Below are 55,047 nucleotides of genomic sequence, written 5' to 3' on the forward strand. Positions count from 1 at the left end.
CTTTTTGCCCACCGTTACGGTCGTCGGCTGAACAATCTTCGCCGCCGTGATCATGTCGTAGTTGTTCTGGTGGTTGGCGATATAGATAGCGTTGCCGTAGTGGGCCGCCTCAGGCGGTTTACGCAGCTCGACCTTTATGCCGAATACGCCGGAAAGACGGCCGAAGAGATGGCCGAAGGTGGCGACGTGGCGCGGGTTGCGCGGCGAAAACAGACACCAGATGCAGCCGAAAACGCAGACCAGAATCGAGTAAATCACCACAAAGATGGTGCGCAGTACTAATAACATATATCCCTCATTATGGCGCGGCGGAGAGAAGGCTCCGCCGCATTGCTCAGGCTTCGCCGTCTTCGCTGACGGCACGCGCTGGGGCATCCAGCTCTACCTTGTCGATACGCTGCAGGCCGCGCGGCAGCAGCGTGCCGCGACGTCCGCGATCGGCGCGGAACTTCTGCAGCTCTTCGCTGCGCAGCACCAGCTTGCGCTTGCCGACATAGAGCGTGACCGCGCTGCCCGGCGGCAGGATCAGCAGCCACGCCAGCTTGTCGTTGCCCGCCGCGGCGTCCGCCGCCGGGATAGAGATAATTTTGTTGCCTTTGCCTTTCGACATCTGCGGCAGCTCGCCGACCGGGAACATCAGCATACGTCCCGCCTGCGTAATTGCCAGCAGCATGTCATCTTCGTGATGCACCGCCATCGGCGTCATGACGCGCGCGTTGTCCGGCAGCGTCAGCAGCGCTTTGCCGGCGCGGTTGCGCGACACCAGATCGGCGAAGGTGCAGATAAAGCCGTAGCCGGCGTCGGACGCCATCAGCAGCTTCTGCTCGTCCGCCTCCATCAGCACCTGCTCTACCACCGCGCCCGGCGGCGGCGTCAGCTTGCCGGTCAGCGGCTCGCCCTGCCCGCGCGCCGACGGCAGCGAGGTGGGATCGAGCGTATAGCTGCGTCCGGTGGAGTCGATAAAGGCGACCGGCTGGTTGCTTTTGCCGCGCGCCGCAGCCAGATAGCTGTCGCCCGCTTTATAACTCAGCCCTGACGGATCGATATCGTGGCCCTTGGCGCTGCGCACCCAGCCCATCTGCGACAGGACAATGGTGACCGGCTCGGACGGCACCAGTTCGTTTTCGCTCAGCGCTTTGGCCTCTTCGCGCTCGTGGAGCGGCGAACGGCGATCGTCGCCGTAGGCGGCGGCGTCCGCCTGCAGCTCTTTCTTCAGCAGGGTATTCATCTTGCGCTCAGAGGCGAGGATCGCCTGAATCTGATCGCGCTCTTTTTCCAGCTCGCTCTGCTCGCCGCGGATCTTCATCTCTTCCAGCTTCGCCAGATGGCGCAGTTTCAGCTCGAGGATGGCTTCCGCCTGCGTTTCACTGATGCCGAAGCGCGACATCAGCACCGGCTTAGGCTCATCCTCGCTGCGGATGATATGGATCACCTCGTCGATATTGAGGAAGGCGACCAGCAGGCCCTCAAGGATATGCAGACGACGCAGCACGCGCTCAAGGCGATGGTTAAGACGACGCTTAACGGTGTCGCGGCGGAACACCAGCCATTCCGACAGGATCTCCAGCAGGTTTTTCACCGACGGGCGGCTGTCGAGGCCGATCATGTTAAGGTTAACGCGGTAGCTCTTTTCGAGATCGGTGGTGGCGAACAGGTGATGCATTACCTGATCGAGATCCACGCGGTTCGAACGCGGCACGATCACCAGGCGGGTCGGGTTTTCATGATCCGACTCGTCGCGCAGATCTTCCACCATCGGCAGTTTTTTATTGCGCATCTGAGCGGCGATCTGCTCCAGCACGCGCGCGCCGGAAACCTGGTGCGGCAGCGCGGTGATCACCACCTCGCCATCCTCTTTTTTCCACACCGCGCGCTGGCGAACAGAGCCGCGGCCGGTCTGGTAAATTTTACGGATCTCGTCGCGCGGCGTAATAATCTCCGCCTCGGTGGGATAATCGGGGCCCTGCACGATATCCAGCAGCGCGTCGAGGCTGGTGTTCGGCTTATCGATCAGGGCGATCGCCGCCTGCGCCACTTCGCGCAGGTTGTGCGGCGGAATATCGGTCGCCATGCCGACGGCGATGCCGGTCGTGCCGTTCAGCAGAATGTTCGGCAGCCGCGCGGGCAGCATTTTCGGCTCCTGCATCGTGCCGTCAAAGTTCGGCACGAAGTCCACCGTGCCCTGGCCCAGCTCGCCGAGCAGCACTTCCGCATATTTAGACAGGCGGGATTCGGTGTAGCGCATCGCCGCGAAGGATTTCGGATCGTCAGGGGCGCCCCAGTTGCCCTGGCCATCCACCAGCGGATAGCGATAGGAGAACGGCTGCGCCATCAGCACCATCGCTTCATAGCAGGCGCTGTCGCCGTGCGGATGGTATTTACCCAGCACGTCGCCCACGGTACGCGCGGATTTCTTGAATTTGGCGCTGGCGCTCAGGCCGAGCTCCGACATAGCGTAGACGATACGGCGCTGTACCGGCTTCAGACCGTCGCCGATATAGGGCAAGGCGCGATCCATGATGACGTACATCGAGTAGTTCAGGTACGCGTTTTCGGTAAATGTGTGCAGGGCAAGACGCTCTGCACCATCCTGCGTCAATTCACTCATTGAATTTTTATCCTCACTTCGTGTCCCGCAATGGCGAAACACCCGGCGGTTATTTGGCGAGGATAGTACCTCAATCGCCAGAATTAGTCACAGGGAAGCGCAGTGCGGCACAGGATTGGCGACCGCGACGATCAACGCGCCGCGCCCATCCACTGCGCCGCGATACGCGCATATTCGCCGGTAGCGGTGGCGAGGTGCAGCCACTGGTCGATATAGGCTTTCCAGCTCATATCGTCGCGCGGGATCATGTAGGCTTTTTCGCCGTACTGCAGCGGCGCCTGCGGATCAATGGCGCAGAGTTGCGGGTAGCGCTGCTGCTGGTAGAGCGCTTCGGAGGCGTCAGTGATCATCACGTCAGCCTTCCCGTCCACCAGCTGCTGGAAAATCGTGACGTTATCGTGGAACAGGGTCAGCGTCGCCTGCGGCAGATGGCTGTGGACAAAGGCTTCGTTGGTGCCGCCCGCCGGTTCGATCACGCGTACCGCCGGCGCGTTAAGCTGCGCGAGCGTGCCATATTTCGCCTTGTCGGCGCAGCGCACCAGCGGAATCTTGCCGTCGACGCCGAGCGGCTGGGCGAACCAGGCTGTCTGCTGGCGCTTCAGCGTCACCGACACGCCGCCCAGCGCAATATCGCACTGCTTCTCTTTGAAATCCTGCGACAGGGTTTTCCAGGTCGTCGGCACCCAGCTGATCTTCGCGTCCAGGCTGGCGGCCAGCGACTGCGCCATGCTGATATCCAGCCCCTCGTACTGGCCGTCCGGGCGCAGCCAGGTGTAGGGCTTGTAGTCGCCGGTGGTGCAGACCTTCAGAGTTTTGCTGGCGAGGATCTGATCCAGACGGGAGTCCGCCTGCGCGACGCCGCTGGCCAGCAGCAGCGCGCTGATAAGGTATGTGCGCATTATTGTTCTTCTGTTTGACGTGATGAGTGTTGTTGAAGTGTGTCATAAGCCGCTGGATTATTGCTTCCAGCGCAAAAGTCTTGTGATCTGAATCCCATTTTTCTGCCGCCGCTAAGGGCGTAAAGTAGCCCTCTATTGCAACACACATGAGATTAGCGAATGAATATTCTGATTATCGACGGCGGTAAAACCTTCGCCCACTCCAAAGGCGAGCTGAACCATACCCTGACCGAGGTTGCGGCCAGCCAGCTGCGCGATTTAGGCCATCAGGTTAACGTCACCCTGGCCGACAGCGACTATGTTATCGCGGATGAAGTGCAGAAGTATCTCGACAGCGACGTGGTGATTTACCAGATGCCAGGCTGGTGGATGGGCGAGCCCTGGACGGTGAAGCGCTATATCGACGAAGTCTTTACCGAGGGTCACGGTTCGCTCTACGCCAGCGACGGCCGCTCGCGCGCCGACGCCAGCAAAAAGTATGGCTCGGGCGGCCTGCTGCAGGGCAAAAAATATATGCTGTCGCTGACCTGGAACGCGCCGCTGGAGGCCTTTACCGATCCCGACCAGTTCTTTGAAGGCGTCGGCGTCGACGGTCTCTATCTGCACTTCCATAAAGCCAACCAGTTCCTGGGAATGGAAGCGCTGCCGACCTTTATCTGCAACGACGTCATCAAGATGCCGGACGTGCCGCGCGATATCGCACGTTATCGGACACATCTCAGCGAGATCTTTGCTTAACTGAAAGCGGACCCGCAAACAAGGAGACGTACATGCTAACGGTAGTGGCTGAAATTTGTATTAAACCAGGACATCGCAATAAAGTGCTGGAGGCGATCAAGTCGCTTATCCCGTCGGTGCTGGCCGAAGAGGGCTGCCACCAGTACGACGCGCTGGTCGATCATCAGGCGCAGGTGCCGTGGAAGCAGAATTCACCCGACTCCATTTTTATGCTGGAGCAGTGGGAGTCGCTGCGCCACCTGGAGCAGCATCAGCAGATGCCGCACATGGAAACGCATCGCGAGAAGATTAAAGACGACGTGCTGGACGTGAAGATTCTGGTGCTGGAGCCGACCGCCTGACGTCACAGGCTGTCACGCGCCGCGCGCCTCAGGACGCGCGGCTTTTTTTTGTCAGAACAGCGCCTGCGAGGCGATCTCCTGATGGAGAAAGTCGAGAAAACAGGTAATGCGCGACGCCAGCTCCGCGTTGCGGTAGTAAACGGCATGTACGGGCAGCCTGACGTCATGCGTCTGCTGCACCAGCACCTCTTTTAGCCGGCCGGCGGCGAGATCCTGATGGCTGACGAAGTCGGATATGCGCGCAATGCCCTGTCCCGCCAGAGCGAGCTGGCGAATGATTTCGCCGCTGGAGGCGGCAATGGTCGGCTGAATGCGCAGCAGCTCGCCTTCACGCTGCCAGACGGGCCAGACGTTATGCATCTCCAGCTGGCTGAAGCCGATAAGCTGATGCTGCGCCAGCGCCTCGACGCTCTGCGGTTCGCCATATTTCTGCAGATAGGCGGGACTGGCCAGCAGCCGAACCCGGCTGCTGCCGAGCATCCGGGCGCGCATGGTGGAATCCCGCAGCTCGCCGATGCGAATAGCGATATCGGTCTGCTGCTCCAGCAGATCGATAACGATATCGTCGGTATTGAGTTCGAGCTGGATCAGCGGATAGCGCTGCCGGAATGCGCCGATCAGCGGCACGATGACGTGCTGCATAAAAGGCGCGGCGGCGTTGATGCGCAGGCGGCCAGAGGGCGTCTCCCGGCGTCGGGCGATCTGCTCTTCCGCCTGTTCAACGGAGAGCAAAATCTGGCGCGCGTGGGTCAGGAAAAGATGGCCCTCTTCGGTCAGGGCCAGCCGCCGCGTGGTACGGTGCAGCAAGGTGCTGTTGAGTTTGGCTTCGAGGCGGCTCAGGGCGCGGCTCACGCCTGAACTGGTTTGATCCAGCAGCTCCGCCGCCGAGGTGATTGAACCGCAGTCCGCCACCGCCACCAGCACGCGCAGCTCTTCCAGCGTGACTTTCATCGTCTACTCCGGTGCGCGGCGGACGCGCGATTCAGGCCGCAGCCCGGGATCGCGCGCCGTGCCGCAGCGCGAGGATTACACTTCGATATCGGCCATATCGCCTTTTTCCTGCAGCCAGTTGCGGCGATCTTCCGAACGCTTCTTGGCCAGCAGCATATCCATTACGCGCAGCGTCTGCTCGATGTCGCTATCGTCTATCGTTAGCTGCACCAGGCGGCGCGTATTAGGGTCGAGGGTGGTTTCGCGCAGCTGCAGCGGGTTCATCTCGCCCAGCCCTTTAAAGCGCTGCACGTTCGGCTTGCCTTTCTTGCGCTTAAGCTGCTCCAGCACGCCCTCTTTCTCATCTTCGTCGAGGGCGTAATAGACCTCTTTGCCGAGATCGATACGGTAGAGCGGCGGCATCGCGACGTAGACGTGGCCACCTTTCACCAGCGATCGGAAGTGCTTCACAAACAGCGCGCACAGCAGCGTGGCGATGTGCAGGCCGTCCGAGTCCGCATCGGCGAGGATGCAGATCTTGCCGTAGCGCAGCTGGCTGAGATCTTCGCTGTCGGGATCGATGCCGATCGCCACGGAGATGTCATGCACCTCCTGCGACGCCAGCACTTCGTCGGAAGAGACCTCCCAGGTATTGAGGATCTTGCCTTTGAGCGGCATGATCGCCTGATATTCGCGATCGCGCGCCTGCTTGGCAGATCCGCCTGCGGAGTCCCCTTCCACGAGGAAAAGCTCGGTTTTATTCAGATCCTGCGCGGTGCAGTCCGCCAGCTTGCCCGGCAGCGCCGGTCCGCTGGTGAGCTTTTTGCGCACTACTTTTTTCGCCGCGCGCATACGGCGCTGCGCGCTGGAGATCGCCAGCTCCGCCAGCTGCTCCGCCGCCTGCACGTTCTGGTTGAGCCACAGGCTGAAGGCGTCCTTCACCACCGCCGAGACGAAGGCGGCGCACTGGCGCGACGACAGGCGCTCTTTGGTCTGCCCGGCGAACTGCGGATCCTGCATCTTCACCGACAGCACGTAGGCGCAGCGATCCCAGATATCTTCCGCGGACAGCTTCACGCCGCGCGGCAGGATATTGCGGTATTCGCAGAACTCGCGCATCGCGTCGAGCAGCCCCTGACGCAGGCCGTTGACGTGCGTGCCGCCCTGCATGGTCGGGATCAGGTTGACGTAGCTTTCGGTCAGCAGCTCGCCGCCTTCCGGCAGCCACAGCAGCGCCCAGTCCACCGCCTCCGTATCGCCAGAGAAGCTGCCGACGAACGGTTTTTCCGGCAGGGTCGGCAGGCCGTTGACCGCTTCGCACAGGTAGTCGGTCAGGCCGTCTTCATAGCACCAGCGCTGTTCGGTATTGTTGACCTTGTCTTTAAAAACGATCTCCACGCCGGGGCAGAGCACCGCTTTGGCCTTCAGCAGATGGGTCAGACGGGAAACCGAGAAGCGCGGGCTGTCGAAGAAGCTTTCGTCAGGCCAGAAGTGCACGCTGGTGCCGGTATTGCGTTTAGCCACCGTGCCGGTTTTGGTCAGCTCTTGTACCTTCTCGCCGTTCTCGAACGCGATGTCATAGACCTCGCCGTTGCGGCGCACCGTGACTTCGACGCGCTTCGACAGGGCGTTGACCACGGAGATGCCGACGCCATGCAGGCCGCCTGAGAACTGATAGTTTTTGCTGGAGAACTTGCCGCCCGCATGCAGACGACACAGGATCAGCTCGACCGCAGGCACGCCCTCTTCCGGGTGGATATCTACCGGCATGCCGCGCCCGTCGTCGATGACCTCCAGCGACTGATCGGCGTGCAGAATCACTTCGACCCGTTTGGCATGGCCCGCCAGCGCCTCATCGACGCTGTTATCAATGACTTCCTGGCCAAGATGGTTAGGACGCGTCGTATCGGTGTACATGCCGGGACGACGGCGAACCGGCTCAAGGCCGGTCAGAACCTCAATAGCATCCGCGTTATAGCTTGATTGACTCATGATAAGTTTCTAATCAGAAGCGTGAAATTATGTGCAATTTCCGCGAGTTATTCGTGATTCAGACCCAGAAAGTCCAGAATCTGCGGGAAATAGCGCTCGAATCCGATAAACGCATGATTGCCGCCCTGCTCTACCGTTTGTCGGCACGCGCTGTAGTAGTCGAGCGCCTGGCGGTAATCAAGCACTTCGTCGCCCGTTTGTTGCAGCAGCCAGAGTAAATCGGGCGCTTCCAGCGGGTCAATCTGCATGACTTTCAGATCGTAAATGTGGCGAGACTCTAACACATATTGCTGGCCGGTGTAGGGATTCTGGTTCACCCCAAGGTAATCCGTCAGCAGCTCGAAAGGACGCACCGCCGGATTGACCACCACGGCGGGCAGCATAAAACACTGGGAGAGCCAGGTGGCGAGATAGCCGCCCAACGAGGAGCCGATTAAGCCGAGTGGCTGGCCGCTCAGGGCCATCACTTTCTCCTCCAGCAGCGCGGCGGCGTCGGCGGGAAACGCGGGCAGCTGCGGCACGATAACCTCGATATGCGGATGCGTCGCCGCCATCCACTGCCGCAGCTGCGTCGCCTTGGCGGAGCGCGGCGAGCTGTTGAAACCGTGCAGATAGAGCAGCGCCGCCATGCGTCAGTACCCGTCCGAGTCCAGGTCCGGGCGAAACGCGTCGGTTTGGAGCCGTTCCACTTCGGTCGCGAAAGAGCCGTCCGGATAGAGGGTAAACCAGCGCCAGCCCGGGGCGACGGTATCAATGGTGAAGCTGGTGCAGTGCGGTTTGAACTGCACGCAGGTCGAGGGGGTCGCCAGCACGCGGCGACCGCGCCAGTCGATATCCAGCTCCTGATGAATATGGCCGCACACCAAGGTGCGCGCCAAAGGATAGTGCTGCAGCACCGCGTCGAGCTGATGGGAATTGCGCAGGCTGTGCTGATCGAGCCAGGTGCAGCCGCTGGCCAGCGGATGATGATGCAGCACCACCAGCGTGTGGCGCTGCGGATAGAGCGCCAGCGTTTTATCGAGCCACTCCAGCTGATAGTCGCTCAGCATGCCGTGCGGCACGCCGAATACCTGGCTATCGAGCATCACCAGCTGCCACTGGTCGCCGAGCAGCACATGCTTGTGAGCGTCGATCTTCGCCTCGGCCAGCGTATCGACCATCGCCGGCTGGAAATCATGATTGCCCGGCAGCCAGACGCAGGGTTTCGGCAGGCGCGCGATGCCCTCAGCAAAGTGCTGATAGGCTTCGACAGAGTGATCCTGAGCGAGATCGCCGGTGGCGATAATCAGATCGTACTCGCGCTGCTGCGCCGCGATGGCGTCCAGCACCGCGTCATAACTCGCCCAGGTATTCACGCCCAGCAGCGATTCGTTTTTTCCAGCGAAAAGGTGGGTGTCCGTGATTTGCAAAATCCTGATCCCGGCCCCATTCGCCGCAGGAAGTGTTAGCAGGCTATCCAAAGCGTTTCCTTCGTCTCCACGCCGAATAATGCATTATCTGTGCGATCAGCAGACCGGCTCCGCCATCGCGCCCTGTGCCAGGCAGTAGCGTAGCCAGTCAGCAAGGAACTGGTTGATCTGATGTTTCTCGTCGCGCTGATGCAATTTTTTATTAGGATAATCATAGCGCGCTTTAAAGCGATAGATCTGCTGTGTTGAACACACTTCGGCGACCAGCGCATCATGATAGAGACGCACCGACATCGAAGGCAGGCTCCAGTAGCTGACGGTCGGTGCCACCTGGCGGATCTCCACCAGCGTGGTGTAGCGCGTGGACTCTTCTATGGTCAACTGATAGCGGGCGCCTTTTACCTGATAGACCACCGACGCGCCGGCCTCGTCGCTGCGCGGCAGCAAACGACGCAGCTGGGCGAAATTGGTTTCGCAAAGCCGCATCATTTCGGGGAAATCAGGGATATAGCGCTGTTTCATTTTAGCTTCCACTCTTCTCGTAGTTTTTCATGGTGCAACGCCAGCCATTGCAGGGCGATGACAGACGCCGCGTTGTCGATAATCCCCTCTTCCACCCAGCGGTAAGCCTGTTCGCGGCTTACCACATGCACAAGAATATCCTCATTCTCTTCCTCCAGGCCGTGGCATCCTTTTGCCAGGCTGGCATCCACTTCTCCCACCAGGATCGACAAGCGTTCGCTGGTGCCGCCAGGGCTGGCGAGGTAGTTTAACACGGGTTTAACCCGACCAACGGTCAGGCCCGCTTCTTCTACGGCCTCGCGTCGCACCACATCTTCGGCGCTTTCGTTGGGCTCGATAATGCCCGCCACCATCTCCAGCAGCCAGGGCGTTTCGCTGACGTCAAAGGCGGGAATGCGGATCTGTTCGATCAGCACCACTTCGTCGCGTAAGGGATCATAGGGTAGCAGCACCGCGGCGTGTCCACGCTCGAAAACTTCGCGTACCACCTCGTTGCTCATTTCGCCGTTAAAGCGGCGGTGACGAAACCGGTAACGAACAATGGAAAAAAAACCTTTCCAGGCGGTTTCGCGTGCAATAATTTCTACATCGTTTTTTGTAAAAGTCACTGGAGATTTTTTTTCGCCGCTCATTGTCGGGCTCCTTATGCAGATTGGGATGGAGCGGCGAAAAGCCAACCCCAGGTCTCCATCCGAGTGGTTCTTTCTGAATTATTTACGTAAATTAGGGGGAGAAGGCACGTTCAGCCAACTTATCTCACAGTCGCACTCTGCTAGAATCTGCGATTATTTTTTGGCTTATCCGGCAGCGCTACCCCTGTAATTTGCTGCAACAAAAGGAATGCAAATGAAAAAACTGCTCCCACTTCTTATTGGGCTGAGCCTGGCCGGTTTCAGCCTTGCCAGTCAGGCAGAGGACCTGCTGCAGGTCTATCAACAAGCGCGTCTGAGCAACCCCGATTTGCGTAGTTCCGCTGCTAACCGCGACGCCGCCTTTGAAAAGATTAATGAAGCGCGCAGTCCTTTGTTGCCTCAGTTAGGTTTAGGCGCGGATTACACCTATAGCAATGGTTATCGCGACAGTAGCGGCCTTCATTCCAACACGACCAGCGGATCGCTGCAATTAACCCAGACCATTTTCGACATGTCGAAATGGCGCAACCTGACGCTGCAGGAAAAAACTGCCGGCATTCAGGACGTCACCTATCAGGTCGCGCAGCAGGATTTGATCCTGAATACCGCTACCGCTTATTTCAACGTATTAAAGGCGATCGATACCCTTTCATACATCGAAGCGCAAAAACAGTCGATCTATCGCGAGCTGGATCAGACCACGCAGCGTTTCAACGTTGGCCTGGTGGCGATTACCGACGTGCAGAACGCCCGCGCGCAGTATGACAGCGTGCTGGCGAACGAAGTGACCGCGCGCAACAACCTCGACAATATGGTCGAGGCGCTGCGTCAGATTACCGGCAACGACTACCTTGCGCTGGCGTCGCTGAATATCGATCGCTTCAAAACCACTAAACCGGACGCGGTCAGCGCGCTGCTGAAGCAGGCGGAGAGCCGTAACCTGAACCTGCTGTCGGCGCGTCTGAATCAGGATCTGGCGCGCGAGCAGATCCGCTATGCGGAAACCGGCCATATGCCGACGCTGGATTTGACCGCGTCAACCGGCCTGTCGAACAGCAAATATGGTGGCAGCCGCGCCAACCAGAGCGCCGGCAGCACCGACTCGATCAGCGGCACCAACCAGGTGGGCCTGAGCTTCTCGCTGCCGCTCTATAGCGGCGGCGCGGTCACTTCGCAGGTGAAGCAGGCGCAGTATAACTACGTCAGCGCCAGCGAGCAGCTGGAGAGCGCGCATCGCTCTGCCGTGCAGACCGTGCGTTCCTCTTATAATAACGTCAACGCCTCTGTCAGCAGCATCGACGCCTATAAACAGGCGGTGGTCTCTGCGCAAAGCTCGCTGAACGCCATGGAAGCGGGCTATCAGGTCGGCACGCGCACCATCGTCGACGTGCTGGATGCGACCACGACGCTCTACAACGCCAAGCAGCAGCTCTCTGACGCGCGCTACAGCTACCTGATCAATCAGCTCAATATCAAATATGCGCTGGGTACGCTGAACGAGCAGGATCTGCAGCAGCTGAACAGCCAGCTCGGCAAAGAGATTTCGACCTCGCCAGAAAGCGTTGCGCCGGAAAACCCGCAGCAGACCGCACGCGTCAACGACGGTCTGTCAGCAGAGCCGGCGGCTCCGACAGCGCGCCCTGCCGCTCAGCGCAGCAGCGCGAATCCGTTCCGCAATTGATCTTCAACGGGCCGCTTTGCGGCCCGTCTTGACTGTGCCAACGTGCGTGACATGGACCGATCGCAAAGTCGCAAAATCGGCATCCCTGCCAGCTCGACACGCGCCCTCCCTGGCGCGTGACGCTTTGCTCTTCGGTCCACATCACACCCGTTTCGAGTTCCAGCAGCAGGCTATAACGGCCGCTTTGCGGCCCGTCTCGCCGTTAAACGTATAACAACGTAAAGATCCTTTCCTCATCAGGCCCTCAGCTTCATTTTCCACCACCGATCCCCTATCCTGAGCATCACCTTTGGGCAGAGGACGACAACGATGAAACGGACAAAAAATATTCGCCATGCCGCTTTTCGCAAAAGCTGGCAGGCACGCCACTTAACGCCGGTCGCATTGGCCATCGCCGCGGTATTTACCCTGGCGGGCTGCGAACAGAGCGATGAAACGGTCTCGATGTATCAAAACGCGGATGACTGCAGCAAGGCCAATCCAGGCCAGAGCGCGCAGTGCACCACCGCCTACAACAACGCGCTGAAAGAAGCGGAGCGCACCGCGCCGAAATACGCCTCACGCGAAGACTGCGTTGCGGAATTCGGTGAGAACCAGTGCCAGCAAGCGCCGGCGCAGGCTGGCGTTGGCACGACGCAGAACGCCGAAGCGCAGCAGAGCGGCAGTTTCTGGATGCCGCTAATGGCGGGTTATATGATGGGACGCCTGATGGGCGGCGGCGCAGGTTTCGCTCAGCAGCCGCTCTTCTCTCCGCGCACCCCGAACAGCCCGGCGAACGGCCAGTTTGTTGACGCGTCAGGCAAAAACTACGGCGCTGCTACCTCCGGCCGCACCATGAACGTGCCGAAAACCGCGCTGGCGCCGAAACCGGCTACCACTTCGACCATCACGCGCGGCGGCTTCGGCGAAACGGTCGCGAAGCAGAACAGCATGGCGCGCAGCAGCGCTACCGGCACCTCCAGCCGTTCGCTGGGAGGCTGAAGCCGTTATGCAACGCATTGCAATCAACGAGCGTCCCGACTGGCGCGAAAAAGCCACGGAATATGGCTTTCGTTTTCACACTATGCACGGCGAGCCGTACTGGTGCGAAGATGCCTACTACCAGTTCACGCTGGCGCAGATAGATAAGCTGGAAGCGACCACTGCGGAGCTGCACCAGATGTGTCTGCAGGTGGTGGAAAAAGTGGTGGGCAGCGAGCAGCTGCTGGAAAAATTCCGCATTCCGAAGCACACCTGGGATTTCGTGCGCGACTCCTGGAAGCAGCGCCAGCCGTCGCTCTATTCGCGCCTCGATCTCGCCTGGGACGGACAGGGCGACGCTAAGCTGCTGGAGAACAATGCGGACACGCCGACCTCGCTTTACGAAGCGGCCTTTTTTCAGTGGATCTGGCTGGAAGATCAGCTCAACGCCGGTCAGCTGCCGCCGGGCAGCGACCAGTTCAACAGCCTGCAGGAGAAACTGATCGAGCGTTTCGCCGCGCTGCATCAGCAGCATGGTTTTCAGTGGCTGCACTTCGCCTGCTGTCGCGATACCGAAGAGGATCGCGGCACGGTGCAGTACCTGCAGGACTGCGCCACCGAAGCGGGTTTGCCGAGCGAATTCCTCTATATCGACGAAATCGGCCTCGGCGATAAGGGCCAGTTCACCGACGTGCAGGATCAGGTGATCAGCAACCTGTTCAAGCTCTATCCATGGGAGTTTATGCTGCGCGAGATCTTCTCCACCAAGCTGGCGGATGCGGGCGTGCGCTGGCTGGAACCGGCCTGGAAAAGCATCGTCTCCAACAAGGCGCTGCTGCCGATGCTGTGGCAGATGTTCCCCAATCATCCTAACCTGCTGCCCGCTTATTTCGCCGAGGACAACGTGCCGCACATGGATAAATATGTGGTGAAGCCGCTGTTCTCGCGCGAAGGTGCCAATATTCGCATCGTGGAAAATGGTCAGGAAATTGCGCGCGTCGACGGGCCTTACGGCGAAGAGGGCATGATCGTGCAGCAGTTCTACCCGCTGCCGAAGTTCGGCGACAGCTACACGCTGATCGGTAGCTGGCTGATCGACGATCAGCCGGCCGGCATCGGCCTGCGCGAGGATCGCGACCTGATCACTCAGGATCTTTCGCGCTTCTATCCCCACGCTTTTGTCGAATAAACAGAGCGGGCCGCCTCGGCCCGCCTTTGCTTAGCCTACCTGCACCGACAGCATGCTGATAGCGCCCATCTCAAGGCCGTCTACCGGCACGGTTACCGGCTCGCCAGCCTGACGCGCGCCCAGCACATAGAGCAGCGGCAGGTAGTGTTCCGGCGTCGGGTTCGATAGCGCCGCGTCCGGATGTTGCATAAAGTTCACCAGCGGATGCGCCTCGGTGTCGCCCTGATAGTCCAGGTTATCCCGTACAAACTGATTGAAGCGCTGTGCCCAGGGCCAGGCTTCCGCCGTCTCATCCCAGCGCACCTTACGCAGGTTGTGCACCACGTTGCCGCTGGCAACGATCATCACGCCGCTGTCGCGCAGCGCCGCCAGCTTTTTGCCCTGCTCAAAATGCCAGGCGGCCGGCTGCGTCGCATCGACGCTCAGCTGCACCACCGGGATATCGGCGCCTGGGTACATCTTGATCAGCACGCCCCAGGAGCCGTGATCGAACCCCCACTCGTGGTCGAAGCGCACCGGCGTAGGCGCGAGCGCATCGGCGATCTCCTGCGCCAGCGCGGGCGAGCCCGGCGCCGGATAGCGCGTGTCGAACAGCGCCTGCGGGAAGCCGCCGAAGTCGTGAATGGTGCGCGGATCTTCCATCGCCGTGACCGCCGTGCCGCGCGTGTACCAGTGCGCCGATACCGCGATAATGGCGCGCGGGCGCGGCAGCGTCTCCCCTGCATGTCGCCAGGCCTGGGTGTAGCGGTTCTCTTCCAGCACGTTCATCGGGCTGCCGTGACCTAAAAACAGCGCAGGCATCGTCTGTTGCATTGTTCATCCTCACTCATTCTCAATAGAACAACGATACGCCCTATAACGGTGCCGGAAACGCGCATAAACATGATGAAGAACGTCAGTGGATTTGAATAACTTTTGGCCGACACTTCTTTACCAAAAACAACTCGACCTTCTCTGGGGTTATCGCTAATTTTATGCGAATGATTATCATTAAGGAGAATGCGATGTCGGTTCCTTTGCTGCTTACCATTCTGGCTGGCGGCGCTACGTTTATCGGCGCACTATTCGGCGTGCTGGGTCAAAAGCCCTCTAACCGCATGCTGGCGTTCGCGCTCGGCTTCGCCGCCGGGATCATGCTGCTGATTTCGCTGATGGAGATGCTGCCGACCGCGCTGCGTACCGAGGGGATATCGCCGATACTCGGATACGGCATGTTTATGCTGGGCCTGGTCGGCTATTTCGCGCTGGATCGCCTGCTGCCGCATCAGCATCCGCAAGATTTGATGACGGCGCAGCGCCATCCGGCGAAGCTGCGCCGCACGGCAATCCTGCTGACGCTGGGCATCAGCCTGCATAACTTTCCTGAAGGCGTCGCCACCTTTGTCACCGCCAGCAGCGATATGGAGCTGGGGCTGGGCATCGCGCTGGCGGTGGCGATCCACAATATTCCCGAAGGTCTGGCGGTGGCCGGCCCGATGTACGCCGCGACCGGCTCGAAAAGCAAAGCGCTGTTCTGGGCCTGCGTCTCCGGCATGGCGGAGATCCTCGGCGGGCTGCTGGCGTTTGCGCTGCTCGGCCCGATGATGTCGCCGGTGGCGATCGCCGCGGTGATGGCGGCCGTCGCGGGTATTATGGTGGCGCTGTCGGTGGACGAGCTGATGCCGCTGGCGCGCGAGATCGATCCCCATAACAACCCGAGTTACGGCGTGCTGTGCGGCATGACGGTGATGGGCGCGAGCCTTGCGCTGCTGCAGGTAAGCGACCTGGGCTAAGCGCCAGCTGAAAACAGAACGGGCCGCTAAGCGGCCCGTTTTTCGTTGTTCAGCGGCGCAGCTTAGCTGGCCTGACGCGTCTCATGCGCGCGGCGATACGCCACCAGGTCTTCAATAGTGACAACCGGCATATTGTTCGCTTTGGCAAAGGCGATCGCTTCCGGCGCGTGGGCCATGGTGCCGTCGTCATTGGTCAGTTCGCACAGCACGCCCGCCGGCTTAAAGCCCGCCAGCGTCACCAAATCGATGGTCGCTTCAGTATGGCCGCCGCGCGTCAGCACGCCGCCGTCGCGCGCGCGCAGCGGGAAGACGTGGCCTGGACGATTAAGATCGCTCGGCTTCGCATTATCGGCGATCGCCGCGCGAATGGTCGTGATGCGATCCTGCGCGGATACGCCGGTGGTGACCCCTTCAGCGGCCTCAATGGTCACGGTAAAACCGGTGCCGTAGGCGCTGGTGTTGGTCTCCACCATCATCGGCAGGTCAAGCTGCTGACGGCGCTCTTCGGTCAGGCAAAGGCAAACAATGCCGCTGCCGTGGCGGATGGTAAGCGCCATCTGCTCAACGGTCATGGTTTCCGCAGCGAAGATCATATCGCCTTCGTTTTCCCGGTCTTCGTCGTCAAGCACCATCACGCCGCGTCCCTCACGGAGCGCAGCGACTGCACGTTCTACACGCTGTTCCGGCGTGCCAAATTCAGAAAGAAGCGTCTGATTCATGGTAATAAAACCTTATAAAATATATGAGTTACCAGAATCAGGGCGAGCTTAGGAGTGATGTCATCAAGACATGGCAATAACGCGAAGCGGGCGCAGCCCGGCAGATGTCGTTACCCTCTCCCATCCGGACTTTAACCGTCGGCCCCGGAATTACACCGGATCTGCTGACCTTCCCGTTGCCGGGAAGCGCTCGCGGGCTTTCAGCTAACGCTGATTTACCGCCGGTGGGGAATTTCGCCCCGCCCTGAGAATAAGCAAAATTACTATAGCGCCATTCAACAGGTCGGGCAATCAACAAAACCGCAAATGCTTTTGCATTTCCTGCCATGTCGATTTCGGGTTTAACCTTTTCGTTTCAGGCATTACACTTATCCATTATCAGGATCCACCCCCTGCTGTCCCCAGCAACACGAAACCAGGAAATCATCATGATCGACACGAAAAAAATTGAACAACTTGCGCGTCAGGTGCACGAGGCGATGCCGAAAGGGATTCGTGAATTTGGCGACGATGTCGAAAAGAAAATTCGCCAGGTTCTGCAGGCGCAGCTGACGCGTATGGATTTGGTCAATCGTGAAGAGTTCGATGTGCAGACGCAGGTGCTGCTGCGCACCCGTGAAAAGCTGGCCGCGCTGGAGCAGCGCCTGGCGCAGCTGGAAAGCCATCAGCCTTCTGCGCCCGCTCCGGCGGTCGTTACGCCCGATCCGGCAGGCAAAATCGACACCCCGCAGTAAGCTTTACGGCGGGCGCGATGCGCCCGCCCGCATGACTACTCGCCGCGAATGGTTTTGATAATGTTGGTGGTAGAGATGCCGTCCTCGAAATTCAGCACACGCACGTCGCCGCCGTTGGCCCACACCTCTTTGCTGCCCGCAATATCTTCCGGCTTGTAATCGCCGCCTTTTACCAGCAGATCCGGCAACACGCTGGCGATCAGACGCTGCGGCGTATCCTCTTCAAACGCCACGACCCAGTCCACCGCTTCCAGCGCGCCGAGCACAATCATGCGATTAACCAGCGGATTAACCGGACGGCTGCTGCCTTTCAGGCGCTTCGTCGACGCATCGCTGTTGACCGCCACAATCAGGCGATCGCCCAGCTTGCGCGCATTGGCCAGGTAAGAGACGTGGCCCGCGTGCAGAATGTCGAACACGCCGTTGGTCATCACCACTTTCTCGCCGCGCTTGCGCGCCTGCTCGACCGCGATTTTAAGCTGCGCTTCGTTCATGATGCCGAAGCCCTCTTCCGGACGCGCATGAATAGCGTTTTCCAGCTCGACCGGACTGACGGTCGAGGTGCCCAGCTTGCCGACCACAACCCCTGCCGCCGCGTTCGCCATAAAGCAGGCATCCTCAAGGGAGTCGCCTGCCGCCAGGGTCGCCGCCAGCACGCCGATCACGGTATCGCCCGCGCCGGTCACGTCGAACACTTCCTGCGCCTGCGTCGGCAGATGCAGCGGCGCTTTGCCGGGCTGCAGCAGCGTCATGCCGTTTTCAGATCGCGTCACCAGCAGCGCGGAGAGCTCATAATCCGCCACCAGCTGCATGCCGCGGCTGACGATCTCCTCTTCGTTTTTACATTTGCCGACCACCGCTTCGAACTCCGACAGGTTCGGCGTCAGCAGCGTCGCGCCGCGATAGCGCTCGAAGTCGGTGCCTTTGGGATCGATCAGCACCGGCACCTTCGCCTCGCGCGCCAGGCGAATCATGGACTGCACGCTGGCGAGCGCCCCTTTCGCATAGTCGGAGAGCACCAGCGCGCCGGCTGCCGCCAGCGACTGACGCAGCCGCTGATGGATCGGCTCCGGATCGACCTGCTCGAACCCCTCTTCGAAATCGAGGCGCAGCAGCTGCTGGTTGCGCGACAGCACGCGCAGTTTGGTAATGGTGGGATGGGTTTTGACCGCCACGAAGTCACAGCGAACGTTGACGTTTTTCAGCGTTTCGCTCAGCACGCGCGCCGCGTCATCTTCGCCGGTTAAGCCGATCAGCTGCGAGGCGGCGCCCAGCGCTGCAATGTTCATCGCCACGTTTGCCGCGCCGCCGGGACGCTCTTCGATAGCGTCCACTTTTACTACCGGCACCGGCGCTTCAGGAGAGATACGGCTGGTTGGGCCATACCAGTAGCGATCCAACATCACATCGCCTACGACCAGCACCGAAGCACGGTCGAACGCGGGCAAAGTAACTTTCATTCCAGACACTCCAGACTGCAGTAAAAATAGTGCGCGGATGATAGCACAGATGCGATCTGCGCTATCAACAGGCGCTTTAAGGTGCGCACAGCGACGCCAGCCAGCGCTGCCAGCTCGCCATCACGGTTTGCCGCTCGGCGGCGAAGGCGTCCGGCTCGACGTGGCCGGGCAGCTCCTGCAGCGCCAGATGGTGCAGCGCGTCGCGCAGCGTTACGTAGGCGTGCGTCAGCGCCTGCGCTTCCGCCTCCGGCATTTTGTCGTAGCGCGCCGCCAGTTCGAAAATGCGCACGTTGTCGGACCAGCGCGTCAGCTCGGGCTGCTCGGCGGCCCAGGCTAAGACAAAATATTGCGCGATGAATTCAATGTCGGTAATGCCGCCCTCATCGGTTTTGATCTCCCAGCGCCCTTTGTGCCTGTTGCTGAGGTGCGCGCGCATTTTTTCGCGCATCTCGCGCACCTCTTTTTGCAGCGCCTCCGGCGCGCGCGGCAGGCAGAGAATGGCGCGGCGGATAGCGTTGAAGCGCCCCGCGAGCGCCTCATCGCCAAACACCACGCGAGCGCGCACCAGCGCCTGATGCTCCCAGGTCCAGGCCTCGTGGCGCTGATAATCGTCAAAGGCGTCAAAGGTGCTGACCAGCATGCCTGCGGCGCCGGAAGGCCGCAGCCGTGCGTCCACTTCGTAAAGAATCCCCGAGGCGGTGCGCGTGCTGAAGAGATGCATAATGCGCTGCGCCAGCCGCAGATAGAACTGACGGCCGTTGATGCTGCGCTCGCCGTCGGTGACCGTCTCTGCCGGGCAGTCATGCAGAAACACCAGATCGAGATCGGAGCTGTAGCCCAGCTCCCAGCCGCCCAGCTTGCCGTAGCCCAGCACCGCGAAACCGCGCTCATGCTCGTTTTTCAGATGCTGCGGCCGGCCATAGCGCTGCACCATCATCTGCCACGCCTGCTGCACCACCGATTCGATGATAGCTTCCGCCAGCCATGTTAAGTGATCGCTCACTTTCATAACCGGCAGCGTACCCGCAATATCCGCCGCCGCAATGCGCAGCAGCTGCGCCTGCTTGAACTGGCGCACCGCCTCCAGCTGCTGCTCTTCATCATCTGCCGGGATGCGCATCAGATACTGGCGCAGCTCGTCGCGGTAGGCGTCGGTGGCGGTCGGCTGATAAAGCGTGGCGGGATCGAGCAGCTCGTCCAGCAGCAGCGGATAGCGCGCCAGCTGGCTGGCGATCATCGGCGACGCCGCGCACAGGCGGATCAGGTGCCGCAGGGCGCCGTGGTATTCGGTAAGCAGCTCCAGATAGGTGCTGCGCGTCAGTACGCCCAGCAATAGCGGAACAAGGCGGCTGAAGGTGACTGCGGCGTCGTCGCGTGGACAGACTTCGTTCAGCAGCCTCGGCATCAGCTGGTCGATCGCCAGTCGTCCGCGCGGTCCGATGGTGCGGCGGCTGATATCCTGGCGAAAATCGTCCAGCGCGCGATGCAGCGCCCGGCGCTGTTCATCGTCGAGCTGCGGCACCAGCGGCGCCAGCTCCGCATCTTCGAGCGAGTCCTGCCACATGCCGCTGAATTCCAGCAGCTCCGGCTGATCGCCGATTTCGGGAATATCTTCGCCGATTAGCTCGTCGAAAATGGCGCGCACCGCCGCCATATGCGTCTCAAGCTGCGCCGTCAGCGCGGGCCAGCTCTCGGCGTTCATCGCCCAGGCGAGCCGCGCGCGGTTAAGGGCATCGCCCGGCAGCGTCTGGGTCTGTTCGTCATTGAGGCTTTGCAGCAGATTCTCCAGACGTCGCAGGAAAAGGTAAGCGTCGCGCAACGTCGCGACCTGCTCCGGCGTCAGCAGCCCCAGCTCGCCGATGGCGGCGAGCGTCGGCAGCAGGGAACGCAGCTGTAGCGAGCGCTCACGTCCGCCGCGTATCAGCTGAAAGACCTGCACGATAAATTCGGTTTCGCGAATGCCGCCCGCGCCCAGCTTGATATTGTTGGTCAGCCCGCGCCGCCGCACTTCGCGGGTGATCATGCTTTTCATATTGCGCAGCGACTGGATCACGCTGAAGTCGATATAGCGGCGATAGATAAAGGGGCGCAGCATCTGCTGCAGCTCCTGGCTCCAGCGATCCTGATCGTCGCCCATCAGGCGCGCCTTGACCATCGCATAGCGCTCCCAGTCGCGGCCCTGCTCCTGATAGTAATCTTCGAGCGCGGCGAAGCTCAGCACCAGCGGGCCGCTGTCGCCGAAAGGGCGCAGCCGCATATCGACGCGGTAGACGAAGCCGTCCATGGTGGGCTGATCCAACACTTTGATCAGCCGCTGCCCCATGCGCGTAAAAAACTGCGCGTTATCCAGCTCGCGTCGTCCGCCGCGCGTCGCGCCGTTTTCCGGCCAGGCGAAGATAAGGTCGATATCGGAAGAGAAGTTGAGTTCGCCGCCGCCCAGCTTGCCCATGCCGAGGATCAGCATCGGCTGCGGCTCGCCCGCGCTGTTGCAGGGCGTGCCGAAATCCTGGCAGCACGCCTGGTAGACCCAGTCGCGCGCGCGGCCGATCAGCACCTCAGCCAGCACGCTAAGCTGCCGCAGGCTCTGTTCGGTGCTGGCTTCGCCCAGACACTGCATCCAGGCGACCCGCACCAGCATGCGGCGGCGAAACAGCCGCAGCGCGCGCATTAGCGCTGCCTCGCTGTCCACCGCGGCGAGATCGTCATCCAGCCAGCGCGCATAGTGCTGCCACTCCTCCGGCTGCGGCGCCTGCTGCTGGATCGCCTGCCACCATTCCGGGTGACGTTGCAGGTTCTCGGCGATGAAATCACTGAACGCCAGCGCGGCGCGCTGCGCGTCGGTTAAGGCGTCGGCGGCGACGCCAAGGCGCTCGGCCGCGCTGGCCGCCTGCGCCTGTAATTCAGCGGGTAACTCTAACAACGTCTTCTCTCCCTGATGGGTCAGATCATCGTGTCGCGCTGCTGTTCAGCCAGAACGCCGGCTGGCGGATCGCCTGGTTCGCCAGCGATCTCAGCCAGTGCTCCTGATTTTGCGCAATAGACTGTTGCAGCTGCTGCCAGGGCGCCAGCCAGACGGAAACGGCTTCCGCCGGGTAGGCGCCTGCCAGCAGGTGCACCGCCAGCAGCTGACGCGACAGGCGCGTCGCCTTGTCGTGATATTCGTTCAGCTGCTGCACGTCGCTGAAGGTCTCTTTGAGATCGGCTGCGATGCGGCTCAGCATGATGTCGCTGAAACGCTTGAAGGAGCCGTCGAGCTTCGCCTGGTTTTTAGCATCGATCCAGCGCTTCCACTGCGACTCCACCAGCCAGTGAGTAAGCGCTAACTGGGTCTCTACGGAGAGCGCCGAAAAGCTCAGCGCCTGCGCATCTTTAACCGGCTCGGCGAGGCACTCTTCCAGCGTAGTGAGCTTCTGACGCAGCTCGCTGCTCGCCTTGCGCGGCACCAGCGCGCCAAACAGCGAGAAGGCCTGACGCAGCGCTTCCAGCGCCTCGACGACGCTGCGCTGCGCCTCGGCGTTGCCGCGCAGCCAGACCTCTTCATGGTATTGCCAGTGGCTCAGGGCGCTCGACATCGCCGTCACCATCCCCTCTTCCACCGTGGCTTTCGGCGCGGCCTTCAGCAGCGGGAACGGACGCAGCGGTCGCGGCGGGTTGCCCTGCGCCAGCTGATAGCCGCGCGCCGCTTTGCTCAGGCTGCCCAGACGCAGGCCGCCGATGGCGACCAGCTCGCGGGCGAAGGCTATCATGTCGCCGCGCTGGCCGCTTTTCAGCTCCAGCTCAACTTCAAACAGATCTTCGCTCAGCGTCTCTGTGGCGACGGCGCCGCGATCGAACGCCACTTCCACTTCGCTTTCGCCTACCTGTACCAGCCAGGTTTCACGCTGGAAGTGGGTGCTAAAGAGCGGCTGCAGGCGCTGCTGCAGCGCGGCGACGTCGGTGCCCTGCGGCCAGACCTCGACCGGCAGTCGCGCGATATCGAGCTTCGCTTCGGGCAGGTCGATGTTATATTCCGCACGCTGATGCAGGCCGCCGAGCGTTTTCCCGGCGCTCTTCAGCGTCATCTCATGGTGACCGTCGACGCCGCGAATACGCAGGCCCATATCCCAGCGGCGCAGCTGGTTGTCATCTGTCTCAAAATAGATGTTGCTTAACGCCCGCGCGGCCTGATGCTGGTGCGGATAAGCGGCGAGAGCCTGCGCCAGCTTGCTGGCGACGTCAGGCGTGGCAATGAACTTTAGTTCGATTTCGATGGTCATAATTTTTTATTCAATACGCTGCTGGCACTTACGAGGATTATCTGGCGAAGAGTAATGCACAGAAGGCGGGCTGTCTCGGCTTTCTTTGCGCTTTCGCTACCCTTTTCGCAGGGAAATGAGACCAGGATAGTTCTCATTCAGATTTATGCGAGGCGGTTTCAGACTGTGCCGGTAAATTTACAGACCCCAAGCTAAAACGACATCGAATGAAAAAAATTGTAATCGCAGGCCTTACCTTGCTGGCTATCAGCACGCTCGCACCAGCCCATGCAGACGAAAAACGCTACATCTCCGACGAATTATCCACCTGGGTTCGCAGCGGACCGGGCGATCAGTATCGCCTGCTCGGCAAGCTGAACGCGGGCGAAGAAGTGCAGCTGGTGCAGACCAACAGCGATACCAACTATGGCCAGATCCGCGATTCGGAAGGCCGCACCGTCTGGATCCCGCTGTCGCAGCTCAGCGCCGAACCGAGCCTGCGCACCCGCGTGCCGCAGCTGGAGCAGCAGGTCAAAGATCTGACCGCTAAGCTGGGCAATATCGACAACAGCTGGAACCAGCGCACCGCCGAGATGCAGAACAAGGTCGCCAATAGCGACAGCGTCATCAACGGACTGAAAGAAGAGAACCAGAAGCTGAAGAACGAGCTGATCGTGGCGCAGAAAAAAGTCAGCGCCGCCAACGTTCAGCTGGATGACAAACAGCGCACCATCATCATGCAGTGGTTTATGTATGGCGGCGGCGTGCTGGGCGTCGGCTTGCTGCTGGGTCTGGTGCTGCCGCATATGGTGCCGCGCCGTAAGAAAAAAGATCGCTGGATGAACTAAGCCTTTTCCCGCGTTTTGCGTCCCCTACGAAAGGGGCATCCTTTGATGCTCCTTTTGGCATGCCTGCAATCTGGCCATTGTGTGCAACAATAGAGCAACAAGCGCGTTGAATGTTTAGCGGCGGATATGTCGTCCGGCGCGCCTTTTTATTATCTCTGGAGTTGTTGAGTGAAGACGTATTTAGTAGGCGGCGCCGTTCGCGATGCGCTGTTAAAACTGCCGGTTAAAGACCGGGACTGGGTGGTGGTCGGCGCGACGCCGGAGGCGATGCTGGCGCAGGGCTTTCAGCAGGTCGGCCGCGATTTTCCGGTCTTTCTGCATCCGCAAAGCCGTGAAGAATACGCGCTGGCGCGCACCGAACGGAAAAGCGGCAACGGCTACACCGGCTTCGTCACCTGGTCCGCGCCCGACGTGACGCTGGAGCAGGATCTGCAACGCCGCGATCTGACCATCAACGCCATCGCGCAGCGGGAAAACGGCGAGCTGATCGATCCCTTTCACGGCGAGCGCGATCTGCAGGCGCGTCTGCTGCGCCACGTTTCCGACGCCTTTAACGAAGATCCGCTGCGCGTGCTGCGCGTGGCGCGCTTCGCGGCGCGTTTCGCCCACCTTAATTTTCGCATCGCCGACGAGACCCAGGCGCTGATGCGCCAGATGGCGGCCAGCGGCGAGCTGAGCCACCTGACCGCCGAGCGCGTCTGGAAAGAGACGGAGAAGGCGCTGGCCTCACGCAATCCGCAGGTCTTTTTCCAGACGCTGCGCGACTGCGGCGCGCTTGAGGTTCTGTTTCCCGAGCTCGACAGGCTGTTCGGCATTCCCGCGCCGGCGAAGTGGCATCCGGAGATCGACACCGGCGTGCATACCCTGATGACGCTGACGATGGCGGCGTCGCTGTCGGACGAGATCGATGTGCGTTTCGCCACGCTGTTTCACGACGTCGGCAAAGCGCTGACGCCGCCGGAGAAGTGGCCGAGCCATCACGGCCACGGCGCCGCGGGCGTGCCGCTGGTAGAGGCGCTCTGCCAGCGCCTGCGCGTGCCCAACGCCATTCGCGATCTGGCGCTGATCGTCACGGAGTTTCATGACGTGGTGCATACCATCGAACGTCAGTCGGCCGACGCCTTAGTGGCACTGTTCGACCGCATCGACGCCTGGCGCAAGCCGCATCGGGTGGAGCAAATCGCGCTGACCAGCGAAGCGGACGCGCGCGGCCGCGCTGGCATGGAAAGCATGCCCTATCCGCAGGGCGACTACCTGCGTCAGGCGTTCGCGCTGGCGCAGTCGGTGCCGACCAAAGCGGTTATCGAGGCGGGTTTCAAAGGGGCGGACGTGCGAGAGGAGCTGACGCGGCGTCGTATCGCCGCCGTGGCGCAGGGCATTGCGGAGATGCGGCCAGCCTGATTGCCGGCCGCGCAGACGTTACATAAAGATGGCGTAGACCGCTGCCGCGACGATAAAGCGGTAGATGGCGAACGAGACGAACGAGATACGCTTGATCAGCTCAAGGAAGGCTTTAATCGCAATCAGCGCCACGACGAAGGCGGTCACGAAGCCGACGGCAAACATCGGCAGATCGTTCATCGTCAGGAAACCGATGCTTTTATAGAGATCGAGGCCGGTGGCGCCCATCATCATCGGCACGGCGAGGATAAAAGAGAACTCCGACGCCGCATAGCGGCTGACGCCCATCAGCATGCCGCCGGAAATGGTGGCGCCGGAGCGAGAGAAGCCCGGCCAGAGCGCGAGGCACTGGAAGCAGCCGATCATAAAGGCCTGGCGATAGGTGATATCGTCAATGCCTACGGCTTTCGGCTGCTTCGGCTTCAGGTATTCCGCCACCAGCAGCAACACGCCGCCGACCACTAGCGCGTACATTACGTTGATTGGGTTAAACAGCGTTTTGATCTGGTCATGCAGCAGCAGCCCGATGACCACAGCCGGGATCATCCCTAGCAGGATATGGATCAGCGTCAGATGGCCGCGACCTACTCCTTCATGCTTCACCTGGCCGAAGTGAATGCCGATTAAGCCAAAGAGACGACGCCAGAACATCACCACCACGGCAAGAATGGACCCGAGCTGGATGACCACCTCAAAGGTTTCCGCTTTGTCGCCTTCGAAACCCAGCAGGTGGCCGACAATAATCATGTGCCCCGTGGAGGAGACCGGCAGAAACTCCGTCAGCCCCTCCACGATGCCCAGGATTGCAGCCACCCAAAGCTGATGAATATCTGCCATCACATTTTCCTTATATCCGTTTCAAACCCATTAAAAAGGCGGTCGCGAGTCTGCTTCCGCCTGAAATTTTGCCATCGCCTGCCTGAGGGAAACCTTAAGGCTTTCGGCGGCCTGTGCGTTTCACAACGCAACGGCGCCCGAAATGACAGACAATAATTTGGTTTGGTTTCATTGTGATGGCAATCACAACGTATTCATTTAGGAATAGTCCCGCGCTCGATGCGCACGCCCACCTGGTTTGCCTGCGCCACCGCGCCCGGTTTGGCGACTTTAATGCGCACGCCAGGCGTGCTGAAACGGGTCATCAGCAGGTCCGCGATTTCTTCCGCTACCCGCTCCACCAGCGCGAAGCGCGTGCCGCTCAGGTGCGCGAGGATCGCCTCAGAGACGTCGGCGTAGCTCAGGCAGTCGTTTACATCGTCGCTGCGCGCCGCCAGCCGGTTGTCCCACGCCATTTCGACATCGAGCACCAGCTTCTGCTGAATGCCCTGTTCCCAGTCGTAAACGCCAATGGTGGTGTACACCGTGAGTTGTTCGATAAAAACGATATCCATGATGACAGTCTCTGTTTTTGGCTAAGCCGGATACCACTTCCGGCGTATAATGCGTATTATCCACGGTTCACGAAGACAAAACGACCCTAAAGGAAACGGTACGGTAATATGAGTGCTATCGCGCCTGGTATGATTTTTTTCGCGTATCTTTGCGGTTCGATTTCGAGCGCCATTCTGGTCTGCAAAATCGCCGGACTGCCCGATCCGCGTACTCAGGGTTCAGGCAATCCTGGCGCGACCAACGTGTTGCGCATCGGCGGCAAAGCCGCTGCGGCCTGCGTTTTGATTTTCGATATTCTCAAAGGCATGGTGCCGGTCTGGCTGGCCTATCTGCTGCATCTCGCGCCGCTTTATCTTGGCCTTACCGCTATCGCGGCCTGTCTCGGCCATATTTATCCGGTCTTTTTTCGCTTTCGCGGCGGCAAAGGCGTCGCCACCGCGCTGGGCGCCATCGCGCCGATCGGCTGGGATTTAACCGGGCTGATGACCGGCACCTGGCTGCTGACGGTGCTGCTGAGCGGCTATTCGTCGCTGGGCGCCATCGTCAGCGCGCTGATCGCGCCTTTTTACGTCTGGTGGTTTAAGCCGCAGTTCACCTTTCCGGTATCGATGCTGTCATGCCTGATTTTGCTGCGTCATCACGACAATATTCAGCGGCTGTGGCGCGGGCAGGAGAGTAAAATCTGGAAGCGCAAGAGAGCGCGCGAAGAAGAGAAGAAATAAAGCCGGCGATGCCGGCTTTTTTACGTCAGATAGCCGGCAGTTCCGCCAGCGGCCAGCGCGGCCGCACGCTGACGCCCAGCCCGCCGCGCGTGCCGCCCTTCAGACGCACCATGCCCGCATAGGCGATCATCGCGCCGTTGTCGGTGCAGAACTCAGGACGGGCATAGAAGACCTCTCCGCCGCGCGCCTGCATCATCTGCGCCATCCGTTCGCGCAGCGTGCGGTTGGCGCTGACGCCGCCCGCGATCACCAGCCGCTTAAAGCCGGTTTGCTCCAGCGCGCGCTTGCACTTGATCATCAGGGTATCGACCACCGCATCCTCGAAGGCGCGGGCGATATCGGCGCGCGTTTGCGCGTCGTCCGCATTCTCGCGAATGGTATTGGCGGCAAAGGTCTTCAGGCCGGAAAAGCTGAAGTCGAGTCCGGGACGATCGGTCATCGGGCGCGGGAAGGTAAAACGTCCCGCCATGCCTTGCTGCGCCATTTTCGACAGCATCGGTCCGCCGGGATAGTCGAGCCCCAGCAGCTTGGCGGTTTTGTCGAAGGCTTCCCCTGCGGCGTCGTCGATAGACTCGCCCAGCAGCGCGTATTCGCCGATGCCGGTGACGCTAATCAGCTGGGTATGGCCGCCCGACACCAGCAGCGCCACGAACGGGAACTGCGGCGGATTCTCTTCCAGCATCGGCGCCAGCAGATGCCCTTCCATATGGTGTACCGGAACCGCAGGCACCTTCCATGCGAAGGCGAGCGAGCGGCCGATAGTGGCGCCGACCAGCAGCGCGCCGACCAGGCCGGGCCCCGCCGTATAGGCGACGGCGTCGATCTGCTGCGGCTGCAGGTTCGCCTGTTTCAGCGCCGCCTGTATCAGCGGCACGGTTTTGCGCACGTGATCGCGCGACGCCAGTTCCGGCACCACGCCGCCGTAATCGGCGTGCAGTTTCACCTGGCTGTAAAGCTGATTGGCGAGCAGGCCCGCTTCGTCATCATAGATTGCGATGCCGGTTTCATCGCAGGATGTTTCAATACCCAGAATTCGCATAGCGCTTACCCCTTACTTGCGGCGCGCAGTGTAGCATAGCCACGCCTGCGTTCGTCGACGCTTTCGCTGCAAAAAGTGATTTCGTGGCGCGCAAAGAGTGCGCTATACTCCGCACCCTTGAAATAAACCGGCAGCCGCATCGGCAAACGCTCCTGTTGGTTCTTAATTGTCCATGGTGCTTTACAAACCGACTCGCGTTGGAGTAAAATGCTGCACCATTTTGAAATGTGCTGGCGCCGCAGTCAGCAGCAAAAACCGAATTTTATCGAGGTGAGAGTTACATGCCGGTAATTAAAGTACGTGAAAACGAGCCATTCGACGTAGCACTGCGTCGCTTCAAGCGTTCCTGCGAGAAAGCAGGCGTTCTGGCTGAAGTTCGTCGTCGTGAGTTCTATGAAAAACCGACCACAGAACGTAAGCGCGCTAAAGCGTCTGCAGTTAAGCGTCATGCCAAGAAACTGGCTCGCGAAAACGCACGCCGCACTCGTCTGTACTAAGTTCTTCCGGAGGTTCGCCTCCACCGCGTGTTAAACGCAGACAGAGTCAAGTAAGAGGCCGTGCTTTCCGAAAGGAAGCGCGGCTTGTTGCCGTTTATGAGCTTAAAAACTGGGGCTTATGGCTGGAAGAATACCGCGCGTTTTTATCAATGATCTACTTGCCCGCACGGATATCGTGGATCTTATCGATGCCCGCGTTAAGCTGAAAAAGCAGGGTAAGAACTTCCACGCGTGTTGTCCCTTCCATAATGAGAAAACCCCCTCTTTCACAGTAAATGGCGAGAAGCAGTTTTATCACTGTTTCGGCTGTGGCGCGCACGGCAACGCTATCGACTTTTTGATGAATTACGATCGGCTGGAATTTGTCGAGAGCATCGAAGAGCTGGCGACGCAGCATGGTCTGGAAGTGCCCTACGAAGCGGGCAGCGGTCCGAGCCAGATGGAGCGCCATCAGCGCCAGAGCCTTTATCAGCTGATGGAAAACCTTAACGGGTTTTATCAGCAGAGTCTGACGCAGACCCATGCGCGCGCGGCGCGCGACTATCTCAGCAACCGCGGCTTAAGCGCCGAGGTCATTGAGCATTTCGCTATCGGCTTCGCACCGCCGGGCTGGGATAACGTTTTAAAGCGCTTCGGCGGCAATAAAGACGATCGCGAGTCCCTGATGGAAGCCGGTATGCTGGTTTCCAACGACAAGGGCCGCACCTATGACCGCTTTCGCGAGCGCGTCATGTTTCCGATCCGCGACAAGCGCGGACGCGTAATTGGTTTCGGCGGCCGCGTGCTGGGCAACGATACGCCCAAGTACCTGAATTCGCCGGAAACGCCGATTTTCCATAAGGGCCGCCAGCTTTACGGCCTCTATGAAGCGCAAAAGAATCATCCGCAGCCTGCCCGCCTGTTAGTGGTGGAAGGCTATATGGACGTGGTGGCGCTGGCGCAGTTCGGCATCGATTATGCCGTGGCGTCGCTGGGCACCTCCACGACGGCGGAGCATATCCAGCTGCTGTTCCGCAGCACCGATACCGTGATCTGCTGTTACGACGGCGACCGCGCGGGTCGGGAAGCCGCCTGGCGCGCGCTGGAAACCGCATTGCCTTACATGAATGACGGACGTCAGCTACGCTTTATGTTTTTGCCGGACGGCGAAGATCCGGACACGCTGGTGCGCAAAGAGGGGAAAGAGGCATTTGAAGCCCGTATGGAGCAGGCGATGCCGCTCTCCTCTTTCCTGTTCGACTCGCTGCTGCCGCAGGTCGATCTGAGCACGCGCGACGGCAAAGCGCGCCTGAGCACGCTGGCGCTGCCGCTGATTAGCCAGATCCCCGGCGAGACGCTGCGTATCTATATGCGTCAGGAACTGGGTAATAAACTCGGCATTCTTGACGATAACCAGTTAGAGAAGCTGATGCCGAAGGTGGCGCCCAGCGGCGCGGCGCCGACAGCGCCGCCGCTAAAGCGCACCACGATGCGCGTACTGGTGGCGCTGCTGGTGCAAAACCCGCAGCTGGCGACGCTGGTGCCGACGCTTGAAGGGCTGTCGCAGGTAAAAATGGCGGGCTTGCCGCTGTTTGCTGAATTAGTCAGCCGCTGTACCGAGAATCCTGGATTGACTACCGGACAGCTACTAGAGTTATATCGCGGCACAAATTTTAGTCAGACGCTTGAAACCTTAGCCACGTGGAACCACATGATAGTGGATGAGGAAGTTGAAGCGGTGTTTCATGATTCGCTGGCGAGCATTTACGACGCCGCGCTTGAACAGCGTCTGGAAGAGCTGATCGCTCGCGATCGCACCCAGGGTTTAAGCGCGGAAGAGCGCCGTGAATTCTGGACATTAAGCCAGGCGCTGGCGAAAAAGTAGAATTTCACTGGGTCAGAATGTTGCGCGTAGCGAAAGGCGCATCTCTGACCCATTCGTTTCTGGGGCAATGCGCCGCAAGCCGAGGCTAAGCGACGCGATAAGCCAAGCCGGAGACGTGACGAATTTGGCATTACGCAGCGCGCGCTGTTAGCACGACTGGGGCGAAGAAGCTGGCCAGTTCAGAGCGCGCTGGCAGGGCCCGTCGGCGGTAAAGCCAGATAGTCCAGCACAGACTCTTAGCGGGCAAGGCGAGAAAGCCTACCGTTCAGAGCGCAAGGTAGCAGGGCCGTCGGCGGTGAAGTCAGTTTCATCACCGCCAGCGCGCAGCACCCGGAGCGTACTGAAGTACGTGAGGAGTGCGAGCACTGCCGGGGATGAAAATGGCGAATAAGCCAGGCCCGAAAAATATTCAAAGCGGCTTAAGTGCCGATATATGAGGGGCAAAAGCCCTGGCCGCGACGAAGGCAGCGGCAATAACACAACGCCTTCACTGTTATAGTTGGCTCGCTGCCGACCGACACCAATCTAATTAACAGAAGTGTGGATACCGTCTTATGGAGCAAAACCCGCAGTCACAGCTTAAGCTGCTTGTCACCCGTGGTAAGGAGCAAGGCTATCTGACCTATGCTGAGGTCAATGACCATCTGCCGGAAGATATCGTCGACTCCGATCAGATCGAAGACATCATCCAGATGATTAACGATATGGGTATTCAGGTGGTGGAAGAAGCCCCTGACGCCGACGATCTGATGCTGAACGAAAACAGCGCCGATACTGACGAAGATGCCGCGGAAGCCGCCGCTCAGGTGTTATCCAGCGTAGAATCTGAAATTGGCCGCACCACCGACCCGGTGCGCATGTATATGCGCGAAATGGGTACCGTTGAGCTGCTGACGCGCGAAGGCGAAATCGACATCGCCAAGCGCATCGAAGACGGTATCAACCAGGTACAGTGTTCCGTTGCGGAATATCCGGAAGCCATTACCTATTTGCTGGAGCAGTACGACAAAGTCGAAGCGGGCGAATCTCGCCTCTCCGACCTGATCACCGGCTTCGTGGATCCAAACGCTGAAGAAGATCTGGCGCCTACCGCCACCCACGTCGGCTCTGAGCTGTCTGAAGAAGACCGCGACGACGACGAAGATGAAGACGAAGAGAGCGAAGACGACAGCTCCGACGACGATAACTCGATCGATCCGGAACTGGCGCGCGAGAAATTCGTCGAGCTGCGCACGCAGTATGAAACGACCCGCCTTGTTATCAAGAGCAAAGGTCGCAGCCATGCTGACGCAGTGAAAGAGATTCAGAACCTTTCTGACGTCTTTAAGCAGTTCCGCCTGGTGCCGAAGCAGTTCGACTACCTGGTGAACAACATGCGCGAGATGATGGAGCGCGTGCGTACGCAAGAGCGCATCATCATGAAGCTGTGCGTTGAACTGTGCAAAATGCCGAAGAAAAACTTCATCACGCTGTTTACCGGCAACGAGACCAGCGAGAGCTGGTTCAAAGCGGCGCTGGCCATGAATAAACCCTGGTCAGAAAAGCTGAAAGAAGTTGAAGAAGATGTGATGCGCTGCCTGCAGAAACTGCATCAGATCGAAGAAGAGACCGGCCTGACCATCGAGCAGGTAAAAGATATCAACCGTCGCATGTCTATCGGCGAAGCGAAAGCGCGTCGTGCGAAGAAAGAGATGGTGGAAGCAAACCTGCGTCTGGTGATTTCAATCGCGAAAAAATATACCAACCGTGGTCTGCAGTTTCTCGATCTGATTCAGGAAGGCAACATCGGCCTGATGAAAGCGGTTGATAAGTTCGAGTACCGTCGTGGTTACAAGTTCTCGACCTATGCGACATGGTGGATCCGTCAGGCGATCACCCGCTCTATCGCCGACCAGGCGCGTACCATCCGTATTCCGGTGCATATGATTGAGACCATCAACAAGCTCAACCGTATTTCGCGCCAGATGCTGCAGGAGATGGGCCGCGAGCCGACGCCGGAAGAGCTGGCCGAGCGCATGCTGATGCCGGAAGACAAGATCCGCAAAGTGCTGAAAATCGCTAAAGAGCCTATCTCGATGGAGACGCCGATTGGCGACGACGAAGATTCGCATCTGGGCGACTTTATCGAGGACACCACGCTGGAGCTGCCGCTCGACTCTGCGACCTCCGAGAGCCTGCGTTCAGCCACCCATGACGTGCTGGCGGGCCTGACCGCGCGCGAAGCGAAAGTGCTGCGCATGCGTTTCGGCATCGATATGAACACCGACCATACTCTGGAAGAGGTGGGCAAACAGTTCGACGTTACGCGTGAACGTATTCGTCAGATTGAGGCGAAAGCGCTGCGTAAGCTGCGTCACCCAAGCCGTTCGGAAGTGCTGCGCAGCTTCCTGGACGACTAATTGCGTTAGCGTTAAAAAAACCCCGGCTCGCCGGGGTTTTTTATTGCCCTTTTTTCGCCGCCTGCTATTTCACGCCCTGCTGCAGCGCATCATAGAGCTGCCGGTATGCCTCGACGATCTCATCGAGCGAGGCGCGATTCAGCCCGCTGGGATTCGGCAGCACCCAGACCTGCGTCTTGCCCATAAAAATGCCCTGTAAGCCCCACTCCACCTTGCGCTGATTGAAGGCGCGCTTGAAGGCGTCTTTGCCCAGGATCGCCAGCACCCGCGGCTGATAGTTAAGCACCTTGTCGGTCAGGCGCGCGCCGCCGTCGCGCAGCTCCTCGGCCGCCAGCTGGTTCGCCTGCACGGTGGGACGCTCTACCAGCATGGTGATGCCGCAGCCGGTCTCCAGCAGACGCTGCTCCTCTTCAGGCCGGAGCTGCTCCCGGGTAAAGCCAGCCAGATAGAGCACCTTCCAGAAGCGGTTGCCGGGATGCGCGAAGTGATAGCCGGTGTGCGCCGTCGAGTGGCCGGGATTAATCCCGCAGAACAGCACCTCCAGGCCGGGCGCGATAATATCGCTGATGTTGTGCTCGCTCATGCCGCCTGCTCCAGTCCGGTACGACGCTTCAGCGCCTCGCGGCTGCGCGCCAGCATGGCCGCAGAGAGCGCCTTATCCGGACAGGCGCGCGCCAGCGCCAGCGCGCCGACCATTTCAGCCAGCAGACTGCTGGCGAGCGCCTCGGCGTCGCGCTGCCCCAGCTCAGCAAGCAGCTCGCCCAACCGCTGCAGCATCGACGTTACGCCCTGAGTAAAGATCGCCTTCGCCTCTTCCGGCAGATGCCCCACCTCGCTGACCAGCGCGGGCACCGGGCAGCCCTCGGCGCGACAGTCGCGATGCGTCTCCGACAGGTAGTAGTCGATCAGCGCGCCCAGCCGCGCGGCCGGATCCGCGCCCTGCCACAGCGGCGCCATACGCTGCGTCGAGTCGGTGAACATTTCGGCGATAACCGCCTGCACCAGCGCCTCGCGCGAGTCGAAATGCGCATAGAAGCCGCCGTGCGTCAGCCCGACGCGCTTCATCAGCGCCGCTACGCCGATGCTTTCCGTGCCGCATTCGCGCATAACCCGCGCCGCCTCCTCCAGAATGCGCTGCCGCGTGCGCGCCTTATGGCTCTGTTTATCCATCGCTCTTTTCCCGCTGATAGTTTCTGCTGTTCATAGTAATTATTACGACCATCATATTCCAGCTTGACGATACATATGACGGTAGTCATATTAACTACAAATATGACAACCATCATACAACAGAGGTTTACCATGTCAGCATCATCGCAAGGCTTTGCTTTAATCACCGGCGCATCCAGCGGCATCGGCGCCACCTACGCACGACGCCTCGCGGCGCGCGGCTACGATCTGATCCTGGTGGCGCGCGACCAGGCGCGGCTGGAGACGCTGGCGCAGAGGCTGCAACAGCAGCATCAGATTGAGGCGCGTATTCTGCGCGCCGATCTGACCGACGCGGAGGATCTGCAGCGCGTCGAGCAGGAGCTGCGGGATAATACGGCGATTACCCTGCTGGCGAATAACGCCGGCATGAGCGTAGACGGCGAGTTTATCGATGCCGATATCGAGCGTATTCAGACCATGCTGACGCTCAATATCATCGCCCCTACCCGCCTGGCGCATGCGGCGGCCAATGCGTTTCGCGCGCGCGGACGCGGCGTGATTATCAATGTCGCCTCGGTGCTCTCGCTGATGCATGAGAGGTTCAACGGCGCCTATAACGGCAGCAAATCCTTTGTGCTGACGCTGACCCGCTCGATGCAGCGCGAGCTGGAGAACAGCGGCGTGCAGGTGCAGGCCGTGCTGCCTGGCGCCACGCGGACAGAGATCTTCGACCGCTCCGGCAAGTCCATTGATGAGCTGCCGGCCGATATGATTATGGAAGTGGAAGAGATGGTGGATGCCGCGCTGGCGGGGCTGGAGGCGGGCGAAGCGGTGACTATTCCTGCGCTGGAGGAGATCGCGCTGTGGCAGGAGTATGACCGTGCGCGCGGCGCGATGCTGCCCTATCTTTCGCTGAGCCAGTCGGCGTCGCGCTATCGGGAGCGAGGGATTGATGCCTGACGCTTTTCAGGTGGGAGCGTGGGTATAAGTCAGCTTAAAGGCGGCGAAGGCAGGTTTGCCTGGCCGCCTTTTCTGTATGGAACAGGTAAAATTGGGCCGCATGTTCTGGAAATGTTTAGTTTAATCAAGCACTCATGCACTGGACGTTTTTTCAGCATCTGGCGAGTGAGTGCTGGATCGCTCTAAACAGATACATTATAATCCCCGCTCCGCTGGCCCCTTAGCTCAGTGGTTAGAGCAGGCGACTCATAATCGCTTGGTCGCTGGTTCAAACCCAGCAGGGGCCACCAAATTTTTTTATTAAATCATTCAGTTAAGCCACGCCTTATAGCGTGTCTTTTTTGTTTCTGGTACTCAATGTCCCCTTTTCGTCCCCTCATGAAAATAATTGCCTCCATCGTGGGAGCGCATCAGTTGTTACCACCGGGAGCACTCGTAGAAGATTTTCAGAATTCGGAAAAAAACCAAGAAGATTTTCGTGGTTCTATTGAAGAGTAGGTGTATTACTTTAACGCTCCCCTCGCAGAAGAGCCAACCCCAAAGTCAGTAGGTAGCCAAGCAATAAAAATCCAATAAAACCCACCAGCTTTATCAGTCCACTTTCGAATAAGAACAATGAAAGGAACGCTGCGATTGAGGCAACACCTGTGATAGTGGCAGCAAGAATATGGGCTGTACCTATCCCAACGAATCTAGCAATTTTACTTAGAGAGGATTTTACAGAGTTCATTCCCAATGCCTTTACATATCACAGGATTGCTATTGATGTATCTGATATAAGGTTCCAGCTGATTTTCAACAAGAAAATAGACCATATTAAGATTTTGAGGTGAAACTCTAAAGTAGGTCTGTGGATAATTTCGCTGCATACGTCTCGAAGCCAAAGCCGCTTCCTCAACGAGTCCCTGCCACATCAATACGTTCAAGGGCACTGAAACGCTGAAACGCACAAATTCACGATAAACCACAGCAGATACGGCGTATGGGTTCTTCTTTACTTCCCACAGATCGGATAAGCCTGATAAAACGCTCTGTCTCTCGCTGGTTTCTGTCCCTAATAGCACCGCCTGCAAGCCCGCTTCCCTGCCACGTTCTTATCACTCCATGATGCATAAGGCCTGGCATACTGGAAATATCATCCACGATCCCACGTGCAATTTGCTTTGCGTCCATACGTTTTCCTTGTAAGCAAATAATGTTCAACGTTGAGAATATCCAATCTGAAGTAATATTTCTATTGGCACCATATTTCAGCCCCTCTATTCGCCAGTTATTGTTATAAAATATTGATTTATAATATTAAAACATTAAGAGCTTCATCTTAAAGAGAGCCATTCAAAAACACATACTCAGAATTATTTACTGCTATAACAATAAGTTATGCATCCATTAGATCTTTTTTAAGATTCAATTATTGAAAATTACTCCAAGGCTGCCCCCCCCATACACTTATCGCCAGAACTCCAAGAGGCGGCGCTGCCGCCATAAAAAAACCCGCTTACGCGGGCTTTGCTTTTCAAAAGCTCTAACGCTCAGGCGCGAACCTCAGGCTGCTTCTTCGCTGTCGCTACCTTCTCGATTTTACCCGGCGTCACGATCATGCCGGTCACGCTCTCGTGCGTCTTAAAGGTGCAGCTGCAGTTGATGTTCTGGCACTGGTTGTAGCGCTCTTTGGTCTCGTTAGAGATGTAACGGCTACTGCGCGTATGGGCAGCGCTCTGACACAGCGGGCAATGCATCATTTGTGAGTTCCTCAGTAGTTGACGCACTCATTATCGCGCAACTAACTCACAAAAAGCAAATTAATTAACTATTTGTTAGTTAATCCTCACATATTCCACATCCGTGATGTCGTTTTCCAGCTCCAGCGTCGTGGTAAACCCCTCGGTCACGTTCAGATTGTGCGTCACTTTACTGATCACCCAGGCGCTGGCGTCAATCGCCGCTTTGAAGCCGCTGACCCTGACCGGGGTTTCGGGATAGAGATCCGCGCGTCCTGTCGCCAGCTGAAAGGTAAAGTGAGCCGCGCCGCGCTGTATCTCGCTCCACTTCGCCTGAGCGGCCTGCATCGCCGCCTCTTCGCTGTTGAAGACGTCCGGCAGCACCAGCAGGCTCTCTTTCGCGCCGGAAAGATAATCTCCTTCCTGCTTACCCGTTAGCCGCGGCGCGCTTTGCGCATCAGGATGGGCGACCGCAGCCTCGTTCGCGGCCTTTGCCTTGCGCTGCATCTGCACCACATGCGTTTTCGCCTCTTTTGTTGAGAGCCATCGCGCCTGCACGCCGCTATAAGTGGTGCGATCGGCAACAGTAAAATTGTGTTTATCGCCATCCTGGCGCGTCAGCGCCACCGTGGGTATGGCGCTGCCGCTGGCTAACTGGCCGCTGCCGGGCCGCAAAAAAAGCAGCCGTCCCGCTTTGATGACCGCGACCGCGCCATAGCGTTGCGCCAGACGGGTGACGAAGCTGGGATCGGTTTCGTGGGTCTGATCGATATGATCGATCTTGATCCCGGCGAACCCGTCGGCCATCTGCAAAATCAGCCCGCAGCGCTGGGCAATCTGCGTCACGATGCCGCCCAGCGTGGCGTCATGGTAAGAGAGGTCGCGCGCCTTGCCCAGCTCCCCGCGAAAATCGACGCTGCGCGCCACAATGGTCAGCACATCGGGCGCGCCGCCGTGGCTCACCTGATCGACCGTATAGTCGCCCTTGTTGTGCAGCTGGCCAGCCCAGCCCAGGAACAGCGACACGACCGTGCCGCGCTGCGGCAGCTGCAGCAGACCGTCGCTGTCGTCCAGAGTAAGGTTCAGCGTATCCGCTTCGAAGCCGCGATTATCGCTAAGCGTCAGCGAGATCAGCCGATCGCGCAGATTGGGCGTCACATCCTTGCTGCCGATCCACAGCATAAAATCGGGCGCCGGCCGGCTGCCCGCCTTAATCGCCATCGCGCCGAGTTCACTCACAGTGAGAAGCCTCCCGTCGCCGCTTCCGCCTTCGCCCACAGCGCGCTGCCCTGCGCTTTCAGGTCGCCGAACATCGAGACCAGCGACTCGTCGACGCGCAGCAGGTCGAGGGTAAAGGCAATGACGCGCGCGCTCCCGTCGGCGTAGAAATCGCTGTGCGTCGTCTTAAAGCTCTCGATGACGTACATGCCGTAGATGGTGCCGTCGCCGCCGATCAGCGGCCAGGCGCGCCCTTCGTCGGCCAGCAGCTGAAACGCCTGCGCCTTAACCGGGCCGCCGGTAAGCTCCGGGCGCAGCTCGCCGCTCAGGGAGATCTTGTCGCTGCCTTTGCCGGTAAACTGCGCTGCGGGGCGCATGCCGACGCGATTATTGCTGGCCCAGTTCCAGCCGCTGCTGTGTATCAGCTGGTTGTAGGGCAGCGTCTGCCGCATAAAGGGCAGCATGCCGTAGATCATCATCATGGATAGAATCCTCCTGTCATGGCGCTACGCTGCCGGTTTTGCTGCTCGAACTGCTGTTGATCTAAATGCTGCTGCACAACCCGCCCAATCTCATGAGCATCCATGCCGGCTGGCGCATTCACCGTGATATTGCTGGTATAAGCGTTCTGCTGCGTCATGCCGCCTGCGGCGGGCGCGACGACCGGCCGATAGCTCGGGCCGCTGGTCAGCAGGTTACTTTGCAGCCCGCTGGCGGTGGGCGCGGCGTCGTTCTCGACGGCCGTCGCGTCTGGCGGCAGATCCGCCTTCAGCTGTTTGCTTTTACTGCTGGCGATGCCGAGCTTGTTCAGCACCCAGTCGATGCCGCTGGTAAGCTGATCCAGCGCATGGCCGGGGATCTTTAGCGCCTCGGCGAGCATATTGCCGAAGCTTTTTCCCATATCGCCGGCGGCGGCCAGCTGCTCCTGCGTCGCTTTTACCGGCTCCAGCAGCTGCGTAAAGCCGTTCCATACCAACTTAATCTTGTCTGTCACCCAGGCGAACACCGGCTGCAGCGGCGCAAAGGCGTCGCCGATCGGCCCCATCGCGGCGGAAAACCCCTGCGCGACGCCGCTAATAAAGGCGCTGATGGGTTCCCAGTACTGGCGGATCAGCAGCGCGCCGCCGACGATGGCCGCGACGATAGCCGCTACCGGCAGCGTGATGGCGCCGATGGCGGTGACGATCGCGCCGCCCACCACGGTGAACAGGCCGCCGAGGATCTCGACTCCGGCCATAATGGCGCCGACGCCGCTGACCACCGGCCAGACCGCCATGCCGATAGCGCCCAGCGCGCCGACAAAGGTCAGCGCCACCGCCGCCGCCGTGGCGATGCCGCTCGCCAGCGTCGGGTTATCCTGCAGCCACTGGTCGATGGTCTGCAGGAACTGCGTCGCCTCCTGCGTCAGCGTGCGCAGCGGGCCTTCAAGCGGGGCAAAGAGGTCGACGCCGATAGCCGCCTTCGAGGCGTCGAGCTTTTGCAGATCCCCGCCGAGGCTGTCCTGCTGCGCCTGCGCCATGCGCGCCGTCCCGCCGTCGGCGTGCTGCACCGAGGCGGTGAGCGTCTCCAGTTCGCCGCTGGCGGCGCCCCGCGTCAGCAGCGAGGCTGACGAGGCCGCCTTCGCGCCGACGATGCTCTTCAGCGCGTCCGCCTGCTGCGCCGCGTCCATCCCCTTGCTGGCGAACGCGGCCTGAATATCTTTCAGCAGCGGCAGGATCTGCCGCGCGTCGCCGTTTTCGTCGCGGGTGGGCACGCCGAGCGCGGCGATAGCGCCCTCGCCCTCGCGCGTCTGCAGCCGCGTCAGGATCGCGCCGATCTCTGCGCCCGCCGCCGCGCCTGTAATGTGATTTTGCGCCAGCAGCCCCAGCATGGCGGAGGTCTGCTCAACGCCGACGCCGGCGCTTTTCGCCACCGGCGCGACGCTGCTCAGCGCGCTGCTCAGATCCTCAAACTTCATGCCGGTCTGGTCGAGGGTGGCGCTGAGCACATCGCCAAGATGGGCGATATCGCCGCTGTCGAGGCCGAACGCGCTTTTCGCGTCCATCAGCAGGCCGGCGTTATCCTCCGCCGAGTGGCTGTTGACCTGCGCCATGTTCAGCGTCACCGGCGTGGCGGAGACGATATCGGCGACCGTCCCGCCCGCCTGGGCGATATCGAGCTGGGTCTGCGCCACCGCCTGCGCCGGAATGCCAGTCTGCTCGCTAAGGCTGCGCGCCTGTTTATCCAGCGCGACGGCCTGCGGCGATCCTTTCTGCAGGCCGGTTTTGGCCTGCAGCGCGGCATCGGCGCGCGCCAGCTCGTAGCCGGGACGCAGCAGCGCGGCGCCGGCGGTAAAGCCCGTTTTCGCCAGGCCGATGCCCGCAGCACCGGCGCTGCGGATCTGGCCCGCCAGCGCCTGCCCTTTGCGGTAGCGCTCCGCCGTCTGGTTCTGCCGCTCCTGCTGCTGGTTCAGCCGCGTTAGCTGCTGCTGCTGACCGTTAAGGTGCTGGCTGGCCTGCGCCGCGGCCGCTTTCAGCCGCAGCTGCTCGCTGCTCAGGCTGCGCGTGGAGATGCCCGCGTCGTTCAGGCTTGCGCGCTGCTGCTGCACGGCCAGACGCAGGCTCTGCGCCTGGCTCTGCAGCGCGGCGGTACGCTGACGCGCCTTCTCCAGCGCGCGGCTCTGCTGCTCCGCAGGTTGACCGCTGGCGCGCATCGCCAGCGCCAGCGCCGCCGTTTCCGCTTTCGCCTGTTTGAGCTGCTGCTGCGTGTCTTTCAGCTGGCGGCTGGCGGCGCGAAAGCCGTCGATTTTCGCCGACTGCGCCTGCAGCGCCGCCAGGCTCCGCTGCGTTTCGGCAATCGAACTGGCGACGTTTTGCGTTTCGTTCTGGAGGCGCTGTAGCGGGCGCAGCGCCTGATTAACCGCCTTCAGCAGCGCCTGCAGTTTGAGGTCTTCACTCATCCGTATTTGCTCCGCTGCGGATCAGGGCTTTATGCCGCCAGTCGAGCAGCTCGGCCAGCGGCAGATCGTTCATATCAGAAAGGGGCCAGTGAAAAATGGCGGCGATATCAGCCATCAGATCGTTGACCGTCAGTCCGCCGGGCCAGTCAACGCTGCCGACTTCGCTTGCAAAAAACCAATCACCTTGCCGCCGAGCGCGATGAGATCCACCGGGTCAAGGCTGTTGCACTCCGCTTTGGTCAGCGCAGGCAGCGTGATGCGCGGCAGCACCGTCAGCAGCGCATCGACGTCGCTTGATGCGAGATCGGCGAGGCGCACGCCGCGCAGCGAGCCGGCGCTCGGCCTAATCAGCTCAACCTGCGCGATCGCCGCGTCGCCGCGTTTCAGCGGGGTTTCCAGCTCAACGATATTCTCTTGCTGTTCCATGTTTCTCTCTCATACAGATGAAAAAGCCAGCGCCGGGCGCTGGCGTCAGGGTTAAGCCAGGCCGAGATTTTTACGGCGCTGGGCAAGGCGATCGTCGCCGTTCACCTTCTCGACCATGTTGACGGTGTCGATCTCGATCAGCGCTTTACCGTTCCAGGTGAGTTTGAAGTAGGTGTTTTTGGTGGTGATTTTGGTTTCGGTGTCCTCGCCCTGTTTGGCTTCGCCGAAGTCGAACGCCTGATGACGGCCGCGCACCTCAATCTCTACCGCGATCTCTTCGCCGGTGTCGTCACGCTGGTAGGAGCCGGTGAAGCGCAGCGGTACGGCGGAACCGCCCCACTGCGTCAGCACCAGGTCGTCCATACCGGCGATGGTCCACTCCATATCGAGCGCGTCGTCGTCCAGACCGTTGTCGATAAAGGCGGCGCCGTTCATGCCGCCGCCGCGATAGGCGTCCAGCTTGCGAGAAAGTTTCGGCAGGGTGACGGAAGAGACAACGCCCTGATAGCTGTTTGAATCGTTGAAAAGGTTCAGCCCTTTCAGTTTACGGGGTAGTGCCATTTATCCGGCTCCTTAGCTGTTTACGGATGCGGCGAAGTTCGCCAGATAGGTGTCGGTGATGCGCTGGCGCAGCGTCAGATCTTCCAGCGGCGGCACCGGCGTGTAGTCGTAGTCGATAAAGAGTTTGCCCGCCTTCAGGGTAGCGGCGTCGTTGGCGCTTTCGTCATACCAGGCGGATGCGCCCAGCAGATAGCCGGCGCTGACCAGCTCGCGGAATTTGGCGTTGATGCCCGCGATGATCTCGCGCACCAGCACCGGCGTCAGCGGTTTGTCTACCGCCCACATGTGCGCTTCAGCCATGGTGTCAGCCAGCACCTGCGCGGTGCGGGTGTAGTTCTCGAACTGAAAAAGCGGATCGTCGCTGCAGGTGCGGTTGCCCCAGAAGCGGAAGCCGTCTTTGCGGATCAGCGTGGTGACGTCCGCCGCGTTGAGCAGGTCAGCGTCTGTGCCGCTCTGTTGCAGATCCCAGAAGACCGATGAGGAGATGCCGGTGACGCCGTTGACGCCGACGTTCGACAGGGTTTTATGCCAGCCGGTGTCGTTGTCGATTTTGGCGCGCAGGCCCAGCGCACGCGCCGTCGCATAGGCGGTTTCGGCGGCGTTGGTCGCGGTGTTCCAGGCGACGAAGTCGGGCCATATCACCATCAGCTCGCGCTGGCTGAAGTTTTTGCGGTAATTCATGGCGTCGCTGATGGTTTTGCAGTTCCAGGCTGACACATAGGCGAAGGCGCGCAGCTGCTGCGCGATACTCGCCAGCGCGGTCGCCACTTCCTGCGAGTCGAGGCCCGGTACGGCGAGAATGCGCGGCTTAACGTCGAGCTGCGTTTGCGCCGTCAGCAGCGCCTTCATGCCGGTGTACTGGCCGTTTTCGTCGGTGGTGCCGATGATATTGGAGGTGGTCGCTTCGGGGGTCTCGCCTTCGGCAACGCGTACCACGACGGTAACCGGTTTCGACTGGTCGGCAATCGCCTGCAGCGATGCCGCCAGCGTGCCTTTGCTGCCGGCTTTGGCGATGGCGGCCTGCACGTTGGTCAGCAGCACCGGGGTGTTGAGCGGGAAAGCCGCGGCGTCTGCGTCGGCTGCGGTGCAGACCAGGCCGACTACGGCGGTGGATACGGTAGAAATGGTGCGCGTGCCGTCATTGATTTCGACAACGCGTACACCGTGATGATAATCAGACATCTGATGCACTCCGTGTTGAGGGTGGAGTCAGATTGTCAGGTCAGCTGAGAGAAATCATGCGGTTGCGGTTTGGTGAGGGATGAGTGAACATGGAGCGATAAAAAAATCCCCGCAAGGCGGGGATTTTAATTATGAAGCAGGCATAACTGGCCAGCTAATATCTACTGTAGATGATACATCTATTCGATTGAGAAGTACTCGATACCTTTGCAGTTCAATAAGTGAAGCGCGCTCATCTTCTGTTGCCATTTCAAGTGATACTGCATCCTGCAAAATAGCTATTCTTGTCGCAGCATCATCCAAAAGTTTATTTTTTTTGCATACCTTCTGTTCTAGCAATTCTTCAGAAGTATAAGGTTCGAAATCAGGCAGCAAAAAAGTTCCGTTAATATAAGTTCCACCAATCATGCACTCATCTTTATTGCATGCAATAACCTTTAGTCCTTCTTGAGGCAACCAATTACTTTTCCCATCCCATAACACGATGTTTTGAATTTTGCCATTGCTGTCGATAACTGCATAATGTTCAGCCATTAAGCATACTCCCATACAATTACCAAACCCTGACTACCCGCACCACCTTTCTGACCAGCTATAAGATTGGCCGTTGACGCTCCGCTACCTCCAGAACCATAGCCGGAAGCATTAATTCCAGCAGACGTTCCTCCGACCTGCATTCCACCAAAGCCAAACGGCGAGCTTGCCCCTGCGCCAGAAAGCCAGCCATTCCTGGCATAGTAGCCGGGTGCGCCATGGTTAGGCACATAAGCATACAAGTTAGCTCCACTAACGCTACCAGATGGCGCACCAGAAGTATGAATAGGGTACGGCCAAGGTGTACAAAAAGTGCCGCCCGCTCCTCCTCTACAGACCATTAGCGAACCAAATGAGGTATCCCCGCCATTTCCACCCGTTGTATTTTTGTCAGGCGGACCTCCAACTCCGCCAACGCCAATAGTGACATTCACATTATTAAATCCGGCCATGTATCGAGATTTTCCATAACCTCCGGCACCGCCTCCAGCTGAAAGAGCTTTTTCCCCCTCCACAGTAGTTGTGAATGTCCCACCACCACCACCGCCTCCGCCTACTGCCTCAACAATCACTGCTTTTGTACCTGTACTCGCACTATAAACTTGAGAAGAAGTAATAATACGAACGCCAATTAATCGTCCTGCGTATCCATCAGAATCTATAAGATTGAGGTTTTGCAGCAATTTCGATACCAGCGCAGCATCTTTAATTTCATTTAATGCGTTCGCAATCTGCAGATACTGCTGATGCGGGTTCGCCGCCGCGACATGATCAGCGATGCCCTTATCTGCATATTGCTTCGCCTCAATTACCCCGTCGTCCACATACTGGCGCGTCGCCAGCACCACCGACGGGTCGATCTTGAGCGTCACTGACGCGGCGCTGTTGACGATGATAATCATGCGCACCGTCTGCGTGCGGCCGCTGCCCTCCTGCAGCTGCGGCTTATAGGTCTCGGCGCAGTTGGCGACGGCAATCATCTCGCCGTCGGCGTCAAACAGGCCGATTTCGCGGATCCAGAAGCCGCCTTCGTTCTCGGGAATAATCTGCTCGGCGATAATCTGGCTGCTGTTGGCCGCATCGACGCTTAGCGAATTCAGCGCCGCGCGCCGTTTCTCGCCGATAAGCTTCGTCTGCGAGGCATCCGGCGTCGGCAGCGCGCCGCCGCCGTCGCCTACCGCCATTTCGGTGATCTGCAGCTTAGCGCCGAGCGCCGTGGCGTTCGCCAGCCTGGCCGCGCCCTGATTGGTCAGCAGGGCATAATATTTTGTTGTCATGTGCGCACTTCCGTCAGGTCAATTAAATGTACCGCTGAGCCGGTGTAGCCAGGCCCGTTCACGGTGATGATTTCAGGGGTGTAGGGATAAACCGTTAGCTCGTCGCCGCTGTAGCTGGCGGCCGCTACCGGCAGCGTCCCGCTCGAATCGAGATTGATCGAAAGGCCGATCAGATGTCGACTGCACGGCTTCGCATCGGCGATCAGCCGCTCCAGCTCGTTGTACATCTCCTCGGTAATGCCGGTATCGAGCACGCCGACGTCGAGGCGAAAGGTGCCCGGCGCGTCGCCGGTTTTCCACCACTCGATAATGCGGATCAGATAGCCGAGCGGCTCGACGATGCGCCGCAGCGAACCGATGGTGCCTTTATGCCGGTGCACATACTCCGAGGCGGCCACGACGCTGCGCTTAGTGGACTCGCTCCAACCGCTGTCCCAGCGGTCGACCGACCAGGCCCAGGCGAGATAAGGCAGCAGCGTCACCGGACAGGTCTGCGCGTTCCATAGCTGGCGCAGCGGCACCGGCATCGCCTCGATATCGGCGCACGCCTGAGCGGCGGCGACCTCGAGCGGCGAGGAGCCGGTCGGCAGCAGCCGATCACTCATCGGAACCTCCTACCCTGATGCTGTAGCCGCTGCACCAGGCGGCCTGGGTTTTATCCAGCACCACATCGGCCGTCGGCTGCGCCAGCTCGACGCGCTGCACGCCCTCCACATGCAGCGCGGCGTAGAGCGCCGACTGGCGGATATCGCGCCCCAGCCGCGACTGCGCGTTGATAAAGGCGAGCAGCTTCGCCTCGGCGGCGGCGCGGATCGGCTCCGCTTCCGGGCCGGGATAGAGAAACAGCGTCGCGTCGACGCGGTAGCTGACGATAGCGGCCGCCTGCACCCGAACGCGATCGGCCACCGGACGCACATCCTCATCGTTAAGCGCGTTGGCCACGATCGCCAGCAGATCGGCAGGCGCGGTGCCGTCGCCCTCGCGGCTCAGCACGGTGATCGCCACCTCCGCCGGCGCCGGGCTGGTGGCGGAAACGTCCGCTATGCGCCCATCGGCGCTTTTGGCGTGATACTCGTAGGCGCCGCTCGGCCCCGCCACGCTCAGTCCTTCGAACGCGGCGGCGATGCGCATGCGGAAGTTGTCGTCGCTCTCCATCACCGCCGCGGTCGGCGGCAGCGTGCTGTTGTCCGCCGCCCTCAGCGTCAGCCGGGTCACGCCGTTGTTGGCGCCCAGCTGGTCGAGATCGGCGCCGGTCGCCCAGGCGACCATATTGGCTTTCGCCGCCTCGTTGACGCGCTGGCGCAGAATCAGCTCGCGGTAGGCGTTCTCTTGCAGCAGCTTCACCAGCGGCTCCGACTCCAGCGCCAGCGTGCGGGCTATCGCCGCCTGCTGCTCGGGCGGATAGAGGGAAATCAGCGTCGCCTTGCGCTCGGCCAGCAGGGTTTCATAATCCAGCGCCTCCACCACGTCGGGCGCAGGCAGCTGGCTCAGGTCAATGGTTGCCATAGGTTCAGCTCACGGGAATGGTCAGGGAAAATGCTTGCGCCGTATCGCTGCGGCTGCCGGTTAGCTCTACCGTCATGCCGCCGTCGTACGACGCCTCATAGCTGATAGCGCTCAGCTGAATGCGCGGCTCCCACTGCAACAGCGCCATATAGCAGGCGGACAGGATTTGCAGGCGCAGCGCCGGGTTTTGCGGCTGGTCGATCAGCGCCGACAGCAGCGAGCCGTAGCGGCGCCGCATGACTCTGGAGCCGAGCGGCGTGGTCAAAATATCGCGCACCGACTGGCGGATATGCTCCAGATCCGCCAGCGCGGCGCCGCTGTCGCGGCTCATCCCGATATATTTTTCAGCCATTACTGCGGTCCTCCCGACAGATCGCCGCCCGACTTCACGCCGCCATGCTGATGGAGGTCCACCACGATGCCGTTAGAGCTCAGGCTGCCGCCGCTGTGGGTCACGTTGCCCTGCAGCGTGCCGCCGCTGGTCAGCTCCAGCGTGGCGGTTTTCAGCTTCGCGCTGCACTCCACCAGCGGCGCGTCGAGCAGGATGCTGGTCGCCGCCTGGAGGCGCGCGGTCTGAATGCCGCTCGCCCTGAGCGCGCCGTTCTGCGGTTCGTACTCGATAACCGCGCCGTCGGGAAACGCCCAGTGCAGCGCATCAGGCGAGGCGGAAGGCGCAGGATGGCTGTCGGAGAAGATGCCCGGCAGGATAAAGCCGGTATTCAGCTCGCCGCCCAGGCTCAGCAGCAGCACCTGCTCGCCGATCGAGGGCGCGCTCCAGGCGCGAGAGCGTCCGGCGCGGGCGCTGAGCCACGGCAGCCAGCCGGTTTCATTGTCGCCGCTGCGGACGCGGCAGCGCCCGCTCTGCGGATCCACCGCCGAGACGGTGCCGATGCGGATAAGGTTGCGCAGCAGGCGCAGGATTTCGCTGATATGTTCGTTCATGTCGCTAGTGTTACCTCCGGTGCATGCGGCCAGCAACGCGACGCCGACCGCTGAGAGATGACAGAACAGCTTTAGCGCTGCCACTCGCTGACCAGCGCGCCCTGTACCCAGAGCTGCAGCGGCGCGTTGTCGTTCGCGGGCGGCGTCGGCTCGCCGGGAAAGGTGACCTGCACCGCGCTCTCCTGCTGCGTGACCAGCACGCGCTCGGTCAGCTGCAGGCCGATGCTGAGCGCGCCGGCGGCGTCGATGGCGAAGGTGAAATCGCTGCGTCGTTTCTCGGCGTTGCCCAGCATCTCCGGCTGGTTATCCTGCAGCCAGGCGAGCAGCGGCACGATGACCGCCTCGATATCCTGCTCAACCTCGGCAAGGGTTAATTCCAGCCGGTAGCGATATTCAAAAGAGAGCGACGGCGCGCTGGTCGCCACCACCGTTCCGGCGGCGATCGTCATGGTCAGCCGCTCCGGGTTTTGCTGTAGCAGCGGCACGCTGCGGCTCAGCGCCGCGCGTAGCTGTTGAGGTTTCTGCATCCTGTTGCTCCTGACACGCTTTAATGGTTTCAATCTGCAGCCCGCAAGACGCGAGCGCAGCCTCTAGCTGACGGTTATCTGCCGCCAGATCGCCCTGCGTTCGCAGGCTGTTGCCCGGCACTGGACAGCTGTTCACGCGCGGACAGCCAGCCCAGATAATCGCGGGCGTTGTCGAAGGCGGGACGGCTGTGCAGCCGGATAAGATCGTCAGGCAGAGCGGCAGCAGACCACTCGCGTAACGCCTGGTTTTCATCGGTTTCCCTCGCTATATGCACTTCACGGTTGAGGGCGAGACGACTGGCCTGACTCTGCTGCTGACGCAGCGCCGCCTCGCGTTTGCTGTTCGCCTGCGCCTCGCGATTGAGGCGGGCGATGGTCCGATCGCGGCTGGCGAGATCGGCGGAGAGCGCGGCGCCGGCGCGCTGCGCCTCGCGTAATTGCGCCCCGACCTGCGCGCCGCGCCAGCCGGTGAAGGCGAGCGCCAGCAGCAGCGCCGCCAGCAGCGTAAGAAGGAGACGCGTCATGGGACGCCTCGCAGGCACCAGGCGCGCTCCCGCTCGCGCCGCTGCGCCAGCCCGGCGCTTTTCACGCCGTTAACGTAGATCCAGCGCGGCAGCTGGTCGCACGCCGCGCGCCAGCGCTGCTGATTGAGGTCGCTGGCCAGGGTCGAGCGGCAGGCGGCGCCGGCGCCGACGTTAAAGGCGAAGCTCGCCAGCGCGTCCCAGACCGGCTGCGGCATCGCCGCCGTCACGCAGAGAGAGAGCCGGCGCTCGACGCGTATCAGGTCGTCGACCAGATTGACCGCCGCCTGGCGTTCGCTGACGACGCTCTGCGGCGTCACGCCTGCGGTATGGCCGATGCCGTTGGTCCAGACGCCGGCGCTGCACTGATAGGGCGAGGTGCGGCAGCCTTCCGCGTCGGCCAGCAGCTGCAAACCGCCGGCGGAGATTTTCAGGGTCTGAAACTGCGGCAGCAGCGCGGCGATCGCCAGCACGGCGACCACGGCGCAGCGCTTCGCGGTCTGGCTCACGATAGCCTCCCTGCGCGCCGGCGCTGGAGCTCATAGGTTTTGCGGCGGTAGTGCCAGTTGATGAAAAAGGTCGCCACGTTGACGATCAGGGTAATGACCGCCACGCCGGAGCCGACCAGAAAAGCGATATCCTGGATGGTGTGGCGGCCCAGCCACATCAGAAACAGGCTGACCAGGTAGTTAATCAGCGAACTGGTTTTTTCCATCTTCAGTCCCACAGATTCACGGTTTCGCCGGTGGCCGCGTCTGGCAGTTCGGGCAGCGTCAGCGCGCAGCCGTGCGGCAGGAGGGCGCCGCGCTCGGCGAGGCCAGGATTGGCGGCGTAAACCTGTTCGACCGCCTGCTGCGTGCGGCCGTAGTAGCGATAGCAGATCTCATCGACCGTATCGCCCTGGAGCGCGTAGATATTCATGGCGATAGCTCCCCATCGGACCCGCGGACGGGCACGCTAAAATAGTGCGTCACTGTTGTTGTTCCCCGCTGGAGGTGGTGTCGGCAGACCCGGGATCGGGCCGTTAAGTGCGGCGGCGCTTGCGCGCTATCCGGCATAGCCAGTCTCCTCGCTGCGAGACGACGGCTCAACGCCGGCACGCCCGCTGGAATATGGGCAAACAGCCGGATCGCGGCGCAAAAAAAACGGCACCCGAGGGTGCCGTTACTGCTTCCGTTCCGCCGTCGTCGGACGGCGCAAGCGTCAAGGGGAAAGATGTGGGATCTGCCGCTTATGATGCGTCGGGCCGTCGCCTCTCATCGCTATACCTGCATTGTTATTTATTGGTGGGTATCGCGGAGAACGAAACGGCAAATTCCTTGTTTTTTATCATCATGTCGCCTGCAATCTCGGCGATGAGAGCGAGGGCCACTTCCCGGTCGCGTTCCCTGCAAACTCCTTCAGTGGTCAGACGTGCAATGAGCTCGACGCGCTCAAGCATTACCTGTTCTTGTAAATCAGTATCCACTTTCCCTCCCCCATTTTATAACTGTATATCTATACAGTAGCACAGCATGCAATCTGATATAAAGAAAATTAAGATCTGAACCGCCTGCCTTTAGGCTATTGATATAGAAACTTTTTTGTCGCGTTAACCCCTAAGCCAAATGCGTAAAAAAGGCGGGAAAAGCGCGTCAGGGCGGCGTATTTTGGCTGTATAAAGCGCCATCGCCAGCCGGTTTCACCCTTTTTTTCACCGCCGGTTCCGGCCAATGATTCAACCGCGCTAATACGCCTGGCAACCGCGCCATCCGCGTACAGTTAATGACAGAACTCCAAGCTGATGCGCTTTGCTCGGCCTTTTCAGCCTCCGCTTTACGCTTCGGCACCAGCTTCCAGTTCACCAGCCGGGTCAGCAGCGGTTTCTCGTCGCCCGTGGCGCTGAGGTAGACACCTTTAATGCGCGTAATCTCTTCGCCCCAGCTGTTGCGCTCTTCGGCCTGTTGGTACCAGACGCGCACCGCCAGCTCATCGCGACGCACGAAGGGGCCGCCCTGGGCGTTGACGTAGGCGGCCCAGTCGCCGCTGTCCGCCGCCGCGCGCGCGTCGGCCAGCTCGTCGCCCAGCCTGCGCAGCCCTTCGCCGTCGGTCAGACGGCGCAGCTCGCGCCAGACGGTCACCGGCGCGCCGCCGACAAACTGAAACTGACGGATATGCCAGCGTCCTGCCCAGGCGGAAACCGCGGCGGCGCAGTCGCGCAGCGGCTCGCCGCTCTCGCTGTCCCGCTCGCCGTCGAGCGCGTAGCCGTCGATATTTTTGGCAATATATTTCGCGATGTAGCCGGTGGCGCTGCCCTTTTGCGGATCGATGGCGGTGGTGTGAAAACGCGCCTTGCGCGCTTTTTCGCTGATCAGCTCTTCGCTGTCCTGCTGGAAGGCGTACTCCGTCAGGATATGGCGCACCTGCGCGGCCTGCTGGGGGCGCATAAACAGCAGCAGATGCCAGTGCGGCGTGCCGTCATGGTGGGGTTCGACGACGCGAATGCCGAACAGACGGATCTGCTCGCGGTGCAGCCTGGCGCGAACTTTTTGCCAGAGCTGACAGAGGTAGCGCTGCGTCTCCGCCGGGCTGGCGCCGCGCCATTTCGGGTTGTGCCGGCCGCTGCCGAGCGTAGCGTGATAGCGCGCCGGTGCGGTCAGCGTGCAGAACTCGCCGACATAGCCCATCTCATGGCAGATGGTTTCAAAGCCGCGAATGCGCGTCATCAGCTCGCAGCGGCGGATAGCCGGGTTGGCGACGCTGCCGTCATGCTTGTCGATCAGGCTGATGCGGTTGCCCTCTTCGTCTTCCAGCTCCATGCTCTGCAAAAAGTCGCGGGTGCGGCGCTTCTGTTCGCGCCATTCGGCAATGGTCGCGCGGCTGGCGTAGGGCGAACGCGTTTTGCTGACCTGCGCCAGCGCAATCTGCAGATGTTCGCGCCAGGCGTCGGCGATGCGGCGCAGCCGACCTTTCCACCACGTCTCTCCCTGCATGCGCATAATCGCCGGCGTCACCTCCTCCGGCGCGAAGAGGCGCGTAGTGACCTTCTGCCACAGCGGCGGCGTCTGGCCGAACTCGCGGGTAAGGGTCGCGGCGGTCAGATAGAGGTCGTGGCTGTAGCGCCAGTCCGATTCGCCGCGATTCTGCGCGTGCAGCTGCACCAGCTCGGCGAAAATAAAGCTGGCGATATCGCCCGCCAGCCGATCGACATCGGCGCGCGCCATATCGGGCAGCTGGTTAAAGCGGCGCATCAGCTCCCACAGCGCGCCTGCCGCCGCCGCGGCGCCTTTTTCCTGGGCGGCGTGGCCGCTCAGCCGCGCGGCCACGCCGCGACGCATCGCGCCGAGCCGATACTGCGCGTTGACCCGCTCCACGCGCGGCAGCAGGCGCCCGGCAAAGGTGGTCGTCAAATAAGATGCGGCGCTGGCCGGGCCGCGCTCGCGCGTGAGCTGGCCGTGACGCAGCCTGACAGCGCGCTGCACCAGCGACGGCTGTTGCTCCAGCGATATCCACGCCTGCGACAGCGCCGCCAGCTCGCGACTGCGCTGCTGCATCGCGGCGTGCGTAGGATAAGGCGAGGCGATCGCCTGACGCGGCGCGTTCCACGGCCAGAAGACGCGCGGCATTAACGGCCGCCCCTGTAGTGACGGCCGCGCAGCTCGGCGATCTCCTGACAGGCGACGCAGCGGGAGACGCCGCCAACGGCGCGGCGACGCGCCTCGGAGATCGCGCTGTCGCACGCCTCGCAAAAAAAGGCGCTAACGCCTTTCGGCCGCTGCGTCACGGCGGCGATATCGAGCGCCAGCTGCTCCGCCTGACGCTGCTGTTCAATGTCCATGCTGTCGACCATCAGCGCAGCTCCTGCGATTTATCGCGGTAGCGCTGCGCTTCATAGCGACACAGCCCGGCGTAGTGATTAGGGTATTTCATCTTCTCTCTCCTGAATGCGGGCAAAGGGGAGCCCGACGGGTTGACGTCATCGATTTGCGGTTAAGGTCAGTTATTCAGACAGATACCGATCGGCGTCGGAAAAGGGACGCGGCAGCAGCCTGCCCCAGCGCACCATTTTGTTCATGGCGGCAATAATCAGCGCGCGGCGGGGCTCATCGAAGGATTCAAAAGCGTCGCCGACCTCCTGTAGCCGGAAGCTTCCCGGCCTTTCCCGGTTCGCCAGCGTCAGGACGCAGAACTTAAATTCCTCGTTCTGCCGGTTAAAGGCGACCAGCGCCGGATTACGGCTGTCGCTCCGCATTCGCCGCCAGCTTTTGCGGAACTCGTCGAAGCTCATGGCCGGCGCAGGCTCAGAGTGGCTATTCATCATAAGTGAATCAGGCCGGCTTAAAGTTAACAGAAAAAGAAATGGGCGTTTTTGTCGCGCGCCCTGGCGCGCTTTGCTTGCCGCGCGTCGCTTTAGCCGATGCGCTGGGCCCGGCGTAAAACGCAGGCAACAGGCGCGCTACTTGAATAAAGAGCGCTGAAACGGGACGTTTTACGCCAATTCGTAATAAAAGGAGCGCAGCTATGGCATTTGTAATATCAGGCCTCATAAGGCATCATCTCCAGTTAACGTAATGTCAGTTATATGCGATAACATTCACAACGAAGTGATGCTAATTCAAATATGTTAGTAACACAAGAGGAAGCTCAAAAATGTTAGTCACTAATTTTAACGGGAGCGGCGGGGCTATCCTCGACAGGTTGATTCAGGCCTATGGGTTTAAACAGAAGTCGCAGTATGCGGAGCATGTCGGCCTCTCTTCGAGCAACCTGGCAATGCGTTATAAAAGAGACGCTTTCCCGGCAGACCTGGTGGTGCAGTGCCTTATCGATACCGATGCCGAACTGAACTGGATCCTCTATGGCCAGGGCAATCCGCCCAGCGCGGTGCAGGCGCAGGCGGCCGAAAAAGGCAGCGAAAGCCACCCGATGAAGAGTCTTACCGATATCGAACGGGTAAAGTTAACAAATGGTGAACTCGCGCCTGTCGATTTTGTGACTCTGGAGAGCAAGCTGTTCCTGGACAAGGTGGCGCCCCACAGCAATCTGCTGGCGGTGATTGAAGGCGAGCAGCAGTACATCGTTAACCGCAGCTTTAAGGCGGTGGTGGACGGCAAATGGCTGCTGGATATTGAGGGCATGGCCAGCCTGCGCAATCTCTCTCGCCTGCCTGGCGGCCGGGTCAGAATCAGCGGCGGCGACGCCGAATTTGAATGCGCGCTGAACGAGATCTCCGCCACCGGCATCGTCGTCATGACATTAATTTAAAGGAGCCGCGCTTCGCCTCGGCGGACCGAACCGATACATGCGATTCAGACTTAACATTCTCATTCCCCTTCTCCTCCTCTGCGTAGCCGCCGCTTGGTACTGGCTGACGCCGCACTACAGCAAAGAGGATGAGGCCTGGTACATCTCGGTGTTCTGCGCGATTCACCATGACGATAGCCGCCGCTTTGTGGCGGATATGCGCACGGTTATCGAAGGCGGCAACTCCGACTACGCGCTGCAAAAAATCCACTTCCAGCCGCGCCTGGGCCAGCACGTGGCGGACGCCTGGCAGACGCTGAGCGACGGGCAAAAGGCGCAGGCCAGCGCCGACGCCGCCCAGTGCCGCGCCCTGCTCTCGGACGCGTTGAATTAAGCCGACGCCAGGCTGCGCCACGCCGTTACAGCGCGAAATCCGCGTGTTATCTTGTGGGTTTCGCAACATCTTTTCAGGCAAGCTCTAATGACAAAACTGCGGGTAGGCATTGTGTTCGGCGGCAAATCGGCCGAGCACGAAGTATCGTTACAGTCGGCTAAAAATATCCTTGATGCGATCGATAAAACGCGTTTTGAGGCGGTGCTGTTAGGCATTGATAAACAGGGTCAGTGGCATTTGAACGACGCCTCTGACTTTCTGATTAACGCGCAGGATCCGGCGCTGATCGCGCTTAACCGCGCAGGCGAAAGCGTGGCGCTGGTGCCGGGCGCGTCGCAGCAGCAGGTCATCGCCCGCCAGAGCGGTCATGCGCTGTCGCAGCTCGATGTGATTTTCCCCATCGTGCACGGCACGCTCGGCGAAGATGGATCGCTGCAGGGCTTGCTGCGCATGGCGTCGCTGCCTTTTGTCGGCTCTGGCGTGCTCGGCTCGGCGGTCAGCATGGACAAAGATTTCACTAAACGTCTGCTGCGCGACGCCGGGCTGCAGGTCGCGCCCTGGATTAGCGTCACGCAGGCGCAGCGGTCGCGTATTCAGGCGGCGGAGATTGTCGCGCAGCTCGGCCTGCCGCTGTTTATCAAACCGGCCAATCAGGGATCTTCAGTGGGCGTCAGCAAAGTCGACCGCGTCGAGGAGTTCGACCGCGCGCTGGACCTCGCCTTTACCTTCGATCGCAAGGTGCTGATTGAAACCGGCATCAAAGGCCGCGAGATCGAGTGTGCGGTGCTGGGCAACGACGATCCGCAGGCGAGCCCGTGCGGCGAAGTGGTGGTGCACGACGCCTTCTACTCCTACGAGACCAAATATATCAGCGAAACCGGCGCGCAGACGCAGGTGCCTGCCGCTATCGACGATGCGCGCAGCGAAGCGATCCGCGCCGTGGCGATTAAGGCGTTTCAGGCGCTGGAGTGCAGCGGAATGG

59 protein-coding genes, 1 tRNA gene, 2 pseudogenes and 1 riboswitch (2 of these 63 running past the window's edge) are annotated in these 55,047 nt (G+C 60.4%); of the genes and pseudogenes, 18 read left to right on the top strand and 44 right to left on the bottom strand.

Going from position 1 to position 55,047, the window contains the following annotated elements:
* From HA46_RS07420 to HA46_RS07430, 3 genes are all read right to left on the bottom strand, one after another.
* A protein-coding gene (locus tag HA46_RS07420; protein WP_084883388.1) for a 1-acylglycerol-3-phosphate O-acyltransferase crosses the window boundary here: on the bottom strand, nt 1-288 show its start. It extends 450 nt beyond the left edge of the window; only the first 288 of its 738 coding nucleotides appear in the window; it begins with the start codon at nt 286-288; the stop codon falls past the left edge of the window.
* Between the two features lie 46 nt (nt 289-334).
* Entirely contained in the window at nt 335-2,608 is a 2,274-nt protein-coding gene (parC, locus tag HA46_RS07425; RefSeq protein ID WP_033792221.1) for a DNA topoisomerase IV subunit A, read from the bottom strand.
* Nucleotides 2,609-2,739: 131 nt separating this feature from the next.
* Complete coding sequence (locus tag HA46_RS07430) at nt 2,740-3,507, bottom strand: transporter substrate-binding domain-containing protein (RefSeq protein ID WP_084883390.1); 768 nt, start codon at nt 3,505-3,507, stop codon at nt 2,740-2,742.
* 159 nt (nt 3,508-3,666) lie between these two features.
* On the opposite strand from HA46_RS07430, the gene HA46_RS07435 reads away from it, so the two are divergent.
* The gene (locus HA46_RS07435; protein ID WP_084883393.1) at nt 3,667-4,245 is read left to right on the top strand and encodes an NAD(P)H-dependent oxidoreductase; all 579 of its coding nucleotides are present in this window, start codon (nt 3,667-3,669) and stop codon (nt 4,243-4,245) included.
* Between the two features lie 32 nt (nt 4,246-4,277).
* The gene (locus HA46_RS07440) at nt 4,278-4,586 is read left to right on the top strand and encodes a putative quinol monooxygenase (RefSeq protein ID WP_033752459.1); all 309 of its coding nucleotides are present in this window, start codon (nt 4,278-4,280) and stop codon (nt 4,584-4,586) included.
* 51 nt (nt 4,587-4,637) lie between these two features.
* Here HA46_RS07440 and HA46_RS07445 read toward each other — a convergent pair whose 3' ends face one another.
* The 6 genes from HA46_RS07445 to nudF all read right to left on the bottom strand — a co-directional run bounded on the left by HA46_RS07445 (nt 4,638) and on the right by nudF (nt 10,071).
* The gene (locus HA46_RS07445; protein WP_033792224.1) at nt 4,638-5,537 is read right to left on the bottom strand and encodes a LysR substrate-binding domain-containing protein; all 900 of its coding nucleotides are present in this window, start codon (nt 5,535-5,537) and stop codon (nt 4,638-4,640) included.
* A gap of 75 nt (nt 5,538-5,612) precedes the next feature.
* Entirely contained in the window at nt 5,613-7,508 is a 1,896-nt protein-coding gene (gene parE, locus HA46_RS07450) for a DNA topoisomerase IV subunit B (protein ID WP_084883397.1), read from the bottom strand.
* Nucleotides 7,509-7,555: 47 nt separating this feature from the next.
* Nucleotides 7,556-8,137, bottom strand: coding sequence for an esterase YqiA (gene yqiA, locus HA46_RS07455; protein ID WP_084883400.1), 582 nt, complete (start codon nt 8,135-8,137; stop codon nt 7,556-7,558).
* 3 nt (nt 8,138-8,140) lie between these two features.
* Nucleotides 8,141-8,968: a 3',5'-cyclic-AMP phosphodiesterase gene (gene cpdA / locus HA46_RS07460; protein ID WP_033792228.1), complete on the bottom strand. Its 828-nt coding sequence runs from the start codon at nt 8,966-8,968 to the stop codon at nt 8,141-8,143.
* Nucleotides 8,969-9,013: 45 nt separating this feature from the next.
* Nucleotides 9,014-9,439: a DUF1249 family protein gene (locus HA46_RS07465; protein ID WP_033792229.1), complete on the bottom strand. Its 426-nt coding sequence runs from the start codon at nt 9,437-9,439 to the stop codon at nt 9,014-9,016.
* On the bottom strand, nt 9,436-10,071 hold the full coding sequence (gene nudF, locus HA46_RS07470; RefSeq protein WP_033752469.1) for an ADP-ribose diphosphatase: 636 nt from the start codon (nt 10,069-10,071) through the stop codon (nt 9,436-9,438). The genes HA46_RS07465 and nudF overlap by 4 nt, the downstream gene beginning before the upstream one ends.
* A 214-nt stretch (nt 10,072-10,285) precedes the next feature.
* Here nudF and tolC point away from each other — a divergent pair, with 214 nt between their 5' ends.
* The 3 genes from tolC to HA46_RS07490 all read left to right on the top strand — a co-directional run bounded on the left by tolC (nt 10,286) and on the right by HA46_RS07490 (nt 13,901).
* On the top strand, nt 10,286-11,752 hold the full coding sequence (gene tolC / locus HA46_RS07480; RefSeq protein WP_084883404.1) for an outer membrane channel protein TolC: 1,467 nt from the start codon (nt 10,286-10,288) through the stop codon (nt 11,750-11,752).
* A gap of 309 nt (nt 11,753-12,061) precedes the next feature.
* Nucleotides 12,062-12,733, top strand: coding sequence for a DUF1190 family protein (locus tag HA46_RS07485; RefSeq protein WP_033792232.1), 672 nt, complete (start codon nt 12,062-12,064; stop codon nt 12,731-12,733).
* A 7-nt stretch (nt 12,734-12,740) separates the two neighbouring features.
* Nucleotides 12,741-13,901, top strand: coding sequence for a glutathionylspermidine synthase family protein (locus tag HA46_RS07490; RefSeq protein WP_033792234.1), 1,161 nt, complete (start codon nt 12,741-12,743; stop codon nt 13,899-13,901).
* Between the two features lie 30 nt (nt 13,902-13,931).
* Here the strand turns inward: HA46_RS07490 and ygiD are convergent, their stop codons facing one another.
* The gene (gene ygiD, locus HA46_RS07495; protein WP_084883407.1) at nt 13,932-14,714 is read right to left on the bottom strand and encodes a 4,5-DOPA-extradiol-dioxygenase; all 783 of its coding nucleotides are present in this window, start codon (nt 14,712-14,714) and stop codon (nt 13,932-13,934) included.
* 191 nt (nt 14,715-14,905) lie between these two features.
* On the opposite strand from ygiD, the gene zupT reads away from it, so the two are divergent.
* Entirely contained in the window at nt 14,906-15,673 is a 768-nt protein-coding gene (zupT, locus tag HA46_RS07500) for a zinc transporter ZupT (RefSeq protein ID WP_033792236.1), read from the top strand.
* A 62-nt stretch (nt 15,674-15,735) separates the two neighbouring features.
* Here zupT and ribB read toward each other — a convergent pair whose 3' ends face one another.
* A complete protein-coding gene (gene ribB, locus HA46_RS07505; protein ID WP_084883410.1) occupies nt 15,736-16,392 on the bottom strand; it encodes a 3,4-dihydroxy-2-butanone-4-phosphate synthase in 657 nt (218 codons plus the stop codon).
* Nucleotides 16,393-16,500: 108 nt separating this feature from the next.
* A riboswitch (FMN riboswitch) is annotated at nt 16,501-16,648 on the bottom strand.
* Between the two features lie 172 nt (nt 16,649-16,820).
* Between ribB and ubiK the strand changes: the two genes are divergently transcribed.
* Nucleotides 16,821-17,126 (top strand): ubiquinone biosynthesis accessory factor UbiK, encoded by a 306-nt coding sequence (gene ubiK, locus HA46_RS07510; protein ID WP_033752486.1) that lies wholly within the window; start codon nt 16,821-16,823, stop codon nt 17,124-17,126.
* Nucleotides 17,127-17,161: 35 nt separating this feature from the next.
* On the opposite strand, the gene hldE is transcribed toward ubiK, so the two are convergent.
* The 3 genes from hldE to HA46_RS07525 all read right to left on the bottom strand — a co-directional run bounded on the left by hldE (nt 17,162) and on the right by HA46_RS07525 (nt 22,842).
* On the bottom strand, nt 17,162-18,586 hold the full coding sequence (gene hldE, locus HA46_RS07515; protein ID WP_084883413.1) for a bifunctional D-glycero-beta-D-manno-heptose-7-phosphate kinase/D-glycero-beta-D-manno-heptose 1-phosphate adenylyltransferase HldE: 1,425 nt from the start codon (nt 18,584-18,586) through the stop codon (nt 17,162-17,164).
* Nucleotides 18,587-18,662: 76 nt separating this feature from the next.
* Nucleotides 18,663-21,506 carry a bifunctional [glutamate--ammonia ligase]-adenylyl-L-tyrosine phosphorylase/[glutamate--ammonia-ligase] adenylyltransferase gene (glnE, locus tag HA46_RS07520; RefSeq protein ID WP_084883415.1) on the bottom strand — a complete coding sequence of 948 codons (2,844 nt, stop codon included), beginning with the start codon at nt 21,504-21,506 and terminating at the stop codon, nt 18,663-18,665.
* Between the two features lie 25 nt (nt 21,507-21,531).
* A complete protein-coding gene (locus HA46_RS07525; protein ID WP_084883418.1) occupies nt 21,532-22,842 on the bottom strand; it encodes a CYTH domain-containing protein in 1,311 nt (436 codons plus the stop codon).
* A 206-nt stretch (nt 22,843-23,048) separates the two neighbouring features.
* Between HA46_RS07525 and HA46_RS07530 the strand changes: the two genes are divergently transcribed.
* Together HA46_RS07530 and HA46_RS07535 are read left to right on the top strand one after the other, a co-directional pair.
* Nucleotides 23,049-23,669 (top strand): TIGR04211 family SH3 domain-containing protein, encoded by a 621-nt coding sequence (locus HA46_RS07530; RefSeq protein ID WP_084883421.1) that lies wholly within the window; start codon nt 23,049-23,051, stop codon nt 23,667-23,669.
* Nucleotides 23,670-23,837: 168 nt separating this feature from the next.
* The gene (locus HA46_RS07535) at nt 23,838-25,070 is read left to right on the top strand and encodes a multifunctional CCA addition/repair protein (protein ID WP_084883424.1); all 1,233 of its coding nucleotides are present in this window, start codon (nt 23,838-23,840) and stop codon (nt 25,068-25,070) included.
* 18 nt (nt 25,071-25,088) lie between these two features.
* Here HA46_RS07535 and bacA read toward each other — a convergent pair whose 3' ends face one another.
* Nucleotides 25,089-25,907, bottom strand: a complete 819-nt coding sequence (gene bacA / locus HA46_RS07540) for an undecaprenyl-diphosphate phosphatase (protein WP_033792242.1) — start codon at nt 25,905-25,907, stop codon at nt 25,089-25,091.
* 194 nt (nt 25,908-26,101) lie between these two features.
* Entirely contained in the window at nt 26,102-26,461 is a 360-nt protein-coding gene (gene folB / locus HA46_RS07545) for a bifunctional dihydroneopterin aldolase/7,8-dihydroneopterin epimerase (protein WP_084883427.1), read from the bottom strand.
* Between the two features lie 108 nt (nt 26,462-26,569).
* On the opposite strand from folB, the gene plsY reads away from it, so the two are divergent.
* On the top strand, nt 26,570-27,184 hold the full coding sequence (gene plsY, locus HA46_RS07550; protein WP_033792244.1) for a glycerol-3-phosphate 1-O-acyltransferase PlsY: 615 nt from the start codon (nt 26,570-26,572) through the stop codon (nt 27,182-27,184).
* 25 nt (nt 27,185-27,209) lie between these two features.
* Here plsY and tsaD read toward each other — a convergent pair whose 3' ends face one another.
* Nucleotides 27,210-28,223 carry a tRNA (adenosine(37)-N6)-threonylcarbamoyltransferase complex transferase subunit TsaD gene (gene tsaD / locus HA46_RS07555; protein WP_033792245.1) on the bottom strand — a complete coding sequence of 338 codons (1,014 nt, stop codon included), beginning with the start codon at nt 28,221-28,223 and terminating at the stop codon, nt 27,210-27,212.
* Nucleotides 28,224-28,504: 281 nt separating this feature from the next.
* On the opposite strand from tsaD, the gene rpsU reads away from it, so the two are divergent.
* From rpsU to rpoD, 3 genes are all read left to right on the top strand, one after another.
* Nucleotides 28,505-28,720, top strand: a complete 216-nt coding sequence (rpsU, locus tag HA46_RS07560; RefSeq protein WP_001144069.1) for a 30S ribosomal protein S21 — start codon at nt 28,505-28,507, stop codon at nt 28,718-28,720.
* A 118-nt stretch (nt 28,721-28,838) separates the two neighbouring features.
* Nucleotides 28,839-30,584 (top strand): DNA primase, encoded by a 1,746-nt coding sequence (gene dnaG / locus HA46_RS07565; RefSeq protein ID WP_033792246.1) that lies wholly within the window; start codon nt 28,839-28,841, stop codon nt 30,582-30,584.
* 554 nt (nt 30,585-31,138) lie between these two features.
* Nucleotides 31,139-32,983: an RNA polymerase sigma factor RpoD gene (rpoD, locus tag HA46_RS07570; protein ID WP_033792247.1), complete on the top strand. Its 1,845-nt coding sequence runs from the start codon at nt 31,139-31,141 to the stop codon at nt 32,981-32,983.
* Between the two features lie 64 nt (nt 32,984-33,047).
* Here the strand turns inward: rpoD and mug are convergent, their stop codons facing one another.
* Entirely contained in the window at nt 33,048-33,566 is a 519-nt protein-coding gene (mug, locus tag HA46_RS07575; RefSeq protein ID WP_033792248.1) for a G/U mismatch-specific DNA glycosylase, read from the bottom strand.
* Complete coding sequence (locus HA46_RS07580) at nt 33,563-34,153, bottom strand: TetR/AcrR family transcriptional regulator (protein WP_084883430.1); 591 nt, start codon at nt 34,151-34,153, stop codon at nt 33,563-33,565. Before HA46_RS07580 ends, mug begins: the two co-directional genes overlap by 4 nt.
* A gap of 132 nt (nt 34,154-34,285) precedes the next feature.
* Between HA46_RS07580 and HA46_RS07585 the strand changes: the two genes are divergently transcribed.
* Nucleotides 34,286-35,095 carry an SDR family NAD(P)-dependent oxidoreductase gene (locus HA46_RS07585; protein WP_084883433.1) on the top strand — a complete coding sequence of 270 codons (810 nt, stop codon included), beginning with the start codon at nt 34,286-34,288 and terminating at the stop codon, nt 35,093-35,095.
* A gap of 214 nt (nt 35,096-35,309) precedes the next feature.
* Nucleotides 35,310-35,385, top strand: a tRNA-Ile gene (locus tag HA46_RS07590).
* 411 nt (nt 35,386-35,796) lie between these two features.
* Here the strand turns inward: HA46_RS07590 and HA46_RS07600 are convergent.
* The 25 genes and pseudogenes from HA46_RS07600 to HA46_RS07715 all read right to left on the bottom strand — a co-directional run bounded on the left by HA46_RS07600 (nt 35,797) and on the right by HA46_RS07715 (nt 52,748).
* Nucleotides 35,797-36,168: a hypothetical protein gene (locus HA46_RS07600; protein WP_084883439.1), complete on the bottom strand. Its 372-nt coding sequence runs from the start codon at nt 36,166-36,168 to the stop codon at nt 35,797-35,799.
* A gap of 459 nt (nt 36,169-36,627) precedes the next feature.
* Nucleotides 36,628-36,837 carry an ogr/Delta-like zinc finger family protein gene (locus HA46_RS07605; RefSeq protein WP_084883443.1) on the bottom strand — a complete coding sequence of 70 codons (210 nt, stop codon included), beginning with the start codon at nt 36,835-36,837 and terminating at the stop codon, nt 36,628-36,630.
* A gap of 75 nt (nt 36,838-36,912) precedes the next feature.
* Nucleotides 36,913-38,037 carry a contractile injection system protein, VgrG/Pvc8 family gene (locus tag HA46_RS07610; protein ID WP_084883446.1) on the bottom strand — a complete coding sequence of 375 codons (1,125 nt, stop codon included), beginning with the start codon at nt 38,035-38,037 and terminating at the stop codon, nt 36,913-36,915.
* Nucleotides 38,038-38,051: 14 nt separating this feature from the next.
* A complete protein-coding gene (locus HA46_RS07615; RefSeq protein ID WP_084883449.1) occupies nt 38,052-38,516 on the bottom strand; it encodes a phage tail protein in 465 nt (154 codons plus the stop codon).
* Complete coding sequence (locus HA46_RS07620; protein WP_084883453.1) at nt 38,513-40,972, bottom strand: phage tail tape measure protein; 2,460 nt, start codon at nt 40,970-40,972, stop codon at nt 38,513-38,515. The genes HA46_RS07615 and HA46_RS07620 overlap by 4 nt, the downstream gene beginning before the upstream one ends.
* Nucleotides 40,965-41,087, bottom strand: a complete 123-nt coding sequence (locus tag HA46_RS07625; protein ID WP_051563656.1) for a GpE family phage tail protein — start codon at nt 41,085-41,087, stop codon at nt 40,965-40,967. The genes HA46_RS07620 and HA46_RS07625 overlap by 8 nt, the downstream gene beginning before the upstream one ends.
* Nucleotides 41,088-41,101: 14 nt before the next feature.
* Nucleotides 41,102-41,398 carry a phage tail assembly protein gene (locus HA46_RS07630; RefSeq protein WP_084883456.1) on the bottom strand — a complete coding sequence of 99 codons (297 nt, stop codon included), beginning with the start codon at nt 41,396-41,398 and terminating at the stop codon, nt 41,102-41,104.
* 51 nt (nt 41,399-41,449) lie between these two features.
* Nucleotides 41,450-41,959 carry a phage major tail tube protein gene (locus HA46_RS07635; RefSeq protein ID WP_033792256.1) on the bottom strand — a complete coding sequence of 170 codons (510 nt, stop codon included), beginning with the start codon at nt 41,957-41,959 and terminating at the stop codon, nt 41,450-41,452.
* A 12-nt stretch (nt 41,960-41,971) separates the two neighbouring features.
* Nucleotides 41,972-43,141 (bottom strand): phage tail sheath protein, encoded by a 1,170-nt coding sequence (locus HA46_RS07640; protein WP_084883459.1) that lies wholly within the window; start codon nt 43,139-43,141, stop codon nt 41,972-41,974.
* A 129-nt stretch (nt 43,142-43,270) separates the two neighbouring features.
* Nucleotides 43,271-43,675, bottom strand: a complete 405-nt coding sequence (locus tag HA46_RS07645) for a tail fiber assembly protein (RefSeq protein WP_158086840.1) — start codon at nt 43,673-43,675, stop codon at nt 43,271-43,273.
* Nucleotides 43,675-44,952, bottom strand: coding sequence for a phage tail protein (locus HA46_RS21290; RefSeq protein ID WP_244277512.1), 1,278 nt, complete (start codon nt 44,950-44,952; stop codon nt 43,675-43,677). The genes HA46_RS07645 and HA46_RS21290 overlap by 1 nt, the downstream gene beginning before the upstream one ends.
* On the bottom strand, nt 44,949-45,557 hold the full coding sequence (locus HA46_RS07655; RefSeq protein ID WP_084883466.1) for a phage tail protein I: 609 nt from the start codon (nt 45,555-45,557) through the stop codon (nt 44,949-44,951). The genes HA46_RS21290 and HA46_RS07655 overlap by 4 nt, the downstream gene beginning before the upstream one ends.
* The gene (locus HA46_RS07660; protein ID WP_033792262.1) at nt 45,550-46,458 is read right to left on the bottom strand and encodes a baseplate assembly protein; all 909 of its coding nucleotides are present in this window, start codon (nt 46,456-46,458) and stop codon (nt 45,550-45,552) included. The genes HA46_RS07655 and HA46_RS07660 overlap by 8 nt, the downstream gene beginning before the upstream one ends.
* A gap of 4 nt (nt 46,459-46,462) precedes the next feature.
* Nucleotides 46,463-46,810: a GPW/gp25 family protein gene (locus tag HA46_RS07665; RefSeq protein ID WP_084883470.1), complete on the bottom strand. Its 348-nt coding sequence runs from the start codon at nt 46,808-46,810 to the stop codon at nt 46,463-46,465.
* Nucleotides 46,810-47,400 carry a phage baseplate assembly protein V gene (locus HA46_RS07670; RefSeq protein ID WP_084883473.1) on the bottom strand — a complete coding sequence of 197 codons (591 nt, stop codon included), beginning with the start codon at nt 47,398-47,400 and terminating at the stop codon, nt 46,810-46,812. Before HA46_RS07670 ends, HA46_RS07665 begins: the two co-directional genes overlap by 1 nt.
* Before the next feature lie 71 nt (nt 47,401-47,471).
* Nucleotides 47,472-47,927, bottom strand: coding sequence for a phage tail protein (locus HA46_RS07675; RefSeq protein WP_084883476.1), 456 nt, complete (start codon nt 47,925-47,927; stop codon nt 47,472-47,474).
* Nucleotides 47,866-48,180 (bottom strand): annotated as a pseudogene (gene lysC, locus HA46_RS21295) (Rz1-like lysis system protein LysC); the annotation flags it as partial. The pseudogene lysC and the gene HA46_RS07675, both read right to left, overlap by 62 nt.
* Nucleotides 48,101-48,451 (bottom strand): annotated as a pseudogene (locus HA46_RS07680) (Rz-like lysis system protein LysB); the annotation flags it as partial. The pseudogenes HA46_RS07680 and lysC, both read right to left, overlap by 80 nt.
* Complete coding sequence (locus tag HA46_RS07685) at nt 48,448-48,957, bottom strand: lysozyme (protein ID WP_084883482.1); 510 nt, start codon at nt 48,955-48,957, stop codon at nt 48,448-48,450. The gene HA46_RS07685 and the pseudogene HA46_RS07680, both read right to left, overlap by 4 nt.
* Entirely contained in the window at nt 48,954-49,163 is a 210-nt protein-coding gene (locus HA46_RS07690) for an HP1 family phage holin (RefSeq protein ID WP_033755066.1), read from the bottom strand. Before HA46_RS07690 ends, HA46_RS07685 begins: the two co-directional genes overlap by 4 nt.
* 2 nt (nt 49,164-49,165) lie before the next feature.
* On the bottom strand, nt 49,166-49,369 hold the full coding sequence (locus HA46_RS07695) for a tail protein X (protein ID WP_033792270.1): 204 nt from the start codon (nt 49,367-49,369) through the stop codon (nt 49,166-49,168).
* Nucleotides 49,370-49,724: 355 nt separating this feature from the next.
* The gene (locus HA46_RS07700) at nt 49,725-49,916 is read right to left on the bottom strand and encodes a hypothetical protein (RefSeq protein ID WP_033755060.1); all 192 of its coding nucleotides are present in this window, start codon (nt 49,914-49,916) and stop codon (nt 49,725-49,727) included.
* A 166-nt stretch (nt 49,917-50,082) separates the two neighbouring features.
* A complete protein-coding gene (locus HA46_RS07705; RefSeq protein WP_084883485.1) occupies nt 50,083-52,053 on the bottom strand; it encodes a replication endonuclease in 1,971 nt (656 codons plus the stop codon).
* Complete coding sequence (locus HA46_RS07710; RefSeq protein WP_033792271.1) at nt 52,053-52,277, bottom strand: TraR/DksA C4-type zinc finger protein; 225 nt, start codon at nt 52,275-52,277, stop codon at nt 52,053-52,055. Before HA46_RS07710 ends, HA46_RS07705 begins: the two co-directional genes overlap by 1 nt.
* 150 nt (nt 52,278-52,427) lie before the next feature.
* On the bottom strand, nt 52,428-52,748 hold the full coding sequence (locus HA46_RS07715; protein WP_084883488.1) for a hypothetical protein: 321 nt from the start codon (nt 52,746-52,748) through the stop codon (nt 52,428-52,430).
* A 329-nt stretch (nt 52,749-53,077) separates the two neighbouring features.
* Between HA46_RS07715 and HA46_RS07720 the strand changes: the two genes are divergently transcribed.
* The 3 genes from HA46_RS07720 to ddlA form a co-directional block, all read left to right on the top strand.
* Nucleotides 53,078-53,692, top strand: a complete 615-nt coding sequence (locus HA46_RS07720; RefSeq protein WP_033792272.1) for a phage repressor protein CI — start codon at nt 53,078-53,080, stop codon at nt 53,690-53,692.
* Between the two features lie 37 nt (nt 53,693-53,729).
* Complete coding sequence (locus tag HA46_RS07725) at nt 53,730-54,065, top strand: hypothetical protein (protein ID WP_084883490.1); 336 nt, start codon at nt 53,730-53,732, stop codon at nt 54,063-54,065.
* 87 nt (nt 54,066-54,152) lie between these two features.
* Nucleotides 54,153-55,047 carry the 5' portion of a D-alanine--D-alanine ligase gene (gene ddlA, locus HA46_RS07730; protein WP_084883493.1) on the top strand. Its footprint extends 200 nt past the window's final position, so the window shows 895 of its 1,095 coding nt (coding positions 1-895); its start codon is at nt 54,153-54,155; its stop codon lies off the right edge, out of view.

Source organism: Pantoea septica, assembly GCF_002095575.1.
GTDB classification, from domain to species: domain Bacteria; phylum Pseudomonadota; class Gammaproteobacteria; order Enterobacterales; family Enterobacteriaceae; genus Pantoea; species Pantoea septica.

Coding starts and splice junctions, on each gene's coding strand:
- HA46_RS07620 (WP_084883453.1), bottom strand. CDS start 40,972: ATGAGTGAAGACCTCAAACTGCAGGCGCTGCTGAAGGCGGTTAATCAG.
- HA46_RS07660 (WP_033792262.1), bottom strand. CDS start 46,458: ATGGCAACCATTGACCTGAGCCAGCTGCCTGCGCCCGACGTGGTGGAG.
- HA46_RS07430 (WP_084883390.1), bottom strand. CDS start 3,507: ATGCGCACATACCTTATCAGCGCGCTGCTGCTGGCCAGCGGCGTCGCG.
- HA46_RS07525 (WP_084883418.1), bottom strand. CDS start 22,842: ATGACCATCGAAATCGAACTAAAGTTCATTGCCACGCCTGACGTCGCC.
- rpoD (WP_033792247.1), top strand. CDS start 31,139: ATGGAGCAAAACCCGCAGTCACAGCTTAAGCTGCTTGTCACCCGTGGT.
- plsY (WP_033792244.1), top strand. CDS start 26,570: ATGAGTGCTATCGCGCCTGGTATGATTTTTTTCGCGTATCTTTGCGGT.
- HA46_RS07440 (WP_033752459.1), top strand. CDS start 4,278: ATGCTAACGGTAGTGGCTGAAATTTGTATTAAACCAGGACATCGCAAT.
- zupT (WP_033792236.1), top strand. CDS start 14,906: ATGTCGGTTCCTTTGCTGCTTACCATTCTGGCTGGCGGCGCTACGTTT.
- HA46_RS07725 (WP_084883490.1), top strand. CDS start 53,730: ATGCGATTCAGACTTAACATTCTCATTCCCCTTCTCCTCCTCTGCGTA.
- HA46_RS07695 (WP_033792270.1), bottom strand. CDS start 49,369: ATGAATATCTACGCGCTCCAGGGCGATACGGTCGATGAGATCTGCTAT.
- HA46_RS07610 (WP_084883446.1), bottom strand. CDS start 38,037: ATGGCGATTAAGGCGGGCAGCCGGCCGGCGCCCGATTTTATGCTGTGG.
- hldE (WP_084883413.1), bottom strand. CDS start 18,586: ATGAAAGTTACTTTGCCCGCGTTCGACCGTGCTTCGGTGCTGGTCGTA.
- HA46_RS07485 (WP_033792232.1), top strand. CDS start 12,062: ATGAAACGGACAAAAAATATTCGCCATGCCGCTTTTCGCAAAAGCTGG.
- HA46_RS07630 (WP_084883456.1), bottom strand. CDS start 41,398: ATGGAACAGCAAGAGAATATCGTTGAGCTGGAAACCCCGCTGAAACGC.
- tolC (WP_084883404.1), top strand. CDS start 10,286: ATGAAAAAACTGCTCCCACTTCTTATTGGGCTGAGCCTGGCCGGTTTC.
- ygiD (WP_084883407.1), bottom strand. CDS start 14,714: ATGCAACAGACGATGCCTGCGCTGTTTTTAGGTCACGGCAGCCCGATG.
- HA46_RS07715 (WP_084883488.1), bottom strand. CDS start 52,748: ATGATGAATAGCCACTCTGAGCCTGCGCCGGCCATGAGCTTCGACGAG.
- HA46_RS07705 (WP_084883485.1), bottom strand. CDS start 52,053: ATGCCGCGCGTCTTCTGGCCGTGGAACGCGCCGCGTCAGGCGATCGCC.
- HA46_RS07530 (WP_084883421.1), top strand. CDS start 23,049: ATGAAAAAAATTGTAATCGCAGGCCTTACCTTGCTGGCTATCAGCACG.
- HA46_RS07615 (WP_084883449.1), bottom strand. CDS start 38,516: ATGATGATGATCTACGGCATGCTGCCCTTTATGCGGCAGACGCTGCCC.
- HA46_RS07665 (WP_084883470.1), bottom strand. CDS start 46,810: ATGGCTGAAAAATATATCGGGATGAGCCGCGACAGCGGCGCCGCGCTG.
- folB (WP_084883427.1), bottom strand. CDS start 26,461: ATGGATATCGTTTTTATCGAACAACTCACGGTGTACACCACCATTGGC.
- HA46_RS07605 (WP_084883443.1), bottom strand. CDS start 36,837: ATGATGCATTGCCCGCTGTGTCAGAGCGCTGCCCATACGCGCAGTAGC.
- bacA (WP_033792242.1), bottom strand. CDS start 25,907: ATGGCAGATATTCATCAGCTTTGGGTGGCTGCAATCCTGGGCATCGTG.
- HA46_RS07645 (WP_158086840.1), bottom strand. CDS start 43,675: ATGGCTGAACATTATGCAGTTATCGACAGCAATGGCAAAATTCAAAAC.
- nudF (WP_033752469.1), bottom strand. CDS start 10,071: ATGAGCGGCGAAAAAAAATCTCCAGTGACTTTTACAAAAAACGATGTA.
- HA46_RS07445 (WP_033792224.1), bottom strand. CDS start 5,537: ATGAAAGTCACGCTGGAAGAGCTGCGCGTGCTGGTGGCGGTGGCGGAC.
- mug (WP_033792248.1), bottom strand. CDS start 33,566: ATGAGCGAGCACAACATCAGCGATATTATCGCGCCCGGCCTGGAGGTG.
- ribB (WP_084883410.1), bottom strand. CDS start 16,392: ATGAATCAGACGCTTCTTTCTGAATTTGGCACGCCGGAACAGCGTGTA.
- HA46_RS07720 (WP_033792272.1), top strand. CDS start 53,078: ATGTTAGTCACTAATTTTAACGGGAGCGGCGGGGCTATCCTCGACAGG.
- HA46_RS07585 (WP_084883433.1), top strand. CDS start 34,286: ATGTCAGCATCATCGCAAGGCTTTGCTTTAATCACCGGCGCATCCAGC.
- tsaD (WP_033792245.1), bottom strand. CDS start 28,223: ATGCGAATTCTGGGTATTGAAACATCCTGCGATGAAACCGGCATCGCA.
- parC (WP_033792221.1), bottom strand. CDS start 2,608: ATGAGTGAATTGACGCAGGATGGTGCAGAGCGTCTTGCCCTGCACACA.
- HA46_RS21290 (WP_244277512.1), bottom strand. CDS start 44,952: ATGACAACAAAATATTATGCCCTGCTGACCAATCAGGGCGCGGCCAGG.
- HA46_RS07655 (WP_084883466.1), bottom strand. CDS start 45,557: ATGAGTGATCGGCTGCTGCCGACCGGCTCCTCGCCGCTCGAGGTCGCC.
- HA46_RS07635 (WP_033792256.1), bottom strand. CDS start 41,959: ATGGCACTACCCCGTAAACTGAAAGGGCTGAACCTTTTCAACGATTCA.
- HA46_RS07625 (WP_051563656.1), bottom strand. CDS start 41,087: ATGGCTGATATCGCCGCCATTTTTCACTGGCCCCTTTCTGATATGAAC.
- HA46_RS07490 (WP_033792234.1), top strand. CDS start 12,741: ATGCAACGCATTGCAATCAACGAGCGTCCCGACTGGCGCGAAAAAGCC.
- HA46_RS07690 (WP_033755066.1), bottom strand. CDS start 49,163: ATGGAAAAAACCAGTTCGCTGATTAACTACCTGGTCAGCCTGTTTCTG.
- HA46_RS07640 (WP_084883459.1), bottom strand. CDS start 43,141: ATGTCTGATTATCATCACGGTGTACGCGTTGTCGAAATCAATGACGGC.
- parE (WP_084883397.1), bottom strand. CDS start 7,508: ATGAGTCAATCAAGCTATAACGCGGATGCTATTGAGGTTCTGACCGGC.
- HA46_RS07465 (WP_033792229.1), bottom strand. CDS start 9,439: ATGAAACAGCGCTATATCCCTGATTTCCCCGAAATGATGCGGCTTTGC.
- HA46_RS07580 (WP_084883430.1), bottom strand. CDS start 34,153: ATGGATAAACAGAGCCATAAGGCGCGCACGCGGCAGCGCATTCTGGAG.
- HA46_RS07675 (WP_084883476.1), bottom strand. CDS start 47,927: ATGCAGAAACCTCAACAGCTACGCGCGGCGCTGAGCCGCAGCGTGCCG.
- HA46_RS07670 (WP_084883473.1), bottom strand. CDS start 47,400: ATGAACGAACATATCAGCGAAATCCTGCGCCTGCTGCGCAACCTTATC.
- rpsU (WP_001144069.1), top strand. CDS start 28,505: ATGCCGGTAATTAAAGTACGTGAAAACGAGCCATTCGACGTAGCACTG.
- ubiK (WP_033752486.1), top strand. CDS start 16,821: ATGATCGACACGAAAAAAATTGAACAACTTGCGCGTCAGGTGCACGAG.
- yqiA (WP_084883400.1), bottom strand. CDS start 8,137: ATGGCGGCGCTGCTCTATCTGCACGGTTTCAACAGCTCGCCGCGCTCC.
- dnaG (WP_033792246.1), top strand. CDS start 28,839: ATGGCTGGAAGAATACCGCGCGTTTTTATCAATGATCTACTTGCCCGC.
- HA46_RS07710 (WP_033792271.1), bottom strand. CDS start 52,277: ATGGTCGACAGCATGGACATTGAACAGCAGCGTCAGGCGGAGCAGCTG.
- HA46_RS07435 (WP_084883393.1), top strand. CDS start 3,667: ATGAATATTCTGATTATCGACGGCGGTAAAACCTTCGCCCACTCCAAA.